The 57671-nt window shown below is 44.4% G+C and carries 51 protein-coding genes and 1 tRNA gene (1 of these 52 running past the window's edge); 22 read left to right on the forward strand and 30 right to left on the reverse strand.

Annotated features, from left to right (window positions below):
- Nucleotides 1-3461, reverse strand: a 3461-nt coding sequence (locus DFP76_RS05855; RefSeq protein ID WP_113873733.1) for a retention module-containing protein, incomplete at its 3' end; no start/stop codon positions are given.
- A gap of 355 nt (nt 3462-3816) precedes the next feature.
- Here DFP76_RS05855 and DFP76_RS05860 point away from each other — a divergent pair.
- Together DFP76_RS05860 and DFP76_RS05865 are read left to right on the forward strand one after the other, a co-directional pair.
- Nucleotides 3817-5307 (forward strand): SulP family inorganic anion transporter, encoded by a 1491-nt coding sequence (locus DFP76_RS05860; protein ID WP_113873734.1) that lies wholly within the window; start codon nt 3817-3819, stop codon nt 5305-5307.
- A gap of 29 nt (nt 5308-5336) precedes the next feature.
- Nucleotides 5337-6188, forward strand: coding sequence for a universal stress protein (locus tag DFP76_RS05865; RefSeq protein WP_113873735.1), 852 nt, complete (start codon nt 5337-5339; stop codon nt 6186-6188).
- A 74-nt stretch (nt 6189-6262) separates the two neighbouring features.
- Here the strand turns inward: DFP76_RS05865 and DFP76_RS05870 are convergent, their stop codons facing one another.
- From DFP76_RS05870 to DFP76_RS05880, 3 genes are all read right to left on the reverse strand, one after another.
- Entirely contained in the window at nt 6263-6718 is a 456-nt protein-coding gene (locus tag DFP76_RS05870; protein ID WP_113873736.1) for an NfeD family protein, read from the reverse strand.
- Nucleotides 6719-6721: 3 nt separating this feature from the next.
- Nucleotides 6722-7660 (reverse strand): SPFH domain-containing protein, encoded by a 939-nt coding sequence (locus DFP76_RS05875; protein WP_113873737.1) that lies wholly within the window; start codon nt 7658-7660, stop codon nt 6722-6724.
- 156 nt (nt 7661-7816) lie between these two features.
- Nucleotides 7817-8434, reverse strand: coding sequence for a methylamine utilization protein (locus DFP76_RS05880; protein WP_113873738.1), 618 nt, complete (start codon nt 8432-8434; stop codon nt 7817-7819).
- A 148-nt stretch (nt 8435-8582) separates the two neighbouring features.
- Here DFP76_RS05880 and DFP76_RS05885 point away from each other — a divergent pair, with 148 nt between their 5' ends.
- Complete coding sequence (locus tag DFP76_RS05885) at nt 8583-9332, forward strand: helix-turn-helix domain-containing protein (RefSeq protein WP_113873739.1); 750 nt, start codon at nt 8583-8585, stop codon at nt 9330-9332.
- Here the strand turns inward: DFP76_RS05885 and DFP76_RS05890 are convergent.
- The 6 genes from DFP76_RS05890 to DFP76_RS05915 all read right to left on the reverse strand — a co-directional run bounded on the left by DFP76_RS05890 (nt 9286) and on the right by DFP76_RS05915 (nt 15585).
- The gene (locus DFP76_RS05890; RefSeq protein ID WP_113873740.1) at nt 9286-10344 is read right to left on the reverse strand and encodes an ABC transporter substrate-binding protein; all 1059 of its coding nucleotides are present in this window, start codon (nt 10342-10344) and stop codon (nt 9286-9288) included. The genes DFP76_RS05885 and DFP76_RS05890 overlap by 47 nt on opposite strands.
- Nucleotides 10344-11804 (reverse strand): sensor histidine kinase, encoded by a 1461-nt coding sequence (locus tag DFP76_RS05895; protein WP_113873741.1) that lies wholly within the window; start codon nt 11802-11804, stop codon nt 10344-10346. Before DFP76_RS05895 ends, DFP76_RS05890 begins: the two co-directional genes overlap by 1 nt.
- Nucleotides 11767-12450 (reverse strand): response regulator transcription factor, encoded by a 684-nt coding sequence (locus DFP76_RS05900; protein WP_113873742.1) that lies wholly within the window; start codon nt 12448-12450, stop codon nt 11767-11769. The genes DFP76_RS05895 and DFP76_RS05900 overlap by 38 nt, the downstream gene beginning before the upstream one ends.
- Nucleotides 12451-12552: 102 nt before the next feature.
- Nucleotides 12553-14067 (reverse strand): tripartite tricarboxylate transporter permease, encoded by a 1515-nt coding sequence (locus DFP76_RS05905; RefSeq protein ID WP_113873743.1) that lies wholly within the window; start codon nt 14065-14067, stop codon nt 12553-12555.
- Between the two features lies 1 nt (nt 14068).
- Nucleotides 14069-14509 (reverse strand): tripartite tricarboxylate transporter TctB family protein, encoded by a 441-nt coding sequence (locus DFP76_RS05910; RefSeq protein ID WP_113873744.1) that lies wholly within the window; start codon nt 14507-14509, stop codon nt 14069-14071.
- 83 nt (nt 14510-14592) lie between these two features.
- Entirely contained in the window at nt 14593-15585 is a 993-nt protein-coding gene (locus tag DFP76_RS05915) for a Bug family tripartite tricarboxylate transporter substrate binding protein (protein ID WP_113873745.1), read from the reverse strand.
- Nucleotides 15586-15824: 239 nt separating this feature from the next.
- Here DFP76_RS05915 and yddG point away from each other — a divergent pair, with 239 nt between their 5' ends.
- Nucleotides 15825-16748 carry an aromatic amino acid exporter YddG gene (yddG, locus tag DFP76_RS05920; RefSeq protein ID WP_113873746.1) on the forward strand — a complete coding sequence of 308 codons (924 nt, stop codon included), beginning with the start codon at nt 15825-15827 and terminating at the stop codon, nt 16746-16748.
- Nucleotides 16749-16782: 34 nt separating this feature from the next.
- Here the strand turns inward: yddG and DFP76_RS05925 are convergent, their stop codons facing one another.
- Nucleotides 16783-18027 carry a pyridoxal-phosphate-dependent aminotransferase family protein gene (locus DFP76_RS05925; protein WP_113873747.1) on the reverse strand — a complete coding sequence of 415 codons (1245 nt, stop codon included), beginning with the start codon at nt 18025-18027 and terminating at the stop codon, nt 16783-16785.
- Between the two features lie 299 nt (nt 18028-18326).
- Here DFP76_RS05925 and DFP76_RS05930 point away from each other — a divergent pair, with 299 nt between their 5' ends.
- Complete coding sequence (locus DFP76_RS05930; protein ID WP_113873748.1) at nt 18327-18752, forward strand: DUF3010 family protein; 426 nt, start codon at nt 18327-18329, stop codon at nt 18750-18752.
- A 134-nt stretch (nt 18753-18886) separates the two neighbouring features.
- Here the strand turns inward: DFP76_RS05930 and DFP76_RS05935 are convergent, their stop codons facing one another.
- On the reverse strand, nt 18887-19519 hold the full coding sequence (locus tag DFP76_RS05935) for a LysE family translocator (protein WP_113873749.1): 633 nt from the start codon (nt 19517-19519) through the stop codon (nt 18887-18889).
- 135 nt (nt 19520-19654) lie between these two features.
- Entirely contained in the window at nt 19655-20527 is an 873-nt protein-coding gene (locus DFP76_RS05940) for a DMT family transporter (protein WP_113873750.1), read from the reverse strand.
- 127 nt (nt 20528-20654) lie between these two features.
- Between DFP76_RS05940 and DFP76_RS05945 the strand changes: the two genes are divergently transcribed.
- The 3 genes from DFP76_RS05945 (at nt 20655) to DFP76_RS05955 (ending at nt 24592) form a co-directional block, all read left to right on the forward strand.
- Complete coding sequence (locus DFP76_RS05945; RefSeq protein ID WP_113873751.1) at nt 20655-21482, forward strand: HAD-IIB family hydrolase; 828 nt, start codon at nt 20655-20657, stop codon at nt 21480-21482.
- 53 nt (nt 21483-21535) lie between these two features.
- Nucleotides 21536-22762, forward strand: a complete 1227-nt coding sequence (locus DFP76_RS05950) for a glycosyltransferase family protein (RefSeq protein ID WP_113873752.1) — start codon at nt 21536-21538, stop codon at nt 22760-22762.
- A gap of 72 nt (nt 22763-22834) precedes the next feature.
- Nucleotides 22835-24592 carry an alpha-amylase family glycosyl hydrolase gene (locus tag DFP76_RS05955; protein ID WP_113873753.1) on the forward strand — a complete coding sequence of 586 codons (1758 nt, stop codon included), beginning with the start codon at nt 22835-22837 and terminating at the stop codon, nt 24590-24592.
- A gap of 154 nt (nt 24593-24746) precedes the next feature.
- Here DFP76_RS05955 and DFP76_RS05960 read toward each other — a convergent pair whose 3' ends face one another.
- The gene (locus DFP76_RS05960; protein WP_113873754.1) at nt 24747-26606 is read right to left on the reverse strand and encodes an ABC transporter ATP-binding protein; all 1860 of its coding nucleotides are present in this window, start codon (nt 26604-26606) and stop codon (nt 24747-24749) included.
- A 250-nt stretch (nt 26607-26856) separates the two neighbouring features.
- Between DFP76_RS05960 and DFP76_RS05965 the strand changes: the two genes are divergently transcribed.
- The 4 genes from DFP76_RS05965 (at nt 26857) to DFP76_RS18085 (ending at nt 29679) form a co-directional block, all read left to right on the forward strand.
- The gene (locus DFP76_RS05965) at nt 26857-28050 is read left to right on the forward strand and encodes a Bcr/CflA family multidrug efflux MFS transporter (protein ID WP_113873755.1); all 1194 of its coding nucleotides are present in this window, start codon (nt 26857-26859) and stop codon (nt 28048-28050) included.
- Nucleotides 28051-28078: 28 nt separating this feature from the next.
- On the forward strand, nt 28079-28426 hold the full coding sequence (locus DFP76_RS05970; RefSeq protein WP_113873756.1) for a HopJ type III effector protein: 348 nt from the start codon (nt 28079-28081) through the stop codon (nt 28424-28426).
- A gap of 153 nt (nt 28427-28579) precedes the next feature.
- Entirely contained in the window at nt 28580-29401 is an 822-nt protein-coding gene (locus DFP76_RS05975) for an HAD-IIB family hydrolase (protein ID WP_113873757.1), read from the forward strand.
- A 119-nt stretch (nt 29402-29520) separates the two neighbouring features.
- On the forward strand, nt 29521-29679 hold the full coding sequence (locus DFP76_RS18085; protein WP_181799798.1) for a hypothetical protein: 159 nt from the start codon (nt 29521-29523) through the stop codon (nt 29677-29679).
- Between the two features lie 62 nt (nt 29680-29741).
- On the opposite strand, the gene DFP76_RS05980 is transcribed toward DFP76_RS18085, so the two are convergent.
- Nucleotides 29742-31235 carry a TyrR/PhhR family helix-turn-helix DNA-binding protein gene (locus DFP76_RS05980; protein WP_113873758.1) on the reverse strand — a complete coding sequence of 498 codons (1494 nt, stop codon included), beginning with the start codon at nt 31233-31235 and terminating at the stop codon, nt 29742-29744.
- Nucleotides 31236-31239: 4 nt separating this feature from the next.
- The gene (locus DFP76_RS05985; RefSeq protein ID WP_113873759.1) at nt 31240-32442 is read right to left on the reverse strand and encodes an ROK family transcriptional regulator; all 1203 of its coding nucleotides are present in this window, start codon (nt 32440-32442) and stop codon (nt 31240-31242) included.
- 175 nt (nt 32443-32617) lie between these two features.
- Here DFP76_RS05985 and DFP76_RS05990 point away from each other — a divergent pair, with 175 nt between their 5' ends.
- Entirely contained in the window at nt 32618-33808 is a 1191-nt protein-coding gene (locus tag DFP76_RS05990; protein ID WP_113873760.1) for an AGE family epimerase/isomerase, read from the forward strand.
- A gap of 90 nt (nt 33809-33898) precedes the next feature.
- Entirely contained in the window at nt 33899-34852 is a 954-nt protein-coding gene (locus DFP76_RS05995; protein WP_113873761.1) for a LysR family transcriptional regulator, read from the forward strand.
- A 100-nt stretch (nt 34853-34952) separates the two neighbouring features.
- Here the strand turns inward: DFP76_RS05995 and can are convergent, their stop codons facing one another.
- The 5 genes from can to DFP76_RS06020 all read right to left on the reverse strand — a co-directional run bounded on the left by can (nt 34953) and on the right by DFP76_RS06020 (nt 39830).
- Nucleotides 34953-35588 carry a carbonate dehydratase gene (can, locus tag DFP76_RS06000; RefSeq protein ID WP_113873762.1) on the reverse strand — a complete coding sequence of 212 codons (636 nt, stop codon included), beginning with the start codon at nt 35586-35588 and terminating at the stop codon, nt 34953-34955.
- A gap of 3 nt (nt 35589-35591) precedes the next feature.
- On the reverse strand, nt 35592-36440 hold the full coding sequence (locus DFP76_RS06005) for a putative RNA methyltransferase (RefSeq protein WP_113873763.1): 849 nt from the start codon (nt 36438-36440) through the stop codon (nt 35592-35594).
- 92 nt (nt 36441-36532) lie between these two features.
- Entirely contained in the window at nt 36533-38563 is a 2031-nt protein-coding gene (locus DFP76_RS06010) for a putative bifunctional diguanylate cyclase/phosphodiesterase (protein WP_113873764.1), read from the reverse strand.
- 67 nt (nt 38564-38630) lie between these two features.
- A complete protein-coding gene (locus tag DFP76_RS06015) occupies nt 38631-39488 on the reverse strand; it encodes a DUF1853 family protein (RefSeq protein ID WP_245931883.1) in 858 nt (285 codons plus the stop codon).
- 3 nt (nt 39489-39491) lie between these two features.
- The gene (locus DFP76_RS06020) at nt 39492-39830 is read right to left on the reverse strand and encodes a YqcC family protein (protein ID WP_113873765.1); all 339 of its coding nucleotides are present in this window, start codon (nt 39828-39830) and stop codon (nt 39492-39494) included.
- A gap of 99 nt (nt 39831-39929) precedes the next feature.
- Between DFP76_RS06020 and DFP76_RS06025 the strand changes: the two genes are divergently transcribed.
- Complete coding sequence (locus DFP76_RS06025; protein WP_113873766.1) at nt 39930-41000, forward strand: DUF3549 family protein; 1071 nt, start codon at nt 39930-39932, stop codon at nt 40998-41000.
- A 77-nt stretch (nt 41001-41077) separates the two neighbouring features.
- On the opposite strand, the gene DFP76_RS06030 is transcribed toward DFP76_RS06025, so the two are convergent.
- The 5 genes from DFP76_RS06030 to DFP76_RS06050 form a co-directional block, all read right to left on the reverse strand.
- Nucleotides 41078-41341, reverse strand: coding sequence for a formyltetrahydrofolate deformylase (locus DFP76_RS06030; RefSeq protein WP_245931884.1), 264 nt, complete (start codon nt 41339-41341; stop codon nt 41078-41080).
- 162 nt (nt 41342-41503) lie between these two features.
- Complete coding sequence (purU, locus tag DFP76_RS06035) at nt 41504-42361, reverse strand: formyltetrahydrofolate deformylase (protein WP_113873767.1); 858 nt, start codon at nt 42359-42361, stop codon at nt 41504-41506.
- A 92-nt stretch (nt 42362-42453) separates the two neighbouring features.
- Nucleotides 42454-44622, reverse strand: coding sequence for a bifunctional 23S rRNA (guanine(2069)-N(7))-methyltransferase RlmK/23S rRNA (guanine(2445)-N(2))-methyltransferase RlmL (rlmKL, locus tag DFP76_RS06040; protein WP_113873768.1), 2169 nt, complete (start codon nt 44620-44622; stop codon nt 42454-42456).
- A 126-nt stretch (nt 44623-44748) separates the two neighbouring features.
- On the reverse strand, nt 44749-45789 hold the full coding sequence (locus DFP76_RS06045; RefSeq protein ID WP_113873769.1) for a quinone-dependent dihydroorotate dehydrogenase: 1041 nt from the start codon (nt 45787-45789) through the stop codon (nt 44749-44751).
- A gap of 39 nt (nt 45790-45828) precedes the next feature.
- Complete coding sequence (locus DFP76_RS06050) at nt 45829-46050, reverse strand: DUF2835 domain-containing protein (RefSeq protein WP_113873770.1); 222 nt, start codon at nt 46048-46050, stop codon at nt 45829-45831.
- A gap of 111 nt (nt 46051-46161) precedes the next feature.
- Here DFP76_RS06050 and DFP76_RS06055 point away from each other — a divergent pair, with 111 nt between their 5' ends.
- From DFP76_RS06055 to DFP76_RS06085, 7 genes are read left to right on the forward strand one after another with little or no spacing between them, the layout of a single operon-like run.
- On the forward strand, nt 46162-47148 hold the full coding sequence (locus DFP76_RS06055) for an AAA family ATPase (RefSeq protein ID WP_281269732.1): 987 nt from the start codon (nt 46162-46164) through the stop codon (nt 47146-47148).
- A 20-nt stretch (nt 47149-47168) separates the two neighbouring features.
- On the forward strand, nt 47169-48080 hold the full coding sequence (locus tag DFP76_RS06060; protein ID WP_113874138.1) for a DUF58 domain-containing protein: 912 nt from the start codon (nt 47169-47171) through the stop codon (nt 48078-48080).
- The gene (locus tag DFP76_RS06065) at nt 48080-48553 is read left to right on the forward strand and encodes a DUF4381 domain-containing protein (protein ID WP_113873772.1); all 474 of its coding nucleotides are present in this window, start codon (nt 48080-48082) and stop codon (nt 48551-48553) included. Before DFP76_RS06060 ends, DFP76_RS06065 begins: the two co-directional genes overlap by 1 nt.
- On the forward strand, nt 48546-49544 hold the full coding sequence (locus tag DFP76_RS06070) for a VWA domain-containing protein (RefSeq protein WP_113873773.1): 999 nt from the start codon (nt 48546-48548) through the stop codon (nt 49542-49544). The genes DFP76_RS06065 and DFP76_RS06070 overlap by 8 nt, the downstream gene beginning before the upstream one ends.
- Complete coding sequence (locus DFP76_RS06075) at nt 49541-51253, forward strand: VWA domain-containing protein (RefSeq protein ID WP_113873774.1); 1713 nt, start codon at nt 49541-49543, stop codon at nt 51251-51253. The genes DFP76_RS06070 and DFP76_RS06075 overlap by 4 nt, the downstream gene beginning before the upstream one ends.
- Nucleotides 51247-53064 (forward strand): BatD family protein, encoded by a 1818-nt coding sequence (locus tag DFP76_RS06080; RefSeq protein WP_113873775.1) that lies wholly within the window; start codon nt 51247-51249, stop codon nt 53062-53064. The genes DFP76_RS06075 and DFP76_RS06080 overlap by 7 nt, the downstream gene beginning before the upstream one ends.
- Nucleotides 53065-53091: 27 nt before the next feature.
- The gene (locus tag DFP76_RS06085; protein ID WP_113873776.1) at nt 53092-54009 is read left to right on the forward strand and encodes a Dyp-type peroxidase; all 918 of its coding nucleotides are present in this window, start codon (nt 53092-53094) and stop codon (nt 54007-54009) included.
- Nucleotides 54010-54124: 115 nt separating this feature from the next.
- On the opposite strand, the gene DFP76_RS06090 is transcribed toward DFP76_RS06085, so the two are convergent.
- From DFP76_RS06090 to lon, 4 genes are all read right to left on the reverse strand, one after another.
- Nucleotides 54125-55948, reverse strand: coding sequence for a SurA N-terminal domain-containing protein (locus DFP76_RS06090; protein WP_113873777.1), 1824 nt, complete (start codon nt 55946-55948; stop codon nt 54125-54127).
- Nucleotides 55949-56026: 78 nt separating this feature from the next.
- Nucleotides 56027-56103, reverse strand: a tRNA-Asp gene (locus DFP76_RS06095).
- Nucleotides 56104-56110: 7 nt separating this feature from the next.
- On the reverse strand, nt 56111-56383 hold the full coding sequence (locus DFP76_RS06100) for an HU family DNA-binding protein (protein ID WP_013796597.1): 273 nt from the start codon (nt 56381-56383) through the stop codon (nt 56111-56113).
- 127 nt (nt 56384-56510) lie between these two features.
- Nucleotides 56511-57671, reverse strand: partial view of an endopeptidase La gene (gene lon, locus DFP76_RS06105; RefSeq protein ID WP_113873778.1) — the 3' end only. Its footprint extends 1233 nt past the window's final position; 1161 of the gene's 2394 nt are visible here — the last part of the coding sequence; the start codon falls outside the window, past its right edge; it ends in the stop codon at nt 56511-56513.

A 57671-nucleotide genomic window follows, 5' to 3' on the forward strand; every position in this document is an offset into this window, starting at 1 on the left:
GTACCCGTTACCGCGATGGTTTGAGCAGATTCAGCGGCGTTGATTACGTCATCTTCGGTGATGTTGTTGACCGTCACCGTACCTGCTTCTGCAACTAGATCAACGGTATGTTCAGAAGAACCCGTTGTATTGACAGTGTTGCCAGCAGCATCTTCCGAACTTACCACCGCATCAAACTCAGTGTCGGCTGCCAAGTCAGAACCTTCCACATCCACTGTCCAAGTGCCATCTGCACCGACCGTTGTCGTGTAAGTTGTGTTGTTGATTACTAGAGTAACGGTATCGCCTTCTGCGATATCACCACCAGTTGCGGTTCCCGTTACGGCGATGGTTTGAGCAGATTCAGTCGCGTTGATTACGTCATCTTCGGTGATGTTGTTGACCGTCACCGTACCAGCAGTTGCTTCAGTATCCACTGTGTGAGTAGACGAACCAGTCGTATTGACTGTGTTACCAGCAGCATCTTCAGAGCTTACCACTGCATCAAACTCAGTGTCGGCTGCCAAGTCAGAACCTTCCACATCCACTGTCCAAGTGCCGTCTGCACCGACCGTTGTCGTGTAAGTTGTGTTGTTGATTACTAGAGTAACGGTATCGCCTTCCGCGATATCACCACCAGTTGCTGTACCCGTTACCGCGATGGTTTGAGCTGATTCAGTCGCGTTGATTACATCGTCTTCGGTGATATTGTTGACCGTCACCGTGCCTGCTTCCGCAACTAGATCAACGGTATGTTCAGAAGAACCAGTCGTTTGAACGTTATTGCCAGCTTCATCAGAAGAGGTCACCACCGCATCAAACTCAGTGTCGGCTGCCAAGTCAGAGCCTTCCACATCCACTGTCCAAGTTCCATCTGCACCGACCGTTGTCGTGTAAGTTGTGTTGTTGATTACTAGAGTAACGGTATCGCCTTCTGCGATATCACCACCAGTTGCGGTTCCCGTTACCGCGATGGTTTGAGCTGATTCAGTCGCGTTGATTACATCGTCTTCGGTGATGTTGTTGACCGTCACCGTGCCTGCTTCCGCAACTAGATCAACGGTATGTTCAGAAGAACCAGTCGTTTGAACGTTATTGCCAGCTTCATCAGAAGAGGTCACCACCGCATCAAACTCAGTGTCGGCTGCCAAGTCAGAACCAGCTACGTCCACTGTCCAAGTGCCATCTGCACCGACCGTTGTCGTGTAAGTTGTGTTGTTGATTACTAGAGTAACGGTATCGCCTTCCGCGATATCACCACCAGTTGCTGTACCAGTCACTGCGATAGTTTGAGCAGATTCAGACGCATTGATCACATCGTCTTCGGTGATGTTGTTAACAGTCACCGTACCTGCTTCCGCAACTAGATCAACGGTATGTTCAGAAGACCCTGTTGTATCGACTGTGTTGCCAGCAGCATCTTCAGAGCTTACCACCGCATCGAAGTCCGTATCAGCAGCCAAGTCAGAACCAGCCACATCCACTGTCCAAGTGCCATCTTCGGCTACTTGAGTTGTGTACGTTTGACCATTAATTTCTAGGGTAACCGTATCGCCTTCCGCGATATCACCACCAGTTGCTGTACCCGTCACCGCGATGGTTTGAGCTGATTCAGTGGCATTGATTACATCGTCTTCGGTGATGTTGTTGACCGTCACCGTACCTGCTTCCGCAACTAGATCAACGGTATGTTCAGAAGAACCCGTTGTATTGACAGTGTTGCCAGCAGCATCTTCAGAGCTTACCACTGCATCAAACTCAGTGTCGGCTGCCAAGTCAGAACCTTCCACATCCACTGTCCAAGTGCCGTCTGCACCAACGGTTGTGGTGTATTCGGTGTCGTTGATGACCAAGGTCACTGTGTCGCCAGAAGCAATGTCGCCACCAGTTGCGGTACCCGTTACCGCGATGGTTTGAGCAGATTCAGCGGCATTGATTACATCGTCTTCGGTGATGTTGTTGACCGTCACCGTACCTGCTTCTGCTGCAAGATCAACCGTATGAGTTGAAGTCGTTGTTGCTGAATATGGGTTACCAGATGCATCTTCTCCTATAACAGTTACATCAAAAGATGTATCTGCTGCAAGGTCACTACCAGCAACTTCTACACTCCAAGTTTTATTGGCCTGAACTTCAGCTGTATATAAAGTACCGCCAATTGTCATTGTGACAATATCACCTGCTGATGCATCGAAACCAACTCGACCGGAGACTGTGACAGTGGAAGCACTTTCATCGGCGCTAATAACATCATCACTTGTGATTGAATTAACACGAATTGAGGCTCTAGCAGATGTGTCTATGAAATATGCTTCAGTTGTTGCAGCAGTTCCTTCCTGACCAATACTATTACTCACAGTCACACTTGCAGAAACTTCGGTATCAGAATCCGCAGCCAAATCGGTGCCAGCCACATCAACAGACCAAGTGCCGTCGTCATTTACATCAGCGGTATAATTAACATCATTAATTACTAAGGTTACAGTACCAGTTTCAAAGCTATCGCCAGTTACTGTCCCTGTAACTGTTACCGTTGTTGACGCTTCAGCTGCATTGATAACACTGTCTTCAGTAATTGGATCAATATCCAGGTTCACAAGCAGCTCAGAATCGTCCACCGTATGTGTTGATGAACCGACGCTTTCAACCGTATTACCCGCTTCATCTGCAGATAATACAACCGCATCAAACTCTGTATCTGCAACTAAATCCATACCGTCAACATCAACAGACCAAGTAGAATCTGATTGCACGGTCGTTGTATAAGTATTTCCTGCGATGACTAACGTAACAGTATCGCCAGTAGAGATATCGCCCCCAGCAGCAGTACCGGTAACAGATACCAAACCTAATGCTTCTGACGCGTTAATCTGGTCATCTAATGTAATGGTATCAATTGTTACTGTACCGGCTTCGGCTACAGTATCTTCAACTGAATCATTTGAAGTTGATTCACTTATCGTTGTGTTAGCTGTATTTCGAAGATTAGAGCCAAATCCATTATCCGTATCATATCCATACGTAGGAAGGGCCAAAGAGTCACTACCAAAGCCTGGTAAGGCACTGTTGTCATTTCGTTCAATTTCAACATCTACACGGTCTTGCTCGCTAGGCGTTTCACCTGCGGCCGGCGCTTCTTGAATTAAGGTTGGGTCATCACCAGACAAAATGGCTTGTTGAAGGGCATCCACATCACTGGATGAATCCGCCACAAGGTCTTCATTACTACCAGAGTTATAAATTTCGTCATTTATTTCGACATTAGCATCATTGCCAATTTGCACTTCTGTGCCATCAGCAAAGGCAATCGTCACGCTACCGTTATTTCCAGTACGAACGACTTCCCCAAAGAATACAGGGTCGCCAACTTTCACCACTCGTTCTTGGCCATCAATTGATTCAACAACAACTGAACCACTTAATTTTGTAATAACGCCAACTTGATCACCTAGGGTTGCAAATGATACTTGGTTATCGCTCATGCGGTGTCTCCGGTAAATGACGGATTAAATTTATGATTGACTACAAGATAGAAGAGTTGTGAAAGTGTCGCTATTGTACCTTGGTACAGTTAGACCAAGTTCTTTGTGTATTAATGTTAATCTCTGTAACCGAAGCATCATAAATAAGCCTTATGATTGCCTTAAATAGGCTAACTCTTTATAATTTGGGAAATTTCTGGCGTTTGTACTATCAACCATTCTTCCATGGTGTATCTGAGCCTTTTCTAGACTCTAATAGTGCCCCCACAAGACAACCTTCCAGTTGTTTGTTGAGCCCCAACGCCACTCTTGATAGCAATTTTCATTGCGACTAAATACATGCAGAAGGTAATACATGATCGATACGATAAAACGAGACTGGTTCTCAAATATAAAAGGCGACTCTCTCGCCGGTACTGTTGTTGCATTGGCGCTCATTCCTGAAGCCATCGCATTCTCTATCATTGCAGGTGTAGATCCAAAAGTCGGCCTGTATGCCTCATTCTGTATTGCTGTGGTGATTTCGTTTTTCGGCGGTCGCCCTGGCATGATTTCTGCGGCTACAGGTGCTATGGCACTGCTTATGGTTACCTTGGTTAAAGATCATGGTTTGCAATATCTGTTGGCCGCCACCTTATTAACGGGTGTGTTTCAAATTATCGCTGGCTACCTCAAGTTAGGCAGCCTAATGCGGTTTGTTTCTAGATCCGTTGTGACTGGCTTTGTTAACGCCTTAGCCATCTTAATTTTCATGGCGCAATTACCCGAACTGACCAACGTTACTTGGCACGTATACGCGATGACAGCAGTTGGTTTAGGCATCATTTATCTATTTCCATTGCTGCCTGTTATTGGTAAAGCTATTCCTTCGCCTTTAGTCTGTATTGTTCTTCTCACCGGTTTTGCTATGACTTATGGACTGGACATTCGTACCGTTGGTGATATGGGTGAGCTACCAGATACGCTACCAATATTCTTATGGCCTGATGTGCCTTTAAACCTTGAAACCCTTTGGATCATTTTGCCTTACTCCTTAGGCTTAGCTGTCGTTGGTTTACTTGAATCTATGATGACAGCCACGATCGTTGATGAATTCACAGATACTAATAGTGATAAAAACCGTGAGTGTAAAGGCCAAGGGGTTGCCAACATCACTTCTGGTTTACTTGGCGGTATGGCAGGCTGTGCCATGATTGGTCAATCTGTGATTAACGTCAAATCTGGTGGTCGCGGCCGATTATCCACTTTTATTGCCGGCTTCTTGCTGCTCATCATGGTGGTATTCTTAGACGACCTAATCGGTCAAATTCCGATGGCCGCACTGGTTGCGGTGATGATCATGGTTTCCATCGGCACTTTTTCTTGGGAATCCGTGATTAACCTGAAAAAACACCCACTTTCTACTAACATTGTTATGTTAGCCACTGTTTCTATCGTGGTTTACACGCATAACTTAGCGCTAGGCGTGTTTGTTGGCGTATTGTTAGCGGCCATGTTTTTTGCCAATAAAATTGGTCGTTTCATGGCCGTTACGAGCGAACTTGGTGATACTGCAGGACACCGAAAATACAAAGTCATTGGACAAGTCTTTTTTGCGTCTTCAGATCAATTCACGGCCTCTTTTGATTTTAAAGAAGCGGTCGAAAAGGTTACGATTGATTTATCGGATGCCCATTTTTGGGACATTACATCGGTATCAGCCTTAGATAAGGTGGTCATTAAATTCCGCCGCGAAGGGGCTGAGGTTGAGTTACTTGGCATGAACCAAGCCAGCGCGACCGTCGTCGATAAATTTGGTGTTCATAACGACCCAGAAGAAGTTGAGAAGTTAATGGGCGGACACTAAAACCATTAAAACAATAAAGGAGTGCAACCATGACAAACGTAATTGCCTGTATTGATGGTTCTTCATTATCAGAATACGTCACCTCCGCTTCGGTGTGGGCGGCAAAACAATTATCCTGTCCTCTGATTTTGTTGCACTCTTTAGAAAAAGATGAGAGCCGAACGGAAGAAGACCTATCCGGCTCCATTGGTTTTGGCAGCCGGGAACATTTGCTAGATGAGTTAGTCGAGCTCGATGCAAAACGGGCTAAGTTAGCCCTTGAGCACGGCAAAATGATTCTGGACAATGCCAAGTCTTATGCCTTGCAAGCCGGCGCCAAACAAGTCTCCCAATTACAGCGACATGGCGATCTTGTCGAAAGCCTAGCAGAGCTGGAAGAAGATACACGCCTAATCGTACTAGGACGCTTAGGCGACCACCATACGATGAACGCTCACACCATTGGCTCTCATATTGAACGAGTAGCACGCAGCCAACATCGACCTATTCTTATTAGCATTGGTGAATTCACGCCACCAAAAAATTTCATGATTGCCTACGATGGTCGCGAGGCGGCCGATAATGCCATTGCAAGAATTGCAAAAAGTCCTTTGTTACTAGGTCTCAAATGCCACTTAGTGATGGCAGGAGATGACACGCCAGGACGTAAAGAAAAGCTCGAAGCAGCCCAAGCCATGCTGGAAGAAGAAGGCTTTCAAGTAACCGCCAGCATTCAGCCCGGGAAGATTTACCCAGTGCTAACACAATATCGTGATGACCATAATATTGATTTAATGGCCATGGGTGCCTATGCCCATTCGAAGGTTCGCCAATTTTTCGTCGGCAGTAACACCAGTAAAATGATCATCGAGAGCAATATTCCACTATTGATTCTACGGTAATCGTATTTCTATAATAAAAAGGCCGAGCAGTCAGATCGACTAACTCGGCCTTTTTTTATGCTTTTGAAAACACGTTAATCCATTGCTTTAATATGGAATATTCCTACTTGAGCCTCAATGACTTCCACACGAGTACCCGCTTCAATAGTCTCTTCACTAACTAAATGCCATTGCACACCAGAGTACTGATGAGTAGGCGATTCTGTTGGCGACACCGTGTCTTTAAGTATAAATTGATGCCCAACCAAATCTCCCTGCGCTTTTTTTACACTCACATTCGCTTGCATAGATTTTAACGGACGCCAAATCACCAATGCGGCGATCAGAGTCAAGATACCTGTACTCATCAAGGCGCTTAACATCGTGTAAGGAATCATATTCACATACAAAAGCACACTGGTTAATACGGCACCGATGCCTGCAAAGAATAAGAAAAAGGTCGAGAAACCCAATACAGCCACTTCGATCACCAATAAAATCAACCCCACAACTAAAAGACTTTGAGCAAGGTTTTCGGCGAAAAAGTTCATACTCTAATTACCTTTATTCATTTGCTGGATTATAGTGGTCGCTTGCGCCACTAAAGAAGACGCTTCTGTCGCTCCGTCTGGCAATAAGACAACCGACGACTCTTTCGCAATAGCGCGTTTGGCTTCGATGGCTTTTGTCGCTAAATCGAGTTGAATGGCTTTTTGGCCTTCCTCAGTCGCAGCCGCTTCACCCACTTTTCGCAATGCTTCTGCCTGTGCTTGAGCAACAGCGACAATGGCTTTCGCTTCACCTTCGGCACGCAACACCTGTTCTTCCTTATCCGCTTCTGCCGCAAGAACCACAGACGCCTTTTCACCTTCAGCACGGTTAATCGCCGCTTGACGATCCCCCTCTGACTCAAGAATCTGCGCACGCTTAACACGCTCAGCTTTCATCTGAGCTTCCATTGCTTCCATTACAGAATGAGGTGGTATGATGTCTTTAATCTCGTAACGTAACACCTGAATCCCCCAAGGACCCGCCGCTTCGTTAATGGCAGAGACAATGTTGGTATTCAATTGATCTCGTTCTTCAAAGGTTTTATCCAACTCCATTTTACCTAACTCAGAACGCATGGTGGTTTGCGCTAACTGAGTGACAGCGAACACATAATTATCAACACCATAAGTCGCTTTATAAGGATCGAGCACTCGAAAATACAATACGCCATCAACATGAAGAGAGATATTGTCTTTGGTAATCGCGCTCTGTTCTGGCACATCAACGGCTTGCTCTTTTAAAGAGCGATCGGCCGCGACACGATCAATAAAGGGTAAGATAAAGTTCAAACCCGCTTCTTTTGTAGATTGATATTTACCAAAACGCTCAATCAGGAAAGCACGGTTTTGCGGCACAAACTTTATGGAACTCTTTAAGAGAAAAACCGCTAAAACCAGTACCAGTACTTGTACACTTAATAAGTAGTGAAGTATTACTTCCATTTGTTTAAATCCTTATCATAAAGAGGCCACAATCGGCTATTTGAGCATTATTTTTTCGGTATTTCTTTACCGCACGAGTTTGTCATATCAACTTATATGCCATGAAGGTTACTGCACCTAAACACAATAAGACAAATGGATACCTTAAGCTTTATGTCACCAATCATAGTCATAGTCGTGATCAGAGTGATCGCTCTCTTCAATCGGAGGATAAAGATCTAACGTGACCGTTTGACGAGCTTCACGGCCGACGTCAAAACGCTTGATCGTATTCACCCCTTCGACAAATCGTTCATTCCAAATAGAAACACTGTCACCTGCTTCCACTGGCAAGGTCACCCATCCTTGATCATTGGTTTTAACCGCGTATTCATTATCTGCAACAAAGATATAACCAATCATATCATCGTGAATATTACAGCCTAAAATGACTAACCCTGGTTTATCAAATTGAATAGGCTCTATATCGGACCCTTTATACAACTTAATCTCAAAGCTTTTCGGCTCTGAAAAGCTGTAAACATGGTGTCGAATATCGTCACTATTAGGGAATCGAACAAATTGCCCTTTTTGAACGACCAATACTCTAGGTACAAAAGACTCATCGATCTGATCCATCACAGCACTGTCCATTGGACCAGTAGCCGCTTTACCTGTCACAAAAACCACCGCGTCTGTAACCGGTTGTTGATCTTGATCTAGGAGTTGCATTGTTATTTCAGCCGACGCAGCTTGTAACCACAAACCACACAAACCAACCAATAGATATCGCATGACTTCCCCTTTTGCTTAAGTCTAGATAGGTATAGAGTATCAGTCTCTGGAAAGAAAGATTGATTTATCATTTATGACGCGGTTAATACTGACAGTCTACGACAGTATTAAAAAGTAATCACCTGAACAGCAAGACTAGGACAAGACAGTGCGTGATTCCATTGAAATCCTCTCTTATCAAGGTACAGATAAGGCACACCTTCACTCACACACCCAAATCGTTATGCCACTTTCAGGACAATTAGAATTGGAAGTGGAAGGCCAACAACAAGCTGTCGAATTCGGTCAAGCCTGTCTTATTTCATCGCAACAGGCACATACGCATCAAGCAGTGCAAGACAACCGCTGCCTAGTATTAAACGCACTGCCTATTTGGAATCAAGACCTAATAAGCCAAGAAAAATTCATCCAATTAACCCCACAAGCCCAAGCCTATTTGCCCTTCTTATCCACCCTGTCAGCAGATCCAAGCACACTCAAACAACAGCAAGCCTTAGCCTTGTTAGAGCATTTATTACCTGTACCCAAAGAGACACTTCGACACGCTCATATCCGGTTGCAAAAAGCCAAACAGCTGATCGACCATGAGTTCGCTAGTGGCTTAACCATCAAGGAAGTTGCTCAACAAGTGCATTTAAGTAGCGGTCAGTTAACGCTTTTGTTTAAGCAACAACTTGGTATAACACCAAAGCAATATCTTCTTAAAAAGCAACTGACAGCGGCAAAATATTGGCTCTCTTCCTCTAGAGACAGCCTTGATGAGATTGCAGAAAAAGTAGGACTAAGCAACGCCAGCGCCCTTGTCAGACTCTTCCATCAGCATGAAAATATGACACCTGGTACTTTTCGCTCTACTCTTCTCGTTGAATCTCAAAAGCAATTTCCCAGTTGCGAATAAAGCGCTGCTGTTTGGCATGATCCCGTCCCACTAATAACTGCTGGTCCAGCTCTATGATGCCAGTTGGCCCTGGTGCACTGACCACAAAAGGGTCTTCTGCATTCTTAATATCGGGATGTATTGGGAATAGCAGTCCCTGCTCTTGCATCATTTTTTGAGCGCGATCAGACAATAAAAAATCAATAAATAAACCTGCATCCTGAGGGTTTGGCGCATTTTTGGGTATCAAGGCTGCGCGCATTAACATCAAGGTAAAATCCTTCGGCAAAATCATTTTAAGACGATCATCGTCTTTTGCTCTTTGTGAGGCATACGAACCAAGTAAGTTATAACCCAACACCAACTTACCGTCCGCTACATCGTCTATGATGTTATGAGTACAACAATAGGTCTGCACATCGTGACTACCAAACGCTTCTAACAAACGCCCCCACGTTAAATCCGCCTGGCGAGCATCTTGGCTCGCCAAAAGGTAACCCACACCACTTTGGCGTATATCATACGTACCAATTCGCTTTGTCATCGCTGGACCATGCTGTCGTATGGTCTGCAACAATGACTGCCGGTCTTCCGGTAGCGGCCCAGGAAAGGCATCTTTGTTGACCAACATCACAATCGGCTCTAATGAAAATGCAAAAAGCTGATCACGCCACTTAAAGTCTTGCGGTAAATTGTCCGTTAAACTTGACTGATAAGTTCGAGCATAGCCATCATTGACCAGCTTAAAATGCAGATCCATAGCACTGCTAATCGCCAAACTCGCCACTGGATTCGATTGCTCTTTAATGGTCAAATAATAAAGTTCAAGAGTATTCACATCACGATAAGCAACTCGAACGTCTGGGTATTGCGCTACAAAATCCTGCAAAATGGGTTCAAATGACGTCAAGTCTAAAGCCGAATTAATCACTAATACTCGTGATGCATTCTTTTTTCCAAACCAGACGGTTGGAGACTCCGCCCAAGCCAACGACAAACTAAAACACATCACAATCGTAAACCATGCTTTCATCAGATTTGCCCTCGGAAGAAACTTAATTTGTCTATGTCCACTTGAAAGGTGGTGCCCTTGGGCTGCGTATCAAGAATTTCGATATGAGCATGATGATGATCTAAAATGTCTTTCACCATGGACAAGCCAACGCCACTCCCTGCGATGTCATAACGAGCCCGATAAAAACGCTCAAACACGCGCTCCTTTTCTTCTTCAGCAATGCCATCACCATAGTCAATCACCTGAATACGGTAGATTTTCGACAGCTCCTCTACTCGAACAATGACATCTGTTTGCTGCTGTTTTTGATGGCCACTATAACGCACAGCATTCTCGATTAGGTTTTGCATCATCTGCTGAATCGAAAAACTATCACCAAGCACCCAAGCCTCCTGAAGCGAACATTCATAAGACAAACGCACTCCTTGATGTAACGCTGGCACAGCGTGTTCACGACAAGACGCCGTAATTGGCTCCAACAAGTCTATTGGTTCCAATCGGTGAGTTTGCAAGCGATGTGACACCACAGCTTGATTCAATAATAAGGTGACGGTCTGGCTCAGATAATCACACTGACGAACGATATTCTCGAGGGCCTGATGCTGTTTTTCTGGTGAGGTATTATCCCGTGCATTCTCTGCCAACGCTTTCAAACTCGCCAAAGGCGTACGCAATTGATGCGCGGCATCTGCCGTATAATTTTCGAGTTGCTCAAGGTTCTTTTGTAAACGCGCCATAAAGTGATTAATGGCGACTTTAAGGTGATGCGTTTCTTTTGGTGTGTTGATGGTAATCGGCGTTAAATCGCCTTTTACACGCTCTTCTAGCGCCCACTCAATGCGATGCAAAGGACGCAATACCAGATGACTACCGATCATAATTAAGGCAATGGCAACCAATGCAATTAACACCACCACCTCAACCGCACGTTGCGTAATAGAGGAAGCCATTCTTTCCCTAGATAGACGCGTTTGGCCTAAAATAATACGGACAGTTTGTGCGCTTTCAGGGTTTGTTAGGTGACGTTCGAGCCAAGCAAATCGGACCAATTCATCAGAATAACTTTGATTATAGAATTGCATTTGATCCAAAACAGGCTGCTTGGGCGGCTCAGAATCCAAATCGTTATACCCTGTAATGAAACCCTGCTCTAAGCTTTCCACCTTGTAAAACACTCGATCTTCATCCGCTTGAGCTAGAGTGGCAAAAGCGGACCAAGGGATATCAACACTGACCTGGTTGTCTATCAGTGCGATATTTTCATCCATTTGCAACAAGGCACTACGCAATAGTCGATCATAGGATAAATCTGCCAACTGACGACTGTAGTCAAAAATCAGATTAATTGCGATGCCAGCAATAACGCATATAACGATGACACCAGAGACAATAAAACGAAAGCGTAATGAGGGGGCTTTTTTTAACGCCAGCTTTTCATCATCACTCAGATTTTGTGGGCTGAGTGATTTCTGCCACATAGCCAATTCCTCTTAATGTGCTGATCAGTAAATCCCCTTTCAACATCTTTTTTCGCAAGCGCCCAACGTACAACTCAATGGCATTTGGCCCTGGCGTTTCATTGAAATTAAAAAGGTGATCGGTTATCTCATCTTTACTTAAAACTCGACCTAGATGCCCAAGAAAGATCTCCAGCAAGCGAAATTCACGATTGGTAATTGGCGTTAACTCGCCTTCGATAAACACCTGTCGACTATCTCGATTCACTTGGATATTACCGTGCTCTGTGACATTGGCCGCATAACCTTGTTTGCGTCTTAATAAAGCTCGGCATCTGGCTTCTAACTCACCAAAATCAAAGGGCTTGGTCAGGTAATCATCTGCACCAGCATCCAGCAGACGAATACGGTCTTCAATGTGATCACGGGCCGTCAAAATCAGCACCGGCGTATCATCGTCGCGCTGGCGTAACTTTTGTAACAATTGTAGACCAGACAACCCTGGTAAATTCAAATCCAGCAAGATCAAATCCACAGATTGATAGCGCAGCATTTCATCCGCCTGTTTACCATCTGTTATCAAATCAACGCCATGACCAAGAGAAGTCAAACGCTCACATATGGCTTGGCCTAAAACCTGCGTATCTTCAACGACTAAAATTCTCATAAGACGCCTACTAATTCATTATTATTTTTTGGTATAAAGCAAAAAAATTCGAACGGTAAAAACCGTCCGAATTTTTCAGTTTTCGAGTCATCGCATTAATAATTAGCGAGTACTATTTTTTGATCTGGCCATCTTAGCACGGACAATCGGACCAACAATAATAGGTAGAACCAATCCAAGAATTGCTACGATCCATAAACCAATACTCAAGCCACTATTGAAAAGTACACTCCAATCGCCATCGGATAAAACTAAGGCATGACGTAAGCTTTTTTCCATTTCAGGCCCAAGCAACATGCCTAAAATAATCGGTACCAATGGAATATCCACTTTACGAAAAATGTAGCCGGCAACACCAAAACCTACCATGAAATACAAATCCAACGCACTGTGACTCACAGAGTAGATACCGACCGAAGCGATCAAGGTCACAATCGGCATAAGGTATTTAGGTGGAATGCTCAACAACTTCACAAAGATGCCAACCATAGGAATGTTCAGCAAAAGCAACACCAAGTTACCAACAAACATGGCTGCAATCACACCCCAAACTAGGTCTGCGTTTTGTTGGAACAACATCGGACCCGGTGAGATATTCAGCGAAATCAACATCGCCAATAAGACAGCCGTTGTTCCACTACCTGGCACACCAAGAGTTAACATAGGCACAAGCGCACCCGATGCCGCACCGTTGTTACCCGCTTCTGGCGCTGCCACACCACGCGGATCACCATGACCAAATTCGCCTTTATCCGAGGTACGTTTCTCTAGAGTGTAACTAATGAAACTACCAAGAGAAGCACCAGCACCAGGTAATACACCAGACACAAAGCCCAGCAAAGCACCACGAATAGACGCTGGCAAGACTTTGATAATGTCTTTCGCCGACAGTTTTAACTTATTAATCGCCACTTGTTTCAGACCATCACCAGCATGACGCTCAAGGAAGAACAGCAATTCACTGATGGCAAACAAACCAACAATGGCAATAATGAAGTCTACCCCTTCAAACAACTCTAAGGTGTTGAAGGTATAACGCTGAACACCAGTCGAAATATCAATACCGACCGTCGCAATCATCAAACCAATAGCCGCCGCCATTAGGGTTTTAAATTGGTTTTTACCTGTAATACCGCCAAGAGTCGCAAAAGCTAACGCAAATAAAGCGAAGTATTCAGAAGGACCAAATTTCAAAGCAAATTTAGCTAAGATCGGCGCTAAAATCACCAAGCCAATGGTAGCAATAAAACTGCCGATAAACGAAGCAATCGCTGAAATCGCCAAAGCTTCAGCGGCTTTGCCCTTCAATGCCATAGGATAACCATCCAAACAGGTCATCATGGCAGGCTCATCCCCTGGAATATTCAGTAGGATAGAAGAAATACGACCACCATACATGGCACCAGCATACACTGAGGTCAACAAGATAAGAGACGATGTTGGTGATAAACCCAAGCTGAACGCCAAGGGAATCAAAATCGCCACACCATTTGCTGGACCTAAACCAGGCAATGCGCCAATAAGTGTTCCTAGAATCGCCCCAGCCACGGCAAACATAATGCTTTCTGGGGTGAGTGCAACAGCAAAGCCTTGCATCAATAAACTGAGTGTATCCATATTAAAACTCCAATAAACCGAGTGGCAGAGCTAACTCAAGCACATGATTAAATAGGAAGAAGATGGCAACAGAACTAATTACACCAGTCATCACACTCTTCGAAATACTCGCGCCCATACGCCAGCATAAAAAAGACACAACCAACGCAGCAGCTGGCATAAAGCCAATTGGCTCAATTGCCCAAGCAAAAGCCAACATTGCCAACACCACAATAGCCAACTCCACTAACATAGCCACTGGAGCCCACTTCTCATCTGGGTCTGGTCGTACCATCATATAAATTGAGCTGATCCCGAGAATAATGGACAGCATGATAGGAAAAGTTTCAGGTCCGACACTTTCATGCCCACCAAAAGGCACAGGAAATTGTGTCGCTTCCCAGCCATATGCAACGGCGAGAATCAGCATCAGCATGCCAAACACACGATCATTTACGCGCATGTTTCTGCTCCATGTTAGTTAATCAGTAAAATAAATAAAAATGAAAACAGGAGGGGGTTCCCCCTCCAAATAACGGTGTGCTATTAGCGGATCAAACCGATGTCTTTGGATAGGATTTGGATATCCAAGGTTTGATTTTTAACGAATTGGGTAAATTCAGCGCCTGACTTATGGAATGGCATCAGGCCGTTTTTCGTCATGATGTCTTTCCACTCTTGAGTCGTATACAACTCATTCATGGTATCTACCCACCAATCATAAGATTCTTGGCTCGCTTTACCTGGCACATAGAAACCACGCCAGTTTGGTGCAACAGAGTCAATACCTTGTTCCATAGCCGTTGGGATTGCATTAAACGGTGCTGGCAAACGTTGTTCTGATAGCACAGCTAACACACGCAAATCACCAGAATCCATAAAACCTTTCACTTCAGAAACGTCACCGGTGAACGCGTCAACGTGACCGCCAACTACCTGAACAAGCGCTTCAGAACCACCACTGAATGCCAAGTAACGAATCTTAGGCAGATTCTCTACCTGTGCTTTTTGCGCTGTCATCAAGACTTTTAAATGATCCCAACCGCCTGACGCACTACCACCAGCGAATTTCACCGAAGTAGGATCTTGCTTAAGGGCATCAATCAATTGACTAAGAGAGGTGTATTTGGAGTCTTTACCAACCGCAATGATGCCGTAATCCGCACCCAATGTACCAACCCATTTTACTTGGTCTGAATTCATACCTGGGAATTGGCCTTGTGCAAGGCGAGTTGTGGTTGCCGTACTGGCGGCAACAATCAAGTTATCATCTTTAGCTCGTTTACTGACCGTGTGCGCAAATGCGACACCACCACCAGCACCGGACATATTAACCGTTTGCACATTACCTTTGATGTAATCTTGATCGACTAAAACCTTACCAACACTACGACAAGTGAAGTCCCAACCACCACCAGGGTTAGCTGGCGCGATACATTCAGCACTGCGAGCGGGTTCATAGGCGTGAGCCTGTCCGACCATAGAGAGTGCGACCGCACCAGAGACAAGAACAGACTTCAAAGATAGGTTTTTAAGCATGATTTTCTCCTGCTTGTTATTGTTTTTGTTAGCGAATCAAGTTTCTAAAGTAAATACTCAGTAAACTTGATGAGCTTCACCTTAACGCTCAAACCTGTCACCACCCTGTCAACAGCCTTTTTTATTTTGTCGGATTAGTAAAAAAACGTGTTTTTAACAACGCCTTTCCGTGTTTTTGACAATGTAAAAACTCCTTAAAACTCGTAAGCTATAGAAATATCTATTGTTAAGGGCATTTCATGAATACGGCTACATCAAACCATTCCTCCCCACAAGCCACCCTTATTGGCAGCATTGCGATTTTGCTATGGAGTATCTTAGCCCTATTTACAACACAAGCCGGTCTTGTCCCACCTTTGCTTCTGTTAACACTGACATTTGGTGTGGCAACCATACTGTTTTTCTGTGTGTATCTTGCTAAAGGAGAGATTAAAGCCTCTTGGCAAGGCACACCCAAAAGCGCCATCGCCATGGGTGGCTTAGGTTTTTTTTGCTATCACTTTTGTTATTTCTATGCTTTTCAGCACGCACCACCAGTGGAAGCTGGCCTCATCGCCTATTTATGGCCACTGCTGATTGTGTTAATGGCCGGTATGACCAAGGGAAATCATCTATCTTGGACTCACCTCGTTGGTGCCGTCGTCGCTTTTATTGGTACAGCCATCATGCTGCAATCAAAAGCACCCTTAGCAGATAGCAACCATATTGAAGTACATTGGACTGGGTATGCCGCGGCTTTTGCTTGCGCCCTACTGTGGTCTAGTTATTCTGTAGCTAACCGACGCTATCAACATGTACCGTCAAGCTCTGTGCTTTGGTACTGCCTAATCACCACAATACTGGCAGGCGTCAGTCACTTCGCAATGGAAACCACACCAGATACTCTATCAAGCAGTGCCTGGGTCGCCATTCTTGGTCTAGGATTAGGGCCAGTTGGTGTGGCGTTTTTTTGCTGGGACTTTGGTGTTAAACGTGGCAATTTGTCTTTATTGGGCGTGTTGTCTTATACCGCTCCAGCTCTTTCTACCGCTTGGCTTGGTCTGTTTACAGAAGCAGAGCTAACCCAAGGTCAAATCATCGCGTGCTTATTCATTACGTTTGGTGCCCTGTTCGCCAGTTTCATGCCAAATAAAAAGCCAGAAACAAAAATGCCCCAAACATAAGGGGCATTGTTACTCACTAAATGATCTGTCGTGGCTAGGCGACGGATTGAGTCACTTGCCCTAAGGTTCTTGGCATACGCTGTAAATACGCTTCCATCTCTGCCATACCATTGGGCTGATCCACTTTTACACCTAAATCTCGCATAGTACTGCCTAGAGCATGCAAGGTGCGGAACAGATTGTGTTCACGACATTGCTCTCCCATTTGACCAATACGCACAATGGGCTGTCCAAATGAACCGGCTATTTCAACTCGATACACATCCGAAATATGATGACAAATTTGGTTGGCGGTTAATCCTTGCGGAATGTTAATCCCAACCACAGAATTCAGTCGCGCTTCCGAAGCAATAAACAATTCTAGCCCCATTCCTTCGATCCCCGTCTGCAAGGCTTTTGAGCAACGCAAATGACGAGCAAATCGTTGCTCAAGAGTCTCTTCACACACCAACTTTAAAGCTTCATGAAGCGCCATAATGCCAGACACTGGTGCAGTGTAATGATAACCATCTTTGTGCCAGAAGTTTTCTGCCAGTTGCACATCAAAGCACCACTGAGCGGTAGGCTGAGTACGACGCTTAATAGCGGACCAAGCCTCATCCGAAAAAGCCAACAAAGACGCACCTGGAATAGAAGACAAGCCTTTTTGACCACCGGTAATCACTACATCCACTTGCCACTCATCCATTTTCAACGGCATGGTACTCAAGGTACAAACCGCATCCACTACCACTAAACAACCATAAGATTTCGCAATTTTAGCGATGTCTTCCAAGGTATGATTAAACACAGTGTTAGAGGTTTCACCCTGGACCAAAGTAACAACTTTGGGACGGGTTTCTTCAATCGCTTTACGCACTCGTTCAGGGTCCGCAGCCTCATACGTACCGACATGCAATTCATGAACATCGGCACCGACACGAGCGGCCATCTCTGCCATACGATGACTAAAGAAACCATTGTTGATACACAAGATTCGCTCATCTTTTTGCAACAAATTGGCCACCGCCATTTCCATCGCCGCCGAGGCTGGCCCCGCTACACCCAAAACCCATTCGGATTCAGTTTGAAAAACGTAGCGCGCCATGGACTTAACCTGGTCTATAACCTGAGCCATGACACTCCCCAAATGATTAATCACCACAGAGTTGGCTTTGGCGACGCGTTCTGGAATAGGCACAGGACCCGCCCCCATCATCAATAAAGGCTCGTGTGGCAGAATTTCATCTAAAGATTTTACCTGTGGTGGTGTCACGCCAAGAGGCGATGAAGCAGTCATTGAATACAACCTAATTTGTCAGAGTAAAGAAAAACAACCACCGACTAAAAATACGTTTTCGCACATTAATCAGTAGAAAATCTCGTATTTTGCAATTTAACAAAATATTATTTTGAAATAGTAACGTATTCTGCGTAACTTTAAGAGACAAGAAAATGAAAAGAGTGTAATCCACCAGAGGCCAACCTTTTCGCGTTAGATCTGACTTCTTTTCATGAAAACAAGCAGTTTTTTTTACTCTGCGAGAATCACAACAAGTATGAGATAATGGCAAAAATCTTCAATGATAAGGCTATTTTATGATTACTTGTGGTGTCGAAATCAAAGGCAGTGAAGCCATCCTTTGTCTCATGTCGAAAGAAGACGGCTTATTTCAAATTCCTGACTGTCGTCAAATCCGACTTCCCTTAAACAATCCAAATGACAGTGAAAACATACGCAAACTGCAGTTCACACTCAAAAAGCTTTTCGAAGACTATAAAGTCACTCAGGTCGCCATCAAAGAGCGCCCAACCAAAGGAAAATTTGCTGGCGGAGCCGTTGGATTTAAAATTGAAGCGGCACTGCAGCTCATCGACAGTGTTCAGGTGGATCTGTTCAACAGCAGTAAAATCAAAGAAACCTTGCAAAACAACCCATTGCCGATTCCTTTCAAAGCAACTGGGCTAAAAGCATTTCAGGAAGGCGCTTTTACCGTCGCCTATGTGGCGTTGTCTCAAGACTGATTATTTTGTATGTTTTGTCAGACACCAATTGGTGTCTGACAAAACATAGAATGAGAAGGACTTTTTTAGGTTAGCCATAAGCGATAAAGTCAATATTCAAGCACTCTCCCTTAGAGAATTCTAAGTTCAACACTCTACCTATTACTGAAAATTAGACCGCCACCCAATGCAATAAAAACCGTATGGTAGATTTTCGAAAATGCCTTACCAAGCGTGGTTGTTTGGAATGCATTTGAAATATTTTTAGCAAGATAAGAGTACGAAAGATGAACCAAGGTGACGATCAGACATATAGAAGCAAACATGATCATAAATTGCTGTGCCACCGCATAATCCGACGATATAAACTGTGGCAAAAAGGCCGATAAAAAAATGACGGTTTTGGGGTTACTTGCAGAAACGAAGAACCCTGTTTTGAAGCACGAAGGTACTCTAGTCTCTCTTTCTTTATGCCCCAGTTTCTTGCCTCCCCCTTCTTTCCTTCGTTGATTCAGTAATCCAGTCACGCCCAGATATATAAGATAGACTCCCCCAATCACCTTCAGGATAAAAAACGCCATCGGTGATTTCTCTAACATTGCTCCAGCCCCACAAGCCACTAAAAGGACAATAATGGCTTGGCAGGTAAGGTTCCCAAGAATCGACAACAAAGCTTTACGATACCCATACTTAACGACATTCTGAACCACAAAAATGACGTTTGGCCCAGGCGCCAAAGTAATAAATAAATAGGCACAAAAAAACAAAAACCACAGTTCAATCTTCAACGTTCACTCCCAGTTATTTTCCATAAATTATTTACGAATATTCCCAAACAAGTCTCAGACTCTTCATGCCACAACTTGTGCCACGATATATCACCAAATAAATGCACGGCACCATTAATGCACCAAAAAAAAGCGTTATTTCTTTCTTCCCATGATCACCAGCAGAACACCACCCAGCACAATCGCACTCGCTGAAACAAGGTGTAAGCTGATGTTTTCAGCTGCAAACACCACGCCCCCAAAGGTGGCAATAATGGGCACCAGAAGCTGTAGCACCGCAGCCATTGAAGCACTGATTAGAGGCAGAACGGCATACCAAAGCGCATAACCCAACCCCGACATCACAGCCCCAGATAACACGGCGAGCAAAATACCATCGACACTGCTCTGAAACACACCGAAGTGATCAACCAGAACCAGCAATATCAACAGCATAGGTAAAGTACGTACAAAATTAGAAGCCGTTGCAAACAGAGGAAAACGAGAGGCTTTACCGCGCCAGGTATACAAACCCCACGCTACACCAGCTAAGGTCATCAGCACAAAGCCAGTCAAAGAAGGAGAGGTTAAAGTAGGTAACACTAGATACACAAAACCGGAAAAAGCCAACACCAGCCCAAACCACTCGAACCTTCCGAGTTTTTGCCCAAAAAAGATGGCAAAGCCTATTAAGGTTAACTGCACCGCAGCAAACAGAATCAACGCACCCACACCAGTCGACAGGGTAATGTAGGCATAGGAAAAGCCAACAGCATAAACAAACAAGGCCGTTGCTGACGTCCAACTCCCCTCCTTCATCATACTAGGTAAAGTCACTCCACCCTTTACCAGTTGGTGAACCAAGCACAATACCATCAGGGTAATGGCCCCGCTTAGTAGACGCCAAAGGGTAAAGCTCCCTGGGTCAATCAAACCATCCGCTAATGCCAAACGGTTCAAGACTGAATTGGCAGCAAACGCCATCAGAGCCAAAAATATCCCGACATACAAACGTAGCAAACTTGTCATCTAATTGTTTAAAACCCTAGTTAAGCTGATAAAAGGAAAGCCTACTGTCACGCACTGGCACCACATTTGCAAGACTAACCTTAACGTCCAACAGCAATACCTTGATGGACTCACAATTGGAAACGAGATGACAAGCCTATTAATATTTACAGACCTAGATGGCACATTATTGGATCACCACACCTACAGCTTCGAACCAGCGAAGTCCGCTATGCTGTCTCTTAAAACCTTTGCTATTCCTTGTGTCATTAATACCAGTAAAACCTTTCATGAGTTACTTCCACTCAGAAAAGCCTTAAACCACCTTGACCCTTTTATCGTTGAAAATGGTTCAGCCGTTTACATTCCAAAAGCCCTTGAATTAGATATTAAAGAACCTTTAGAAGAGGTTGGTGATTATTGGCTAAAGGCGTTCGGCCCCAAGCGGGAAGCGCTAATCAAAATGACTGACGACCAACAAGAGACATTCACCTTCCAACGTTTTAGTGACATGAGCGTTGACCAGCTAATCAAGTTAACCGGATTAAGCGAAGAAAATGCCAAGCTTGCCATGCAAAGAGAGTTCACCGAACCCATGGTATGGACTGACTCCAACCAAGCTCTACAAAGCTTTCGCGATTATCTAAAACCCTATGGTGTTCAAATTCAAAAAGGGGGTCGTTTTTCCCACTTAATGGGGAAAGACTGTGATAAAGCCAATGCCATGCTCTGGCTAAAAGATCTGTATCAAAGCCAACATTTGGACGACGAACTGATTACCACCATGGCGCTAGGAGACGGCGAGAATGACATTGGCATGCTTAGCAAAGCCGACATTCCAGTGGTGATTCGCTCACCCGTTCATGCGCCACCAGAAGTACCAAATCGTAGTGACGCTTGGTTGACTGACGATTACGGCCCTAAAGGTTGGGCGCAAGCCATTAACCAAGTATTAATCAAGCAAGGCATTTTATAACCCAAGGCTCGACAAAAATAACGAACAGATATTTCAATTTTAGGAGATTAATAATGGGTGACTTTCATCAAAACGGTATCATCACCACACTTCACAACCTAGCACACCGCCCCCTTGAAGAAATGGAAAAAGAGCTTTGCGAATTTGCAAAGACTCGTCCTATGTCTCTGATTCTGCCCTGTTTGTATTCCGAGTTGGAAACAGCGGCCATGCCAAACATCATTAAGCATCTTCAACAAGTCCCCTATTTATCTGAGATCATTATAGGTTTGGACCGAGCCACCGAAGAGCAATACCGCCATGCTTTAGAGTTTTTCAGTGTGTTACCGCAAAACTATAAAGTTCTGTGGAATGACGGTCCTCGATTAAGAGAAATTGACAGTGTCTTAAAAGGAGAAAACCTTTCCCCTTCAGATCCAGGGAAAGGACGAAATGTCTGGTTTTGTATGGGTTACAACCTTGCCGCTGGTAAAGCGGAATCCATTGCCATGCATGACTGCGACATTGTGACGTATGACCGCGAGTTATTAGCACGGTTAATCTACCCAGTGGCCAACCCCAATTTTAACTATGAATTCTGTAAGGGCTTTTACGCTCGCGCCGCCAACGGCAAGATGAACGGCCGAGTCAGTCGCTTATTGGTCACCCCTTTGCTTTACTCATTGAAGAAAGTATTAGGACACCTTAATTACTTGGATTATCTGGACAGCTACCGCTACCCATTAGCTGGGGAATTTTCTTTCCGTCGTGATGTCATGACGGACCTGCGCATCCCAAGTGACTGGGGACTTGAGATTGGCGTGTTAAGTGAAATGTACCGTAACTATTCACCTAACCGTTTATGTCAGGTCGACATTGCTGACATTTACGATCATAAGCATCAAGATTTATCCGCTGATAACGATGATGGCGGCTTATCAAAAATGTCCATCGATATTACCAAAGCCATTTTCCGTAAGTTGGCAACCAATGGCACTATATTCAATCAGGAAACCTTCCGCACAATAAAAGCCACATACTTTCGAGTCGCGCTGGACTTCATTGAAACATATCGTAATGATGCTGAAATCAACGGTCTAAAACTAGACGTGCACACGGAAGAACAGGCAGTTGAACTATTTGCCAGCAATATCATGAAAGCCGGTAACCAATATTTAGAAAACCCTATGGAAACCCCTTTCATTCCAAGTTGGAATCGTGTCATCAGTGCCTTCCCTGGTGTCATGTCGCAACTGGCAGAAGCCGTAGAAAAAGATATGACCGAGTTTGGCCCGAAGTAATCGAGCCAGCCGTGTTAACTGAGTGAGCGCTTCGGCGTTGTTTTCAATCACTTGAAATAGCAGGAATTCACTATGGAACATGCTCCCTTGTCACAATTAGAGCAAAGGTTAATGGCGCATTTGCAGCTTCTCTACCCAACACTTGACCACAAAGAGTTGGCGAGACAATGTTTAGCGACCTTCTTTCTTGATCCAGCGACCGAGTCGCCTCGACCTCATAGAAACTTATGGGATCAGTCCGACGTGATGCTGATCACCTACGCAGACACCCTGCGTAAAAAAGGCGAAGCACCATTAGAAACCTTGCATAATTTTGTCAAAAGCAAACTGGCCTGCTGTATTTCTGCTGTTCACCTTTTGCCGTTCTTTCCCTACAGTTCAGACGACGGTTTTAGTGTGATGGATTACACCACCGTCAATCCTTCATCCGGTAACTGGGACCATGTATCCAGTTTATCTGAGGATTTCAAAGTAATGGGGGACTTAGTCATCAACCATTGTTCAAGCCGTAGCATGTGGTTTGAAAACTATAAAGCCGGCGTTGAGCCCGGTGCTTCTTTTTTCTATGAAGCAGACCCAAATGCCGATTTAAGTGCCGTGGTCAGGCCCAGAACCTCTCCTTTATTACGTGAAGTGAAAACCCAAAACGGTGAAAAACACGTATGGTGCACCTTTAGTCACGATCAGGTGGATTTGAATTTTGAAAACCCAGATGTTTTGATCGAATTCCTTCGCATCATTCGTCTGTATTTAGAGAAAGGCATTCGCTGGTTCCGACTGGACGCCGTCGCATTCCTTTGGAAAATCCCGGGAACAACTTGCATAAACTTGCCACAAACCCATGAGATGATTCGTCTATTACGTTTGATGATAGAGCATTATGCCCCTGAAGCCGTGATCATCACCGAAACCAATATTCCAAACCAGGAAAACCTAACCTACTTTGGTAACGCCAACGAAGCCCACTTGATTTACAACTTCTCCCTACCTCCGTTGTTGATCAACAGCTTGGTCACCGGTAACTGTAATCACTTAAAACAATGGCTAATGAGTATGCCTCCTGCTCAGCAGGGTACCACTTACCTGAACTTCATCGCTTCGCACGATGGCATAGGTTTGCGCCCAACAGAAGGTTTGTTATCAGAATGGGAACTGGAAACCCTTATTAACACCATGAAACGTTTTGGTGGCAAGCTCAGCTCACGCACCACACCAAAAGGCGAAGCCAAACCATACGAAATCAACATCAGTCTGTGGGACGCCTTGTCAGGTTCCGCGCACCAAGGGCCAGACCAATGGCAATTTGCTCGCTTCCTGTGTGCCGCAGGTGTGATGATGGCGCTAGAAGGTGTTCCCGCGTTTTACATTCACAGTCTATTCGGGACAGAAAATGACTTTGAACGGGTTGATAATACGGGACACTTCCGTTCGATTAATCGCCATATTTGGGACATGGATGAATTAGATCACGCGCTGAATACACCGACGCACCATCAAAAGGTCTTTAACAGTGTCACCAACTTGTTAAAAGTTCGCCGCGCTCAACCGGCTTTCCACCCCAATGCAACGCAATATATCTTGCACATGGGGGAAAACCTCTTTGCTTTTTGGCGTCAAAGCCTAGACAGGAGACAAAGCCTCTTTGCGGTATACAACATGACAGATCAGCCACAGCATTTTAATTTGTCAGAGCTAAATCTAATCGCAACGGACATTTGGACCGATCTTGTCTCGGAACAGGTATATGAAGATCATCTGGGCAAAGTTACCCTAATGCCTTACCAATTTGTTTGGTTGGCTAACAAGAAAGGTAAGATCAAAGACGATTAAGAAACGACTGAGCCTTTAATGAATGCAGACCGAACGTAAAAACTCACGCGAATCGGCTCTCAAAAAGACAAATAAAAATGCGACCTCGTGAGGTCGCATTTTTTGTTACTTGAGAATCAATAATCCATTCATCTAAAAAGTAATCATCTTAGTGTTATACCGTCTCATCTGACTCTAAGGCCACATCTTCGGCCAAAAAACCACCCGTCTGATGTGCCCAAAGCGCGGCATAAATGCCTTTTGCATTAACTAATTCTTCATGGCTACCCTGCTCAATCACATGACCTTTATCTAAGACGATCAATCGATCCATCGCGGCAATGGTCGATAAACGGTGCGCAATGGCGATGACAGTTTTGCCTTGCATGAGTTTATACAAACTGTCTTGGATCGCTGCTTCGACTTCAGAATCGAGTGCGGATGTCGCTTCATCTAAAATCAACAAGGGCGCGTCTTTTAGCAACACGCGCGCGATGGCCACACGCTGGCGCTGACCACCAGATAACTTAATACCGCGCTCTCCGACCATGGCATCGTAACCTACATTGCCATATGGGTCGGTTAACGTCTGAATGAATTCATGAGCTTCGGCTTTTTTCGCTGCCGCAATCATCTCTTCTTCCGTTGCGTCTGGACGCCCATAGAGCAAGTTCTCACGCACCGTACGATGCAATAGAGACGTGTCTTGCGTCACCATACCAATCTGCGCCCGTAACGATTCCTGAGTCACTTGACTGATGTCTTGACCATCGATGCACACTTGACCCGACTCCACATCATGAAAGCGCATCAGCAAGTTAACGATGGTCGATTTACCCGCACCAGATCGCCCAACCAAGCCGACTTTTTCACCAGGTTTAATGGATAAAACCAAGTCCTCAATGACTTTACGATCTGTCTTGCCGTAATGAAAATTCACCGCTTTGTAATCAATTTGACCTTGCGTGACCTGCAATGCTGGCGCGTTTGGTTGGTCTTCAATTTCAACTTCACGGGACAGAGTTTTCATGCCATCGTTGACCATGCCAATGTTTTCAAACAAAGCACTGACTTCCCACATAATCCACTGGGACATGCCATTTAATCGCAGGGCTAAGCTCACCGAGATAGCAATGGCACCAACGCTAATCACACTGTCAGACCACAGCCAAATAGACATACCCGCAATCACGAACGCCAATAGATAATTACAACCTTGTACACCAACATTTAGAAAAGTGACTAAGCGCATTTGCTTGTACACAGTTTTCAAAAAGCCATCCATGCCTTCTTTGGCATAGTCTGCTTCACGATCGTGATGCGAAAACAATTTCACCGTTGAAATATTGCTGTAGCTGTCGACCACTCGTCCAGTCATAATAGAACGAGCATCAGCTTGCTCGGCCGAGATTTTTTTCAACTTAGGGACAAAATAAAGCTGCAGCAAAACATAGCAAACCAACCAACCCAACATAGGTAACATGAGTCGGTAATCCGCTTTGGCTATTAACACCACCATGGAAATAAAATAGACGCCAATGTAAACCAATACATCCAACAGCTTCATCACGGTTTCCCGAACAGCCAATGAGGTTTGCATCACCTTAGTGGAGATTCTCCCGGCAAACTCATCTTGGAAAAACGACATACTTTGCTTGAGAATAAATTGATGAGACAGCCAACGAATTCGCATTGGATAATTGCCCAACAACACCTGATGAATAATGGCTGAATGGAAAAAAGTTAGCAGCGGCATGGCCACCAAAATCATCAACCCCATTAACATCAAATGCGTACCTTCTTCGGCAAAAAAAGTACTTGGATCCTTGTCGATCAGCCAATCCACCAGCTGCCCCAAAAAGCTGAACAGTGTGACTTCCAAAATCGCAATCAAAGCAGTTAAGCACGACATGAGTATCAATGGCAGTTCAACGCCCTTAGAATAATGGCGGCAAAAAGCATAAAGAGTATTTGGCGCTTGCTCAGCTTCCTGTTTAGGATAAGCAGCAATCCATTTTTCAAAAAGTCCTAACATAATAGTCCTTGTCACAGCCCGATGCAGATCAGTTAGAGCATCGACTAGAGTGCGGTGGGAAAAGATTGAGTTGACGAAATTGAAACATGTAAGCCATTTGAAAACCACACAATATGGAGCATCTGACGCTACCCGATGACGCCTTTACTTAGTGTTTACACAATTAATTTCGCCTAACACATTAGCAAAAACGCTATAATAGCGCCTTATATTAGCGACTCGCTCAATTGGGAATCACTCAAGCCATATTATGTCCTTAACCTTACCCATTATTCTTATTCTAGGCTTATTATCTGGCCTCACTCCACTGGCTGTCGATGCCTATTTACCCAGTATTCCCACCATTGCCAAAGACCTGAACATCAATATCAGCTTGGTACAAATGACCTTAAGTTTGTATTTAATCGTCTTTGCTTTTTTGCAAATCCTATTTGGCCCAATCTCCGATGCCATTGGACGTCGCAAAGTCGTCATGGGCGGACTTAGTGTCTTTGCCATTGGCAGTTTCATCTGCGCTTTATCGCCAAACTACGATGTGCTCATGGTAGGTCGAGCAGTTCAAGCATTAGGCGGTGCCGCTGTGGCTGTATGCGTTCCTGCCTTAGTAAAAGACGGACTATCCATTAATGAGTTTGCCAAAGCCATGTCGATGATCATGTTGGTGATGGCATTGGCGCCTCTTGCTGCGCCGATTTTGGGTGGTGCCATTCTCACCGTATTTAGCTGGCATTCTATTTTTACCTTTTTAGGGGTGTTAGCCATGCTTGCCATGGCGCTCTTTTGGGTCAAAATTCCAGAAACCCTCCCCACTGAAAAACGTACTCCTTTCTCGTTATGGGGTGCCATCCGTAATTACGGCATCCTAATTAAAAATCCATCTATTCTGGGCTACATTGCCGCTGGTGCCTTTTTCTTTTCCGGAATGATGAGTTTCATTACAGGCTCCTCTTTTGTCTACATTGAACTGTATGGTGTCGACCCCGCGCATTTTGGCTTTCTTGTTGGGGTAAACGTCGTCACCATGATGATTGCTTCTACCATCAATAGTCGCTTTGTAGAAAAGCTGGGGACCGAGGTGCTTTCTAAGTACGCCAGTTTTATTCCCTTAGCGGCGTCCATCTTTATGTTGGTATTGTGCTTATTTGAAAAGCCACCTCTAGCACTTATCATGCTTGCTAGCATGCTTTTTGTCGGACCAATGGGGATTTTAAGCAGTGGTTTTATGGCAGGTGCTTTGAAAAATGCCGGCAATAACAATGGTAGTGTAACCGCTTTGGCAGGCACTTCACGCTTTGCCTTGGGCGCTTTAAGCGGTGCAATGGTTAGTATTTTTCACAATGGTACTTTCGTCCCCATGCTTGCCACTATGGCGAGCTGCGGATTAATATCCTTCATCCTTTTTAAATTGACCGTCAAATACACCAAACAAAACCAATGTATTTGAGGTGACCACGAACCTAGCTGGAGTTATCATGCTAAACACCCAAACCTTAATCGACATCGTTAAATCTTCACCCGAAAAAGTAGCGTTTAAAGACGTTATTGCCGTCATTGATCAGGAATATGAATTCACGCCTACGGCCTTTACCAATGGCGAACAAAGTAACGCGGCGAATGAAAACAACGGCTCTTGCAAAATTTTCGCCTTTGCTTCGCTAAACCAACTTAACGAAGCTGAAACACTGGCTTTATTTGGTGACTTTTACCGAGTGGATGTATTGCAAAATCCACAGGGCAATGATCACCAAAATATCCGCCAGTTTATTTTAAATGGCTGGAAAGGCATTGTTTTTTCAGCGCCAGCATTAACCGAAAAATAATGCTTAAGTAGGATGGTTTACCTAAATACAAACCGTCCTACTCTTTCTTCTAACTTGACCTTTCTTCCGCCAGATACAAAAAATCAACCTTACAAAGGTTGAAGTTCAAAGTCACAAAATGCGATAGTGCTCTCTCAATAAGATGAGGTGACTATGGAACTAGTGGCATTTGATTTAGACGGCACACTGCTTAATCGACATCAACGTTTGTCTAATTACACCCTAGAAACACTTGAGAAACTGAAAGCAGCGGGCATCTTTTACACCATTGCCACTGGGCGAACTCATCTGGCTGCCATGCCGTGTATTGCTGGCCATGACTTCCCTAACTGGCAAATTTTTAAAAATGGCGTGGAATGGTGGGAACCTCAAGCCAATCAATACCGCCACCGTCATTTGTTAAATCATGACCACATTGATGATCTATTACTTACCTTTGCCGAACACAAGATAACCCCTTTTATCTTTTGTTTAGCCGATGATGGCTCACATCAAGTTTACCATGCACCGCTTATTGGCCACTTGAGCGATCACATCGCCAACGAACTCGGCAACCACAAAAACATGAGTCTACATCCATTATCCGAGCTTACTAAGCACTCAAAAATCACCAATATCAGCGCGTTAGGTCATCCGGATTTTATTCAAAAAATCGTTCAAGAAAGTCACAAACACGATCATCTCACCGCGTATTCTGGGGGCGGTATCTATAACCCTGATGCACATTGGATTGATGTTCATCATAGTAATGTTTGTAAAGGCTCTGCTTTAATGGAACTAAAGCAAGAATGTGGTGCCGAAAGACTGATCGTATTCGGAGACGGTGACAACGATTTATCCATGTTTGATCAAGCCGATGAAGCCTTCGCTACTGACAACGCACTATTGCATGTCAAAGAAGCCGCCACTGAGGTCATTGGTCATCATGATGAAGATGGGGTTGCTCGTTATTTACGTGCCAGATACAACCTATAAGCGGTGAGACTTGAAACAATAAAATTCGCCCTTATTAACGAAAAGACAACATATTTCACTTTACCCTATGGTCATAATGAACCATATTGTTATAAGAATAATTAGTTTGGAGAAATGCCATGTTTGAATTTGTTTTGTTCGTAGCTGCTTGTGCGGTTATTGCTTTCTTGGTAGCTAATATCCAGAAATCAGTGTCTCAACCAAAAACAAAGTTACAGCCAATTAAGATTGAGCGCGAAGAAAAGCGTCAACCTATTCGTCGCCAACGTCCTTACTAAGCTATTCACAACTCTTTTTGAAATCCCGCTGATTTGGAATCAACATTCAATACGCGGGATTTTTATTTCCCTTGGATACCATATTCTTTGAGTTTATTGGCGATAGCGCTGTGACTCATTCCAACCGCTTTCGCTAAACGTCTAGTGCTTGGGTAATGAGGATAAAGCTGCTTCAACAATGTTGACTCCCAAGCTTTTACTGTTTTTTCCAATGAGCCATTTTGCAAGGTCAAAGAAAGATGCTTGTCTTCTGGTAGTTCAATATCTTGCGCCTGCCATGTTTTATTCTTTGTTTGTAACAACGTCTGCAAACACACATTTTGTAACTCTGACAGGTTTCCACTCCATGAATGCAAACTCAGCTTGGTCAAGGCTTCTTTCGAAAGATTTGGCATAGGTTTACGATAACGCTCCGTTAAATCTCGCAACAGATGAATCACTAACCCTTCAAGGTCTTCACGGCGTTCCCTAAGGGACGGCATAGTCAAACTGACCTTGGCTAACGCAAAGTACAAAGACGCTTCGAGCCCAGAAGCCAATAAATTCGCTTGAGATAAACTCGACAAAGTGACCAAACGCATTTGTCGATCGAAACTGGTGACCGTATCCGCCTGCTGATGCAACCAACTTGATAGATTTAACTGCTGTTCTGCTGCCAAATGCTCGATCTGGTCAATCACAAACCAACCTGAATGCTTGTCTAAACCTTTAATATCATCCAATTGAATGTCTTTCGCATGACGCACCACCAGCTCGGCGTCTTGGTCAGATTGCCGCTTCTGCCAGTATTGGAATAAGGCTTCGATTAAATGACGCTTTCCCGTTCCAACCTCTCCCTGTACAAACAATGGCACATTCACCTCTGCAAAGGCTTTGGCTTGCCTTAAGGTATGAGCCATCGCTGCACTCTTGATTACTTCGGGTTGAAAAAAGGTTTCGAGATGATTTTCGGCTTCTGGCACCAATTTAAGGTTAGCGGCTTGTCGATCCAAACGTTGCTCTGACTTTAAATAAATCACTGTACCAGCAGGAATGTCGCCGCCTTCATCGTCTACAACAAAAAAGGGACGCATCTCTAACAACAAGGTTTTATTGCGAATACGAATTCGCTTACTCAGGCCCGCCTTGGGGTTCGCCCAAGCACTTTTTGAGAAGTGAATGCCCTTAATAAACTGTTGTAAAGGTTGATGCATCAAGTCTGTTACTGATGCACCTAAATCATCCGCCGCTAACTCAGTCACCATGGTAATGCGGCCAGAAAGGTCAACAGCAATCACCCCATCAGGCAGACTTTCTAACAAGGTATAAAGGGCATTATGCTCCCTTTCAAAGGGCGTAAAGCGAATGGTTTTAACGTCTTCAACACTGTCTAATTTTCGAATTTCAGCCAGTAAACTCTGCAGCTGAGAAAAAGGAATATCAGAAAAACCACAGTAAATACAACGCTGCTTAGAGTCTGCCTCCACCAAACGCATATCGATTTGATGTGGGATAAAGATGTCTAGGATTTCTCGTATCATCCCGACTCTGTCTTCACATTGAATTTCCAACCTCATGGTGTCATGACCCTTTTGAGCTAAGCAGTAATACGTTTTGTTGCGGCGCAAATGTCTCATATAGTGGCAATACGGCTGCCCCTAATACACCTGCAGTATAGCCAGTTTGTGCGATTTGTATGTCAGGCATCGGCAAGACAATATTTGCTGAGACAACCCGACGCAATGCCATAATCAACTGAGTTAAGACCGCTTCGGGCAATCGCCCACCAATTAATATCACCTGGGGATCATACAAAGCGATGACAGACACCAAGGCTGCTTTCACTTCCTCTGCCACTTCCATCGCCCAGCATTCAATCTCAACACCATAAGAAGGCTGTAACCAGTCCTGATCTTGCTCAGGCCATGTGAACCCCTTTGCCGTTAAATAACGATGCAGGGAAGCTAATGACAGCGCCTCTAACACCCACTGACCATGCTTCCCTGTGGTCGTTGGAATTAGGCCAAAACTTCCAGCCTTGCCATTGGCACCGAAGTAGCATTCACCATTGGCCACCAAGCTGCCACCACAAGCAGTACTAACAAACAAATAAAAGAAATCTTTTGAAGGTGGCTTTGGTGCCAACAATAATTCACTGGTCGCTGCTGCGGCAGCATCGTTCTGACAAAAACATGGCAAGTCTGTTACCTCAGCCAACCAAGTCTCAAACGCATCGGACTGCCAATATGCTAACGCGGCTTGCAAAGCATTAAGGTCACTGCGTTGATCTGAATTGGTTACCAAACTGTCTAACCAAGAATCCATGTAATCTGGTTTGGCCAAACCGATGCCTTTTACCTTTAACCAATCTTGACCAAGCTTTTGCTTCACTTCTTCAATGACGTCACGGGCAATACTCTTCGCCGATGACTCGGTTGGAAAAGAGACGTCTCGCTCCAACAGTAAAACTTGCGCACCGCTGAAATCTAATAACGCAGCGCTAATATGATTACGGTCGACATTGATTCCTAAACCGTAAGCACCTTGCTGATTAATGCTTAATTTAATAGAAGGCTGCCCGCGACGACCGGTCACCTTCCCCACCACACACAATAACTCTCTCTCCAGCAATGAAGAGGTAATCACGGAAATGGTTTGAGCACTTAATCCTGTGCGTTTTGCAATTTCGACTCTAGAAATCTCTGGGTGCTGTCGAACCAGTTGTAAAATGATTCTTTCATTGTAGATGCGACTTTGTTCAGAAGTACTGCCTGACGACTTCATTTCAACCTTACCTTTTTTAGAGGCCTGTAAACTAACCACTTCTATTTATTAAATCTAGTTGATTTAATCTGTTTGTTTTAATAACGTAACCATTAAACATGGACTTGAGACCGATTTACTCATTTCCACGCAACAAAAATAACAAGGTCATCACGACCATTTTAAGGATAATACCATGCCAGCACCTGCAGACTTTCAGTCTATCGACTTTCTCAAGTCTCATATTCAATCTACTTTCGCGTTTTACCATCCGCGCTGTATCGACCCTAAAGGTGGCTTTTATCACTTCTATAAAGACAACGGTGACATTTATGACGCCGACACTCGCCACCTAGTCAGCAGTACACGCTTTGTTTTTAACTATGCCAAAGCCTATCTTGCGGATCCACAACAAGCTTATCTTGATGCCACTAGACACGGTGTTCACTACTTACGTCAACGCCATTTACGAGAAAATGGTGGCTATGTCTGGTTACTCAGTGGCGAAAAGAACTTAGATGAAACCAATCATTGTTATGGCTTTGCCTTCGTTATGTTGGCGTATTCAATGGCTTACAAAGCAGGCATCAGTGAAGCAAAAGCTTGGCTAGAAGAAACCTTTTCGACGATGGAAGAACACTTCTGGGATGCCAGTCACGGACTTTATAAAGATGAAATTACAGCCGATTGGCAAACGGTGTCTCCTTATCGGGGCCAAAATGCCAATATGCATTCATGTGAAGCCTTGCTCGCCGCTTATGATGCGACTCAAGAAACTCATCACCTTGATCGTGCACAAACCTTGGCACAAAATATTTGCATACGCCAAGCTAAACTTGCCAACGGCGAAATATGGGAGCATTACCAACAGGACTGGCAAGTTGATTGGCAATACAACCAAGATGACCCAAAACATTTATTCCGCCCATGGGGATTTCAGCCAGGACACCAAACAGAATGGGCGAAACTGTTATTGCTTATTCATCAACGCCGTCCACTCGATTGGCTTATCCCAACGGCTGAGCGTCTATTTAATCAAGCTTGGGACAAAGCTTGGGATCAACAACACGGTGGTCTTTGCTATGGATATGACCTACAAGGTAAGGTCTGCGACGGCGATAAATATTTTTGGGTTCAAGCTGAATCCTTTGCCGCGGCCGCCATGCTTGCCATTATGACGCAACAATCTCACTACTGGGACAAGTATCAGCAGCTCTGGCAATACAGTTGGGAGCACATGATTGATCATCAATATGGCGCATGGTTCCGCATTCTGACACAAGATAACCAAGCCATTGATGATTGTAAAAGCCCGGCAGGTAAAACCGATTACCACACCATGGGCGCTTGTTATGAAGTCATTGAGCAGCTCAGCAAAGAGATTTAATCTCTCACCCAAATGGGGCGGTCATTCTATTCATTCAAGAAATAGAGTATGATGCAGCCCCATTGTTAGTGGACACGGGCCCCTCTCCATATGCAGTTAGACAAAATAGATCTCAATTTACTTCGTTACTTAGACTCTTTGTTAAGAGAACAAAACGTGACTCATGCTGCCAATCAGCTTGGCATCACACAACCCGCCATGAGTAATGGGCTAAGACGACTCAGAGATTTATTTCATGACCCTCTATTGGTTCGAACCAGTGATGGCATGATGCCAACAGCGCTAGCTATCCAACTGCAACCAAGGGTACAAAATATCCTACAATCCGTGGATGAAGTGTTGCATCTTGGTCAGAACTTTGAAGCCGAATCCAGCTCACGAGTATTTCGCATCATGGCCAGTGACTATGCTGAAGCCACGCTTATTCCACCGTTAATGAAAAAATTACAGGAAGAGGCCCCTAATGTCATTTTGGATGTAATGAACCCGAGTGATGTTAGCTTCCACGATGTGGAGAAAGGTAAAGTCGACTTAGTCATCAATCGATTTGACACCCTACCACAGTCGTTTCATCAGAAATCCGTTTGGGTTGATCAATTCTCTTGTCTCGTTCCAACCAATTCAGACATTTCCAAAAATTTCAGCCTGGAAACTTACTTATCTTCGCCTCATGTTTGGGTAAGCAAAACCGGCTTCGGTGTCGGAGTGGGAATTCAACCCGAAGAAGTGCAAAAACTGGGCTGGGTCGATGGTACCTTGGCGGATCTCGGCTTCAAACGTAATATTCGACTATTCACCCGTAATTACAATGTTGCCATGCGTGCCACCGAACAACTGGGGTTAATTGCCACTTTACCTTCCTTAGCCACACGCTTAATGAAAGACAACCCTCATGTGTCCGTGTTACCACCTCCTTTTGAGATTCAGCCAGTCGAACTAAAAATGCTCTGGAGCCCGTTATTACAACACGATCCAGGCCATATCTGGCTACGCTCTAGCATTGCAGTTTGTGCTAAGGCCATTGCTGAAAGTAATAATCTTTAACGAGACGCTGTCATTCGGCTATAACGCCAGCGACTCAAAAAACAAAAAAGCCTCTGGCGCTCTATAAGAAAAGCGCCAGAGGCTTTTTTATTGATGACTACTATAGGTTTTCTAGGGTTTCTTTAGCTTGTTGACCATCAGATACAGAGACTTTTAAATCTGTAATATGACCATTTTCAATGCTGTAACACCAACCATGAACGTGTAACTCTTGGCCTTGTTTCCACGCATTTTGAACAATACTGCTTTGGCACACATTGGACACTTGTTCCATAACGTTTAATTCACACATACGATCAAAACGTTGATGTTCGTCTTCAATGGCATCGACTTCCTCACGGTGAAGTCGATAAACGTCTTTAATGTGGCGCAACCAATTATCAATCATGCCATGTTCTTCTGTCCCCATCGCCGCTTTAATGCCACCACAACCATAATGCCCAACCACCATGATGTGTTTTACTTTCAGGACATCAACAGCAAACTGAATCACAGACAAACAGTTTAAATCCGTGTGTACAACAACATTAGCAATATTACGGTGAACGAACACTTCCCCCGGTAATAAATCGACAATCTGATTGGCTGGAACTCGACTGTCTGCACAGCCAATCCATAAATACTCTGGTTGTTGTTGTTTTGATAGAGTAGAAAAAAATTCAGGATCTTCTGCGGATACCTTGGCTGCCCAATCACGATTCTTCTTAAATAGGTCTTCTATTTTTTGCTTTGGCATTGTCTACTTCTCTCCTGTCTTTTTTCGATACCAGCGCAACCTAATGTCGGCGGTAATACTCATCGTTTCTATCTTTTGAATAGCCAACTTCCCTTCATATGACGCTTTATGAATGTGTGGCGTCATACTCAATAAATCTTGAATTTGTGCTTGGCTCTGTAACTCAAAGGAAAAGCATTTCGACTCTTCTGATTGCAACTCAAAGTTGGCAATACCGTCTGGGTAAGTCGGTTTATAGTCATGGATACGTTCATAAAGCACTTCGCGTAACTCAATCAAATGGCGCGGCCCAGATTCCACTAAAAGCAACTGTCCCGAATCTTCTAAAGCACGTGAAAACTCATCAAATACAGGAAAACCAAACAAGCATAAAATCACATCGAAACGCTTATCAGGCACAGGTAAACTGGCATTACTACCAACAATCCACCCAATCTCTTTATCGCGTTTACTGGCGGACATCACGGCCCATTTGGAAATATCCAGACCAATCCGGTCGGTCAAAATATTGTGTTTATCAAACGCTTTACCAAGGTGTGATAAGTAGTATCCTTCACCGCAGCCAGCATCCAAAATACGAACACCACTAAAAAGTTGCTGCTTTGGCCAAGAAGCAAAAATCGCGTCGACAATCGGAAAATAATGTTGTTGATTAAGAAAGGTTTGACGTGACAACACCATTTCTTTGCTATCACCAGGGTCTTTTGAACGTTTGTTTTGGACTGGTAGTAAATTCACATAGCCTGTTTTAGCCAAATCAAAACTATGGTTATTAGCACAGGTTAAGCTTCGACCTTCGAGTAGAAGATCAGCTCCATCAATAGGACAAGATAAATTTTCGAGGGAAGGCACAGTTAATCCGTCAATTACAGTCTGGCGCTTAGGTTAAAAGGTTCCTGATGGGCTAGCAAGTAGTCATTCAGAAATTGACGAATAATTGCAATTTATAAAGAGCCTGTTTCGACAAGAGCGAAAGACTCATGCCCTACTTGCTTTTGCATAAATTGCACAAAATCATCACTAGGCAAAGGCTTGGAGTACAAAAAACCCTGAACCTCTTGGCAATCATAACCACCTAAAGCATTCACTTGCGATCTGTGCTCGACGCCTTCAGCAATCACTTTCAAATTCAAGCTTTTAGCCATGGCTATAGTGGCTTTGACGATCGCATCATTATCACCATCAATGCCAATATCATGAATAAATGATCGGTCAATCTTTAACGTTTGAATAGGAAACTTCTTCAGATAGGAAAGAGAGGAATAACCCGTCCCAAAGTCATCAATCGACAGCGTGAGCCCCAGTTCTCTAAAACTGTGAAGCTTCTCAATGGATTGCTTCGCATCGGTCATCAACATACTTTCCGTTAATTCCAATTCCAGATACGCAGGATCTACTCCAGTTTCTTCCAAAATTCCTTGGACCATATCCACCAAATCGGCTTGCATAAATTGACGACTCGACAAATTAACAGACAGACAAATAGCGGGATAACCCAGCTCTCGCCATTCTTGTAACTGACGACAAGCACGACGAATGACCCATTCACCTAAAGGCAAAATCAATCCACTTTCTTCAGCAAGAGGAATGAATTTATCTGGACTTACCATGCCTAAATCCGGGTGATTCCAACGAATGAGCGCCTCTGCACCAACCACATTCTCATCGGGTAAGGCCACTTTCGGCTGGTAATGCAATTCAAACTCTTCATTTTCAATCGCTTTACGCAAGCCACCACCCAAGGTTAAATGGGCATTGATGTTATCGGCCATTTGATTTTCATAAACGAAATACAAATTGTGCCCAGTGGATTTGGCACGATACATGGCGGCATCCGCATTTTTCAATAAATTGTCAACGTCATCTGCATGTTGCGGATAACTGGCAATACCAATACTGGCACTGATCATCATTTCCATTTTGGCAACAGGGTATGTGTTACTGGCATTTTGCATAATACTCTGCGCAATGTCCTCAAGCTCCGACAGCGCATTAGTATTTTCTAGAACCACCACAAACTCATCACCGCCTAAGCGGTATAAACAAGCCCCAGCAGGAATGCTCGCCTTAATACGTTCAGCAACACGCTGAATCAATTCATCCCCAACTCGATGACCAAAGTTGTCATTTACCACCTTGAAACCATCAAGGTCTAAATACATCAAGCCAAATTGACGCCCGCGCTTTTTAGCATTCTGCAAAGCACTTTCAAGCTGTTGGTACAATAGGTTTCGATTTGGCAAATTGGTCAAACTGTCATAATTGTTTAACCGGTATAAAGCCACTTCGTGGTCTCGTTCTTCCTGAATATCATGAGCCAATAAATATATTTGACCTAATTCGGCATCAAAACTGGCTTCAATTCTATGCCAACGAACGCCATTCGCTGTGGACAGCATAATTTCTTGCGACAAACTGGACTGACCATTCACACGAGCCATAAAACTCTTGGCCGCCGAAGACACCGCAAACAAATAATTAATGTGCTTCACTTCTCCAAAATGGTTAAGGAAAAACTCACTGGCGTTAATAAATTCACCATCAAGGGCAAAGATAGCAAAAGATAAGGTTTTAAACTGCTGTAACAAGCCCAAATCTTTTTCAGGAACAGCGGAAGGGGTTTTAGTGATGCCGGTAGAAGTGATATCGGTGGAGATGACCTCGAGCAGTATGCCATAACGGCCATCAGGTAACTTAACAGCACTTCCGACGCATTGATGACTCTGCGATGGATCGGATGAAAAAGGCCATCGACATGAAAACTGCCGGCCTTTTTGACAGCGGGACAATCGACTTTGCCATTTCTGTTTCAGGGCAAGAGGAATTTGACGTTGGCCTGCCTGTATTTGACCTAATGAGCCGACTAATAAACGTTCTGCAGCCTGATTCAACATAGGCACAGTCGAGTTTTCGACGTCAATTACCCATGCCGCAGACGGCATTTTATTTTGGAGAACTTCTTCTAAGTCAGTCATTCAATTAAATACTACTCAAATACATCAGATGCTACAGCGACTATATAACTGGCCAGACAAGCCGTTTTCACCACGTATCAGGAACCACAAACACATGCCTTTTTATACCCTCAGCCTCAAATCCAGTAGAACTCAGACAAAGGTGCAAAGGGCGATCATCATGTAGGAGATTGCCTACAAGATTGTATGCAGTTTCAGGAGAAAAGAAAGTAAAATCCTCCTGAAAACACGGAAAAGCCATCCAATGTGGTTTTTCCAAAACAATAAAGTGCGAAAAGTATTTCCTTAACCATAAAATATCACCAGCTCGAAGCCACGCGCCACCTTCTTCGCACCACCACTCATCTAAATCAGATTCCGTATGCAGTGCTCTATACAACCGACCAAACATCAATAAACTGGCTTTAATATCCCCATCAAAAGGCAGCTCGCGAATGCTATCAGCTCCTTCTTCTGTCTTAAGGATTTGTAATTGATGCTGCTGAGCCCGAGTGACCTTCTTAATCAAACTATCATTCTTATTGGGCCCAATCCAGTCATGGGGTGCTAAATCAGGTCGATGAAGATAAAATTTAATGGCCAACTCAAACTGCTGCAGCGAACCATCAGGCAAAGCAACAAGCATGTCTACTTCCCCTAATGTTTTGCCTTGGCGCGTTATTTGAAAATGCTCACGTTGAATGCTTAATACCGATAATTCAGCAATAGCAAAGCTGAATAGGGTTTCAAAATAGCTGCCTAAGAAATGGGATTTCGTTTGCTCAAGCTTTGCTATCAAAGGGCTTGGATTTTGTCTGAGCAAAGCAAGTTTTTCCTGCCAATCCGTTCGCCAGTATGGCTTCAACTGAAAATCAGCAAGAATATAATGCCCATCCACCAGCCACTCCAAGTCGCTCAATACTTGCTTAGCATCCAAAGGCAACATCTTTTATTGACCACTCAAATGTTGGTCTATTTGATCAAGGCAGCCAATTATACGATCCAAGTCAACATCAGCATTTCCTTTAAACGCCTCCTCTGCCATGGGCGAAATATGGCAGCGATTAGGTAAAGCCGAACCGCTTTGCAAAAGGTGCTTAAATTTTTCTATCATCACGTATCGAAGCCACTGCTCAAAGGACATGGTATCGATGCAAAAAGGTTGCTGACTTTGTAATGCTTCTTGACTGGGTTGCTCGCATTCCCAGAGTCCACTATCTTGCAAGCTGATCTGCAATGCGATCAAAAGGTCCGCTAGAGTATGATGATTAGAAAAGGTTTGATTCAACCTGATTTCTCCTTATAAAAACGGTAAAATAGGTTTTCTGTTTATCACCGATAAATAATACATTAGGTAATTTATCGGCCACTTGAGCAAATATTTAGCATGAATAAAATTGAATCCCTTGCCGACTTATTTGATATGGTCGGTTGTGATGTAACCTACTACGATCTTGGACGCTGCCTTAACAAAGTAACGCCGCAGCAAGCCATCCAATTTGACCGTAAACAACAGGCTTATCCCTACCCTTTTCGACAGCACGCATGGTTAGCTTGCCTATTAAAAGACAAAAACGCCACAAAAGATGACGTTTTAAACGAAGGGGTGATTTGGTTTTTGAAGTTACCACTAGACGAAGCTGGCGCATTGAATTTAGGCACCCGAGACCATTTTATCAAAACCATTGTCGATAAAATCCTTCATAAGGGGGAACAACAAGGCTTATCAGAAGCACTAGAAGATAGTCCTTATGCTTTTAAACCTGATCAAGAGCGCATGGCCAGCTTTCACGCACGACTAGCCAAAGATTTAAACAAAGCGGCGTCTCATTACTATCACGATGTGATTCAATATCTGCAAAGTGACATTTCCGCCCAAGGAGACCAATGGCAAAATCTTGGCCTACAAGGCATTGCCGAACTGGCCGTTCGTATGGATGACGCAACTCATTGCGATCTTGCCTTAAAGGCCCTTACGGATGCACCATCCACCTTTGTGTCTGCTCTTTGTCACGCCTTAGAGCATCAACACTTACCAGAGAGCCTGCAAGAAGTATTGATAGCGAAACTATCGTCTGAGCAAGATGCGTTATTAAAGGCCAGCTATGTACGTGGCCTATCTAAAGCGCCATTCAATGATCGCTTGCTGCTGCCTTTGTTTGGTACTCTAGGTGACTTAGCCAGCTGCACAGATGACGATATTCACTTGATCGCAGCGTTGGCCGCCAAGTGCCCTCATTGGCTGAGCACCAACCCGCAACTGCTTAGAATTGTGATGGAAAAACTCGCCCATCGTGACGATGGTTACATTGCCTTCAAACAGATTACCGCTGAACTCAGCCAACACCCAGAAACTAAGCAACCATTATGGCAGCTATTACGAAGTGAGCGCATTAGTCCTAACTTAGCTCAGGCTGTGGGCCATTTATTTACCCAAACCCCAAGCTCTATCCAGTAAATAAGATTAAAAAAGCTCAAAAAAAACCCAAACTTTTCAGCAATGAAAGGTTTGGGTTAAACAAGCAGAACTACCACTTAATGACGCACAGGAACCGCCTCGCTGGCTTCTCTCATACGTTTACGATGAGCAACAAACTCAGCACTTAAAATATAATCCCCTTGATCTGTATAAGACAACGCACCTCGGTTAACTAAAGCATCTAACGTTTTAGGGAGCACTTTTTGCCTTCTCTCTCCCTTCACAAAGTAATATTGCTCTCCCATCTGGACCAGCTTGAATCCAGACTCTAAAAATCCAACGCATAAATTTTGAGTTGGCGTTAACTTGAGTTTCATCATTTCCCTCTCATTGCCGTCTCGTTAAATAACTCATAAAAATAACTATAGACGCTTTTTCGGAAAACGAAATTTCAACTAACTTAATATTACAAAAAGATAAAAAACATAAAAAAAGGGAAGACCTTTGCAAGGTCTTCCCTTTTTTATCAACTTTTTAGTGATCTAGTCAGCAAAGACCACTGTCTTATTACCGTGCACCAGAACTCGGTCTTCCAAGTGGTAACGCAAACCTCGAGACAGCACCAATTTTTCAATGTCTTTCCCTAGTCGCACCATATCTTCTGCAGAATGACTGTGACGTACTCGAATAACATCCTGCTCGATGATTGGACCCGCATCCAGATCTGCTGTCACATAATGACAAGTCGCCCCAATCAGCTTAACCCCTCTTACCGCTGCCTGATGATAAGGCTTAGCACCAATGAAGGATGGCAAGAAACTATGGTGAATGTTGATCACTTGATGCTTGTACTTCTCACACAAATATTCTGGAAAAATTTGCATATAACGAGCCAGCACAATGGTATCCGCACCGGTTTCATCAATACGAGCTTCAATTTCTTGAAACGCCGGCATCTTGTTTTCTTTTGGCACCGGGATACAAAAATACGGCACGTTATACCATTCCACCATAGAGCGAAGATCTTCATGGTTTGCGATGACACCAACAATCTCACAGTTCAATTCGCCAGTGTGCCAGCGATGCATGATGTCATTTAAACAATGAGACTCTTTCGTAGCCATTAAGATGACTTTTGGACGGTCTTCACTGTCTTTCACATACCACTTCATATTGTATTCTTCTGCAATTGGCGCGAATTCTTCACGGAAAGTATCCACGTCAATTGAAAGGCTTTCGGCGTCAACATCATGACGCATAAAAAACCACTTTTGCTCTAAGTCTGTGTGGTGACTTGCTTCAATAATCGAACCAGAACGCTCGTTTAAGAACTGACTAACGGCCGCTACAATCCCTACTCGATCGGGACAACTAATCACAAGACGAAATGTTTTTCTCATACTAGAAACTTATAAACCTTTTAAAATCAGCAAGTTAAATAACTCACAAACAATCGAAATTAATTTTCAGGAAATTATACTGGATCCAACGCTTAAGGCACAGATTTATGTTTAATTAGATAACATTGGTGGATCTTAGTATTACGCTCAAAATCCGGATCCAATGTCGAACGAGTAATATCCTGTACATCAAATTCACTCATTAAATCGTCATCCAAACGGAAACGACGGTAATTATTGGAGAAAATAAGCTCACCTTCAGCGGCCAGCCTAGCCATCGCCAGTCTCACCAAGTCACCATGGTCTCGCTGAATGTCCAACACATCCGCCATTTTCTTTGAGTTAGAAAAAGTCGGAGGGTCCATAAAAATCAGGTCGAATTCATCACGACTCTGTTTTAACCACTCAAAACAATCTGCACGCACGACTGTATGATCACGCTCAGAAAACTCATTTAATTCAATATTACGACGCGCCCAGTCTGTGTAGGTATTTGACATATCAACACTCAATGTTGTCAAAGCCCCACCTTGACCAGCATGCACAGACGCCGATGCGGTATAACAAAATAGATTTAAGAAACGCACACCATCAGCTTTCTGTTGGATCAACTTACGAACCGGTCGATGATCTAAAAACAGCCCAGTGTCTAAATAATCTTTAAGATTAACGATAAAGTCACAACCGTATTCTTCAACGATCATTTCATGTTGTGATTGATCCAGTTTCTCATACTGGCCTTTCCCTGCTTGACGCTGACGATGTTTCACCACCACGTTCGATTCCGCTATGTTCAATGCACTTGGGATCGCAGACACCACTTCAAATAAACGTTGCTTAGCCTTTTCAGGGTCAACACTTTTTGGTGCTTGATACTCTTGCACATGAGCCCAGTCGTTATACAAGTCAATCGCAACGGCATACTCAGGCATATCTGCATCGTACACGCGGAAGCATTGAATTTTGTTTTTAACGGCCCATTTTTTCATTTTTTTCAGGTTTTTTTGCAAACGATTCGCCACCATTTGCGCGCCCGGTGTCATCACAGATTGGGCGACCGCGTCCGCTTTAATATTGGCGTCCAATACCGGAAATTGATAAGCACGACACTCAATACCACCATTAATCACGCGGGTACTTTTTTCCGGTCGAACAGGGATTTGACGGGCTAAATGATCATTACTGGTCAGCATCATAAATTGCCAACCATGAGCATGCTTCACAACCCATTCACCCAACTGACGATACAAGGCAATCAATGCCATTTCATCACCCAAACGCTCACCATAAGGAGGGTTCGTAATGACCAAGCCTGGTTGCGCTTCATCAACGATAAATTCGTGCTCTTGGAAAGGTGACATGCTCACTTCAATGAGCCCAGTTAACCCTGCTCGCTTAATGTTTTCACGAGCAGCGGCAATGGCTTTTTGCTCTCGATCTGTCCCCTGAAAGCGAATACCTAAACTTTCAGGGTCTTTTTTACGATTTTTCGCCAAGTCATTTAACTGTTGCCACAAACGGTGATCATGCTGCTTCCAACCTTTAAATCCCCAGTACTGACGACGCAAGCCTGGTGCAATGTCCAACGACATCAATGCCGCCTCAACCAAAAACGTCCCCGAACCACACATGGGATCAATCAATTGTTTCAGATCTGAATCCACACCCCAGCCCGCTCTTAACAGCAAGCCAGCGGCTAAGTTTTCTTTTAACGGCGCCATTGCACCTTGCTGACGATAACTGCGTCTGTGCATACTCTCGCCAGACAAATCAACGCTTACCGTAACAACATCGCGCTTGATGCGAACAGCAATCCGAACATCAGGCTGATTTTTTTCAACACTTGGTCGCTCGCCAGTTTGAGCAACAAAATAGTCAGCGATGGCATCTTTGGTTCGCACAGCACCAAACTGAGTATTACGAATGTGATGGTTCGTACCATGGCAATCAATCGCAATGGTATTACTGACCAACAAGTGTTGTGACCAATCAATGGCCTTTACCCCATTGTACAAATCGTCCGCCGATTCCATTTTAAATTGGGCGATTGGCAACATGACGCGAGTGCCAACGCGAGACCAAAGACATGCTTTGTAAATGCCTTCTAAATCCGTTGTCAGTTTAACTTGCGCTTCACCTAAGCGAGTTTGTGTTAAGCCTTCAGCGTGCAGCTCTTTTTCAAGAACATTCTCCATGCCGATTGGACAGGTTATTTCTAATGCGTACATCACTTGCTCTGGTGTTTCTGTATTTGGGTTCATTAATCAATACTTTTGGTTCAGTGTCATGACAATATGGTCAAGCCATAAATAAGAAAGGCGGGATCAAATCCCGCCCTGGCACGAAGACGATCACATCGTCTCTCGCGCTAAATTTCAATTCGTTATTCAGTTATTCAAATCTCGTTCTCTATAGTAAGCGTCGGTACTGGCAATGGCTTCTTTGACCAATTCAGGTCCATGGTAAATAAAGCCAGAATACATTTGCACCAATCGCGCACCCGCTTGCAATTTTTCAACCGCATCAGCGCCAGTAGAAATACCACCAACCCCAATAATAGGTAACGTATCTTTCAAATGCTCGGCCAACACTCTCACCACATGCGTTGAAGCATCACGCACTGGCGCACCGCTCAAACCACCAGCCTCTTCTGCAAAACGGTGGCCGCTCACAGCATCACGAGACAAGGTCGTGTTGGTCGCAATGATGCCATCGACTTTTTGTTCCACCAAGGTATCAGCAACCAATTTAATTTCATCGTCCGACATATCCGGCGCGATTTTTACCGCCAACGGAACGCGTTTGCCATTCTCTTCTTGGTAGCGATCTCGCGCTTCGACCAATGGGGAAATCAATTCCGCGAGACTCTCGCCAAATTGTAAGCTACGCAAACCGGGTGTATTTGGAGAGCTGATGTTCGCTGTAATATAGTCAGCATAAGGTATCACGGCTTCCAGACAGGCAAGATAATCGGCCGCCGCATCTTCAACGGAAGTGCTGAGGTTTTTGCCAATATTTACCCCTAAAATACCTGGGTAACGATGCTTTTTAATACGCGAAACCAGATGATCAACCCCCTTATTGTTAAACCCCATGCGGTTGATAATGGCTTCGTGCTCAGGCAGTCGAAACAAGCGCGGCTTTGGGTTACCAGCTTGACCTTTCGGTGTCACTGTCCCAACTTCCACAAAGCCGAATCCACAAGCACCAAGCGCTTCAAAGGCATCTGCATTTTTGTCTAGCCCTGCTGCTAAACCTACTGCATTGGGAAAACGCAAGCCCATTACATCCACTGGTTTTGTCGATGGCAAGCTAGAAAAGAATTTGTTTAAGCCTAATCGACTGCTCGCTGCGAGCATATCCAAGGACAGCTCATGTGACACTTCTGGGTCTAATTTAAACAATAGCGAGCGGGCAAACTGATACATAAAAAAGCTCCTCAATGGGATCATTTGTCATCTTGGGTGTCATCTCAGTTTAGTCACACCCACTAATTTATTCCTATTATCAAATTCGACTTCAAACAGACCATGAATGCCTTGGTGGGTGACAAAAGATTGAAACGCGGACAAAGGTAATTGTACCTTACGTCCGTCTAAGCTACTTGCCACTAAATTCTTTGCAGCACCAGCATACATAGCTTCATATTTAAACGCAGGCAAAGCCACATTTAATACAAGTTTCGCCATTATTCTTTCCTGCGCTTACATTACCCTTACAAAGTTCGCTCTGTGCGTAAAGATTTGAATCCGATAAGATGGACACTATTATATGGCCTTCACACCTTTTTTGACAGAAGTATAAGGAATCTCAATTCGATGGTAACTCTTGTTGAGCAACTAAAAGATCACCTCAATCAAGCCATTATTGGTCAAGAAGAATTAACACACGAATTATTGGTTGCGCTGATCGCCAATGGTCACGTTCTTTTAGAAGGCCCACCGGGCATCGCCAAAACCACGGCAGCCAAGGCATTAGCGAATACCATAGACAGTCGTTTCCAACGCATTCAGTTTACACCTGACCTGCTTCCAGGCGATATAACTGGCTCCGACATTTACCAGCAAGAAACCGGACAGTTTAGTTTTGTCGCCGGGCCCATTATGAATGACATTGTACTCGCCGATGAAATCAACCGCGCGCCTGCAAAAGTACAATCCGCGTTGCTTGAAGCCATGGGGGAAAAACAAGTCACAGTGGGCAATCAAAGCTACCCTCTACCAGCTTTGTTTTTTGTCATCGCCACCCAAAACCCCATTGAGCAAGAAGGCACTTACCCTCTTCCAGAAGCACAACTTGATCGCTTTATGATGAAAATCAACCTTGGCTATCCAAGTGCCAACAGTGAACTAGAAGTACTTCGCCTCGTTCGACAACAAGATTTGCACAAAACCACGACAGACAAACCGCAAGCACTTTGTCGTCCTGAGCAAATTCTGGCCTTACAGCAGCAGGCATTAGGCTTATATATGTCTGAAAGTGTTGAGCAATATATTGTGCAATTGGTGGTAGCGACACGCCAACCCGAGCTGTATCTAGGACAACAAGCGCAAGATTTGAAACTGATTGAATTTGGTGCCAGCCCTCGTGGCACTCTGGCTTTAGATCGTTGTGCGCGTGCCAACGCACTGTTAAACGGTCGCGATTTCGTCACCCCTGACGATGTTAGACAAGTCGCTTTACCTGTACTTAGGCACAGAATCATTACATCATTTGAAGCTCAAGCCTCTGGACTATCAACAGACGACTTACTGAATCGACTTATTAGCCATGTACCAGCGTTATGATTAACCCGATATAAATGACTATGAGCGCTCTTTTAGCCCCCTCTTCACCAGAATTACAAGAAGTGGATTTTGCCCAATTAGGGCATTACGCCAAACACCTTGGACGCGCCCCAAGAGCTCACCACTTCGCTCTGACCAGTGGTGAGCGCCACGCCCATCTTAAAGGGCAAGGTTTAGAAATGTTGGAACTTCGTGCTTATCAAGCCAGCGATGATTTACGCCACATTGATTGGCGCGTGACCGCTCGAACAGGTCAAGCTCAGACTCGTCTCTATGCACAAGAAAACGAACACCAAAGACTGCTCCTAATGGACCTTTCAAGTGAGGCCTATTTCGGTACAAAACACAGCTTCATTTCAACTCGTTTTGTGCAGTTAGCAGGCATCATTGCTTGGCGCACAAAACAACAAGGTGACAAACTTTCTTATCGCCTGTGCTTTGGCGGACAAGATATTTGGCAACAAACAACGCCTCTGTTACCAAAATTATTTCACCCCTTATCGCAAGCCAGCTTAATACAATCACGTCATCACGCAACGCCTGCACTGCAAATACTGACGCCAAACCCTGTCAGTCTAAAAGCTCGCAATAAAGATGTGATTATTTTGACCGACAAACAACAGCTCGGTCGACCTGAAACCCTTTATTTAAAGCAGCTTGCACAGCACAACAAGGTATTCTGGGTGCAAATAATAGACGTCAACACTTTTAAGCTCGTTCCAGGACAATATCAGATAAAAAGTGTTTCTGGTGAGTCTATAGTGCACGTCAGCAAACACAGTTCAAATTTGGCTCAGCAAGCTTTTCAAAAACAAAATCAACAACTAAAAAAACAGCTAAATCAGCTCGACATTGAGCATCTGGTATTTGATTTATCTGAGCCTCCCGAAGGCATCGCTCGCTACTTACTGTCATTAGGAGCCATTGGATAATGACTCAAGCATCGCCTGTCGACTTACCAAATAAAGGCTATTTATTGCCCGATGCCGTTGCCATGTGGCCACCCGCTTGGTGGACTTGGCTTGTGCTTGCCTTGTTATGCGCGTTGCTGATTAGCTCTCTATGGTGGTTATTAAAGCGACATAAGAAACGAGCGTATCGACGAGAAGCCCTAATCATTTTGAAACAGCAAACAAACCAAGACTTAACCGCCAGTCATATCATTTTATGCCACGAACTGATTCGCCGTTGCCTCATCAGCTCAGGCAAGGAACAACAAGCGGCCCTAAGCAGCCGAGATTTAATGGCTGTTTTAGACCAACATATGACAAAAAGACATAACTTTGCACAGCTCGGTGACGCCTTTATCCTCGCGCCATATCAAGCCAACATCGAGGTCAATGCCAAAGAGATTGAGAAAATGATATCAACCACTCGTTATTGGATTAGGAAACACCATGCTTGAATTTGTCTGGCCTTGGTTCCTGATTGTCTTGCCCATACCGTTATTGGCTCGCTGGTTACCCAGTGCCAAACCAAGCAGTGATGCATTATGGTGGGCACAGTCTCAGCACCTTATCCAACATCAAGATAAGTCAACGAGCTATGGTCAATCCCTATTAGGCAAAAGCTTCTTGTGGTTGGCTTGGATACTGTTAGTGATTGCGATTAGTCGCCCAACCTGGGTCGGAGAACCAACACAAGTCACCCCATCCGGGCGCGATTTACTCATTGCTTTAGACTTATCAGGCAGCATGAAAATAACCGATATGACACTCAATCAGCAAACCGCTGATCGCTTACAGGCCGCCAAAGCGGTACTGACTGATTTCATAGACAAACGTCGCGGCGATCGCATTGGTATCATTGTGTTTGGCACAAAAGCGTTTCTTCAAGCACCTTTGAGCTTTGACACCAAAACCATCAACCAGCTCGTCCAAGAAACGCAAATTGGCTTTGCTGGACAAAGAACGGCCATCGGAGACGCTATTGGCTTGGGCATTAAACGCCTAGAAGGTAAAGCGGCTGATCAAAAAGTATTGATTCTTATGACCGATGGCGCCAACACAGCAGGACGCGTCCAGCCTAGCCAAGCTGCCGCCTTTGCCGCATCCCAAGATGTTCGCATCCATACTATAGGGATCGGAGCGGACAGCATGATGGTACGAGGATTTTTTGGCCCCAAAGAAGTCAATCCATCCAGCGATCTTGATGAAGCACTATTAAAAGACATTGCCTCTCAAACCGGCGGTCAATATTTTCGCGCCAAAAGCACCGAAGATTTACAACGCATCTACCAACAACTGGATGAAATGGAACCCACCCCTTCAGAAGACGTTTGGCAGCGCCCTGTGACCTCATTTTTTCATTGGTTTGCTCTGCTCGCTATCTTAAACTTTGGCCTCTCTTTGGTTGCTAATAATGGCTATTATTTAAGCAAAAGGGGGCGCACATGACGCTCGCCGACACCCTACATTTTGAACGCCCATGGTGGCTACTTTGTATTCCGGTGACCTGGTTATTGGCATGGTTATTTGATGGCAAAAAAACACAACAGAAGCAGCTCAACCAACTTGTGGACGCTCACCTACTCCCCTATTTACAAGCCTCTTCTTCACAACCTGCGCTTAATAAATGGCTTGGTGTGCTTTGCCTATCACTTTGCTGGATCGGCTTAACGGGGATAAGCTGGCAACAATCTCCCCATAAAATGTACACCAACACTCAGCAAACCATCTTTGTTGTCGATCAATCTCTCTCTATGTACGCAACTGATATCAAACCCAATCGCCAAACACAATTAAAACAAACCGTTCGCGATATTTTAAATCACAGCCAGGGTGGCGATGTCGCTTTAGTGGCTTACGCTGGTGACAGTTATGTCATTAGCCCATTTAGCCAAGATAAAGAAACCATCATTCATTTTCTGCTGGCATTAGAACCCATTATCATGCCGGTTTATGGCAACCACCTCAGTCAAGCCATTGAAACGGCATTAAGCTTAAATAAAGCCGCGTCATCGCTACACTTGATTGTATTGACCGACGATCTCGCCGACAGAGATAAAGACGCCATTCCAGACTTACTGGACGACAAAAATATCACATTCGACCTAATCGCTTTTGGTACAGAAAAAGGCAGCCCAATCAAATTGCCTAATGAGCGCATACTAAAAAAATCAGGCCAGACCATTATTCCAAGCACGCCTTTAACGGAACTTGAAAACTTCACCCATGATCTAGGAGGACATTTTTACCATGGCCGCCTAGATCAACAAGCATTACAGCAAATCAATCGACATCAGCCTCAACAAAATCAAAATAAACAGGCCGATAATAAAAGCATTGTTTGGCAAGACCAAGGCCACTGGTTTGCTTTACCTTTTTTAATGTGGCTTGCTTACCAATTCCGCCGCGGCGTGCTTTTCTTTCTATTGATCGGCATGTTTTCAACGCCCAGTAAAACACTGTATGCCTCCCCGCTGGATTGGTTTAAGACACCTGACCAACAGGCACAACAAGCCGTTAATGAAGGTGACTGGCAAACCGCAGAAAAACTCTTCAAGCGACCAGATTGGCAAGCGGCCTCCTCATACGCCATAGAAAAATACGACCGCACCATCCAATTATTAGAGCAATCCAATCGCCAAGCTGCCGATAACTACAACCTCGGCAACGCCTATGCGCTTGCAGGCCAAACAGACAAAGCCATAGAGTCCTACGAAAAAGCACTTGAGCAAGACCCACAGCTGAGCGCAGCAAAAGAAAATCTTGAGTACCTAAAGCAGCAACAGCAAAGCAATCAATCACCACAAGATACTAACAAGCCGTCGCCAACAACCAACCAACATCAAGACCAATCGTCCGATGGACAGCAATCCAAACAAAAAAACGACTCTGACGATGCAAAAAATTCTGACAAAACGAACGAAACACAAGACAAAGACCAACCACCAAAGGATAATGGTCAAACAGAGACAGGCAATAAACCGTCTGCACAAACAAATACTCAGCAAAACCTAGAAAGCAAACAAGCCCTAGAACAGTGGTTACGTCAGATTCAAGACGATCCCGGCAGCTTGTTACAACGCAAACTAGAGTATCTGCATCAAGAAAAACGTAATCAAAATTTATTAATGCAAGAGGATGGGATGAACCCATGGTAAGTCGTCAGTCACAATTCACTTTTTTCCAGTCGCGTTTAAGATCTGTATTACAGTCTTGTCTGGTTATAAGTTTATTGGTTGCGGCTCAATCCTCGCTGTATGCCGCCAGTGTGACTGCCAGCCTTAATAAAAATGTTGTGACTGAAAATTCGCTCGTACAACTGACCTTAAGAGCCGACTTTAGCGACACAGGAAATGGCCCTGAATTGTCGCCACTGCAGAAAGACTTCGAAATCCTAGGCAAAAGCCAAAACAGTCAATTTAGTTTCAATCTCGGCACCAGCAAAGCACTCAATTTTTGGGTAATCTCTCTCATGCCAAAATCGGTTGGCACCCTTGAGATCCCGCCAATTAAGATTGGTGACCATCAATCACAAGCCATTAAATTGCAGGTCAATAGCGCGCCTCAATTGTTAGACGACAATGGCAACCCACCTGTCATCATGAAGCTGCAGGCCTCCAACGTTGAGCCTTATTTACAACAACAAGTCATCTTGAGCGTTAAACTCTATACGTCTGTCGCTCTACAAAACGCCAATCGCTCTGTACCAGCACAGCCAAATCTTGTCATTGAGCGCCTCATCGATGATCAAATGAATTACGAAACCATCAATGGCACGCAATATCAGGTCATCACTCGCGAATACCTGAGTTTCCCTCAGCGCAGTGGCCCTATGACCATTCCACCACAAAGCGTACAAGCCATGATCAATACGTCCTCGGGACGAAAGCTAATCAAGGTACAAAGTGAGCCTCTAAACTTGCAAGTTCTACCAATACCAGCAAGCTATACAGCCGACTCTTGGTTACCCAGCGAAGAAGTAACCATAAGTACCAAACTGACCGCCGCCACCGATACGCCAAGGGTTGGTGACACCCTAATGTGGGAAATTAATGTTCGCGCAAAAGGCTCGCTACCAGAGCAAATCCCAACATTGGATTTCAATAGCACCCGCCAATATAAGCTATACCCTCAGCCACCTAAATTTAGCAACCAAAAAACCGTTCTAGGTGTCACAGGAGAGCAAAACATACAGGTTGAAGTCGTACCAACTGCTGATGGCGAACTCACGCTGCCAGACATTGACATTACTTACTGGAATACGAAAACGCGACAGCTAGCTCACGCCACAGCCAAGACACAAGGCATCCTCATTGCCGCGTTACCGACAGCCCAAAATACAAACCCCAAACCCGACATAGACACTTCGCCGTTGCCAGCACAACCTAGCTCCACTGCCCCTATATCCTTGGTAAAAAAACCTGAACCGGCAAAAGCAGCAACATTGAATGATCAAGCAAGCATGGCTTCGTCACCTGAACAACAAGAAAGCACTTCACTGTCACTTCGTGACTGGGTTATCTATGCCCTTTTAACGGTGGCTAGCTTACTTTTGATCGCTGGTTTGTATAAGCGCTTCAAGAAATCAGAAACAGACCTCCCCACGGAAGCCAGCGTCCCCACTTTGCAGGAATTCGCTCCTTTATCCACGCCTGATGAGGCAAGCGCCTTTAACATTTTGATTCAGTGCTGCCGACAAAATCAACTTTCTGAGTTACGCGCAAACCTGCTAGAATGGGCTCGCCATCGCTGGGGAGACCATGAAATTCGTACGCTAGATGACATCAAACGCTTAACTTCTGTACAGGTAACGCAGTTATTAATGGAAGCCGAGTTAATGATGTATTCCAACAATCCGATGCACGAATGGCAAGGCAATCCACTTGCTGATGCGCTTGAGGAATATTCAAGCGGCCAAGCAAAGCCATCGCAAGCGAGTCAGCTAAAAGCCTTATATCCGAATTTTTAAAGTTAGATCTTCAAAGGAAATAAAGACATGACACCATATCAATCTGGCATCATCGCAGAACCCTCTAGTGATGCGTGTTTTGTCACTCTTAACGTCAAGCGCTCACGAATGACGGAATTCAAGCAATCATTAGCCATGATTCCAGACTTGGTGAGCCAAATCCAAGCGCAATTTCCAAAGGCCGAATTACATGCCGCCATAGGATTTAGCAAACTCATTTGGTCAGAATTGGACAACAAGCAACCGCAGGAACTCGACCTATTTCCAGCTCTTAAAGGCCCAGAAATCGAGATCACACCAACGGATGTCGACTTGGTTTTACACATACGTGCAATGCGTCATGATGCTAGCTTCCAACTCACTCAAAGCTTATTCGCTCTTTTCGGTGATAGCGTCGAACTTGTCGAAGAAGTGCAGTGTTTTCTTTATAAAGACAGCCGTGACCTAACAGGCTTTGTCGATGGCACAGAAAACCCTCAGGGAGAACAGCGTAAAGCGGTTGCCTTAGTTGGCGACGAGGATGCAGACTACCGCCACGGCTCATATTTCAACTTGATGCGCTTTTCACACAATCTTACCAAGTGGCAAAAAGAAGATTTAAAAACACAAGAAGACACATACGGTCGCACCAAAGAAGACAACGAAGAATATCCATCTGCTGATAAATCCCCTAACGCCCACACCAAGCGTACTTCACTAAAAGACGAAGATGGCAAATCCATTGAAATTCTTCGCCAAAGTATGCCATACGGCAATCTAAACGATCAGGGGTTAATGTTTGCAAGTTACGGAAAAAGCGCAAGTCACTTTAACCTAATGCTAAAGAGCATGATTTTAGGCGACGAACAAGGTCACACTGATCACCTAATGAGGTACACCACAGCCAAGACGGCTCAGGCTTTCTTTATGCCACCTACTACCTGGTTTCATAAGTTCCAGTCATAACAGACGGGATCTAAAACCGAATACAGTAAACAAAGTACTTCCGTTCAGAACAGACAAAACCAAAAAAGCCACTTCATTGAAGTGGCTTTTTTTATAGCAAATCGCTTAATAACGATTAACGCTCGATATCAGCCTGATTCGTTAGGTAAGCCTGCTGAGACTCTGTGCTCATGCTTGCTTGATTCTGACTCAAATAACGCTCGTAGGCTTGCTGTTGCTCATCAGAGACAGGCTCCGTACCAACAGCAACTTGATTCAAACGAATCAAAGCGACATCGCCATTCGACATGTCTTTAATGTCCGTAACGGGACCTTGATCTGGGTGCGGTAAAGAGAAAGCCAACGACGTGATTTCATCTTGCCCACGCTTAGCACTTTCAACGCTTGTCCACTGTGTTGAAGAAGAAGCCTTCGCAGCAAGCGCTTTTTCTTTCAACGATGCCAATGCTTTATCCTGAATAACGATGGACGCTACTTGATCTTTCACTTCGTCGAAACTCTGTACTGACTCCGGCTGATGATCGTTGAGATGAATAACAACCACTTCGTCGTCATTTAATTCAATCAAATCACTGTTTTGACCATCTTCTAATACTGAGGTTCCAAACGCTGCCGCAATCACAGCGGCATTGGCCGTTACATCATCCGTACCACCTTGGCGACCAAAGTAAGCACTCTGCAACACATCAACACCGTACTCTTTAGCAATACCTTCTAGGTTATCACTCGCATAAGCTAGGTCAGTAATATCTTCATGAGCAGTGAGTAACGCATCACGCGTTTTGTCTGCCATTAAAGACTCTGTGAGTTGCGCTTTTTCAGACTCAAAGCTAGGCACATCTACTTTAGACACCTCATCGAGTTGAATTAGATGGATGCCATAATCCGTTTTAGCTTCTTTTACATCGCCCTGCTGCATAGAGAACAAGACATTTTCAAAGGCTTCATCCATTGACCCTTTCTCAATGAAGCCCAAGTAGCCGCCATCATTTTTAGAACCAATATCATCAGAATATTGCTCAGCCAAGCTTGCAAAGCTTTCGCCTGCCGCTAGCTTGTCTTCCACTTCTTTCACAATAGCTTGTGCTTCTGCTGAAGAACGATCAGCCGTTTCAATCAGTATATGAGAAGCCGATCGCTCTTCTGGCGCGGTCTCAGCCACTAAAGCTTGATACGCATTTTGTAATTCAGCATCTGTGACTTGCACCTTACTGGCGAAATCAGCGCTGGATACGACAACATAATCTACTTTCACCTGCTCAGGTGTCTTAAAGCCGTCCTTATGCTCATCATAGTAAGCCTGTAGCTCTGCATCTGTAACGCTGGTTTGTTCAGACTCATCCGCTAAAGAAAACGAAACATAATCATAACTACGCACTTGCGACTGTAAATTGGTTACCACATCCGTTTGATAAGGCAACACAAACTCAGAACCGGCAATGGCATTACGTGGCTGCTGAATTAAAACATCTTGCTTGATACGTTCTTTAAATGCCAAAGGCGTAAAACCTAAAGAACGCAAAAAGTTCAGATACTTGGTTTGATCGAATTGTCCGTTGGTCTGAAATTGTTCAGCCTGCAACAAATACGTATTTACCTGTTCATCTGACACGCCCAAACCAAGCTCATCGGCCTGATTGGCTAATACGGCACGCTGGATAAGTTCATCCAAAGCGCGACGCTGTAATAAATTGTCTTCTAGTAACGCCGGATTAATCTGACTTCCCATCATGGAAATCAACTGGCGACGTTGAGTTTCCGCGCCTTGCAACATTTGTGTACGGGTGATTTCAACTCCGTCCACTTCGGCCACTTTATCGGAAGAATTAAAACTCGTAACCAAGGCGTCAACGCCAAATAGAGCAAAAGTCACGACGATAAAACCAACAATGATCTTGACAACAATGCCTTGTGACTTATCTCTGATATCTTGGAGCATTACTGCCTCCACATGAAATTAATAAATTACCTAATAAAAAAGGTGTATTCCGCTTGGAATACACCTTTTTGTATCTAATGGCGGAACAGACGGGACTCGAACCCGCGACCCCCTGCGTGACAGGCAGGTATTCTAACCAACTGAACTACTGCTCCAAATGCATTAGTTTACAGCGTCTTTTAGACCTTTGCCGGCTTTAAAGCCAGGAACCTTAGCGGCTTTAATTTGGATTTCCGCACCAGTTTGAGGGTTGCGGCCAGTGCGTGCAGCACGTTCTTTAACAGCAAAAGTACCAAAACCTACAAGTGTTACCTGGTCACCTTTTGCCAAAGCCGTTTCAATTGCTTTTAAAGTAGCGTCAAGAGCATTGCTCGCAGAAGCTTTAGATAAATCAGCAGACGCTGCAATAGCATCAATCAATTCAGATTTGTTCACGTTGTACCCCTTCAGTATTTTCGTGGTTCCTTAGTTTTAATTTCGGCGCAGTATATATATGCCAACCGACAAGGCCGAGCGAGCAGTTATACAAGCCTAACCTACTCCCTGTCAACACAGGATGGATCTAATGATGACTTACAGACTCTTGTTCATCAACAGTTTTTTCACTCGAAGGTAATGTTTCTACCTTTTTTGGTGAAGGAATATACTCTAAAGCAATATCCAGCACTTCATCAATCCATTTTACTGGGACAACCTCAATATCGGCTTTGATATTGTCTGGAATCTCTTTCAAATCACGACTGTTTTCTTGCGGAATAATGACAGTTTTAATACCACCCCTATGAGCCGCTAGAAGCTTCTCTTTCAAACCACCTATAGGTAGCACCTCTCCACGCAGCGTAATCTCGCCTGTCATCGCCACAGAGGCTTTAACAGGGACTTTTGCAAGCACGGATACAATAGCGGTACACATTGCTACACCTGCACTCGGCCCATCCTTTGGCGTAGCGCCTTCTGGCACGTGTAAATGCAGGTCTACTTTTTCATGAAAATCTTCATCAATTCCCAGTCCAGATGCTCGACTTCGCACCACTGTCAAAGCCGCCTGAATGGACTCTTGCATGACGTCACCAAGGGAGCCTGTTTTCACATGACGACCTTTACCAGCCACACCAGCCGCCTCAATGGTCAATAATTCACCACCAACAGACGTCCAAGCCAAACCAGTCACCTGACCAATTTGATTTTTTTCTTCGGCTTTGCCGTAGCTAAACTTGTGAACACCAGAGAAATCTTCCAAATTGTCACTGGTCACGGAAACAGCTTCTGGCTTTTTCGCTTTCGCTAAGGCCTGTTTTTTCACAACACGACGGCAGATTTTACTGATTTCACGCTCTAAACCACGAACACCCGCTTCTTTGGTGTAGTAACGGATCACATCCATCAAAGCGTCATCCGTAATGTCAATTTCATTGGCCTTTAAACCAGCCAACTTGACTTGCTTTGGCAACAAATAGCGCTTGGCAATATTCAGTTTTTCATCTTCGGTATAACCAGGTATGCGGATCACTTCCATACGATCCAGCAAAGGCCCTGGAATATTCATACTGTTAGAAGTACAGATAAACATCACATCAGACAAATCGTAGTCTACTTCTAAATAGTGGTCATTAAAGGTATGGTTTTGCTCTGGATCCAACACCTCCAACAAAGCAGAGGCTGGATCACCACGTTGATCCATGCCCATCTTATCGATCTCATCCAATAGGAAAAGTGGGTTTTT

It is taken from the genome of Marinomonas aquiplantarum (assembly GCF_003314975.1).
Lineage (GTDB): Bacteria > Pseudomonadota > Gammaproteobacteria > Pseudomonadales > Marinomonadaceae > Marinomonas > Marinomonas aquiplantarum.

Bases quoted from the DNA above. Each gene is read 5' to 3' on its own strand.
- DFP76_RS05915 (WP_113873745.1), bottom strand. From the start codon at position 15,585: ATGCTTAAAAACCTATCTTTGAAGTCTGTTCTTGTCTCTGGTGCGGTC.
- DFP76_RS06045 (WP_113873769.1), bottom strand. From the start codon at position 45,789: ATGTATCAGTTTGCCCGCTCGCTATTGTTTAAATTAGACCCAGAAGTG.
- DFP76_RS06010 (WP_113873764.1), bottom strand. From the start codon at position 38,563: ATGACTGACTTAGAAGAAGTTCTCCAAAATAAAATGCCGTCTGCGGCA.
- rlmKL (WP_113873768.1), bottom strand. From the start codon at position 44,622: ATGAACCCAAATACAGAAACACCAGAGCAAGTGATGTACGCATTAGAA.
- DFP76_RS05980 (WP_113873758.1), bottom strand. From the start codon at position 31,235: ATGAGGTTGGAAATTCAATGTGAAGACAGAGTCGGGATGATACGAGAA.
- DFP76_RS05910 (WP_113873744.1), bottom strand. From the start codon at position 14,509: ATGCGCGTAAATGATCGTGTGTTTGGCATGCTGATGCTGATTCTCGCC.
- DFP76_RS05895 (WP_113873741.1), bottom strand. From the start codon at position 11,804: ATGTGGCAGAAATCACTCAGCCCACAAAATCTGAGTGATGATGAAAAG.
- DFP76_RS05865 (WP_113873735.1), top strand. From the start codon at position 5,337: ATGACAAACGTAATTGCCTGTATTGATGGTTCTTCATTATCAGAATAC.
- DFP76_RS05940 (WP_113873750.1), bottom strand. From the start codon at position 20,527: ATGACAAGTTTGCTACGTTTGTATGTCGGGATATTTTTGGCTCTGATG.
- can (WP_113873762.1), bottom strand. From the start codon at position 35,588: ATGCCAAAGCAAAAAATAGAAGACCTATTTAAGAAGAATCGTGATTGG.
- DFP76_RS05970 (WP_113873756.1), top strand. From the start codon at position 28,079: ATGCTAAACACCCAAACCTTAATCGACATCGTTAAATCTTCACCCGAA.
- DFP76_RS06075 (WP_113873774.1), top strand. From the start codon at position 49,541: ATGACGCTCGCCGACACCCTACATTTTGAACGCCCATGGTGGCTACTT.
- DFP76_RS06025 (WP_113873766.1), top strand. From the start codon at position 39,930: ATGAATAAAATTGAATCCCTTGCCGACTTATTTGATATGGTCGGTTGT.
- DFP76_RS05890 (WP_113873740.1), bottom strand. From the start codon at position 10,344: ATGAAAGCATGGTTTACGATTGTGATGTGTTTTAGTTTGTCGTTGGCT.
- DFP76_RS05905 (WP_113873743.1), bottom strand. From the start codon at position 14,067: ATGGATACACTCAGTTTATTGATGCAAGGCTTTGCTGTTGCACTCACC.
- DFP76_RS05990 (WP_113873760.1), top strand. From the start codon at position 32,618: ATGCCAGCACCTGCAGACTTTCAGTCTATCGACTTTCTCAAGTCTCAT.
- DFP76_RS05860 (WP_113873734.1), top strand. From the start codon at position 3,817: ATGATCGATACGATAAAACGAGACTGGTTCTCAAATATAAAAGGCGAC.
- purU (WP_113873767.1), bottom strand. From the start codon at position 42,361: ATGAGAAAAACATTTCGTCTTGTGATTAGTTGTCCCGATCGAGTAGGG.
- DFP76_RS05875 (WP_113873737.1), bottom strand. From the start codon at position 7,660: ATGGAAGTAATACTTCACTACTTATTAAGTGTACAAGTACTGGTACTG.
- DFP76_RS06090 (WP_113873777.1), bottom strand. From the start codon at position 55,948: ATGCTCCAAGATATCAGAGATAAGTCACAAGGCATTGTTGTCAAGATC.
- DFP76_RS05880 (WP_113873738.1), bottom strand. From the start codon at position 8,434: ATGCGATATCTATTGGTTGGTTTGTGTGGTTTGTGGTTACAAGCTGCG.
- DFP76_RS05900 (WP_113873742.1), bottom strand. From the start codon at position 12,450: ATGAGAATTTTAGTCGTTGAAGATACGCAGGTTTTAGGCCAAGCCATA.
- DFP76_RS06030 (WP_245931884.1), bottom strand. From the start codon at position 41,341: ATGATGAAACTCAAGTTAACGCCAACTCAAAATTTATGCGTTGGATTT.
- DFP76_RS05960 (WP_113873754.1), bottom strand. From the start codon at position 26,606: ATGTTAGGACTTTTTGAAAAATGGATTGCTGCTTATCCTAAACAGGAA.
- DFP76_RS05965 (WP_113873755.1), top strand. From the start codon at position 26,857: ATGTCCTTAACCTTACCCATTATTCTTATTCTAGGCTTATTATCTGGC.
- DFP76_RS05955 (WP_113873753.1), top strand. From the start codon at position 22,835: ATGGAACATGCTCCCTTGTCACAATTAGAGCAAAGGTTAATGGCGCAT.
- DFP76_RS05995 (WP_113873761.1), top strand. From the start codon at position 33,899: ATGCAGTTAGACAAAATAGATCTCAATTTACTTCGTTACTTAGACTCT.
- DFP76_RS05945 (WP_113873751.1), top strand. From the start codon at position 20,655: ATGACAAGCCTATTAATATTTACAGACCTAGATGGCACATTATTGGAT.
- DFP76_RS05975 (WP_113873757.1), top strand. From the start codon at position 28,580: ATGGAACTAGTGGCATTTGATTTAGACGGCACACTGCTTAATCGACAT.
- DFP76_RS05950 (WP_113873752.1), top strand. From the start codon at position 21,536: ATGGGTGACTTTCATCAAAACGGTATCATCACCACACTTCACAACCTA.
- DFP76_RS06080 (WP_113873775.1), top strand. From the start codon at position 51,247: ATGGTAAGTCGTCAGTCACAATTCACTTTTTTCCAGTCGCGTTTAAGA.
- DFP76_RS06050 (WP_113873770.1), bottom strand. From the start codon at position 46,050: ATGGCGAAACTTGTATTAAATGTGGCTTTGCCTGCGTTTAAATATGAA.
- yddG (WP_113873746.1), top strand. From the start codon at position 15,825: ATGAATACGGCTACATCAAACCATTCCTCCCCACAAGCCACCCTTATT.
- DFP76_RS05870 (WP_113873736.1), bottom strand. From the start codon at position 6,718: ATGAACTTTTTCGCCGAAAACCTTGCTCAAAGTCTTTTAGTTGTGGGG.
- DFP76_RS06065 (WP_113873772.1), top strand. From the start codon at position 48,080: ATGACTCAAGCATCGCCTGTCGACTTACCAAATAAAGGCTATTTATTG.
- DFP76_RS18085 (WP_181799798.1), top strand. From the start codon at position 29,521: ATGTTTGAATTTGTTTTGTTCGTAGCTGCTTGTGCGGTTATTGCTTTC.
- DFP76_RS06070 (WP_113873773.1), top strand. From the start codon at position 48,546: ATGCTTGAATTTGTCTGGCCTTGGTTCCTGATTGTCTTGCCCATACCG.
- DFP76_RS05985 (WP_113873759.1), bottom strand. From the start codon at position 32,442: ATGAAGTCGTCAGGCAGTACTTCTGAACAAAGTCGCATCTACAATGAA.
- DFP76_RS06060 (WP_113874138.1), top strand. From the start codon at position 47,169: ATGAGCGCTCTTTTAGCCCCCTCTTCACCAGAATTACAAGAAGTGGAT.
- DFP76_RS06015 (WP_245931883.1), bottom strand. From the start codon at position 39,488: ATGTTGCCTTTGGATGCTAAGCAAGTATTGAGCGACTTGGAGTGGCTG.
- DFP76_RS05930 (WP_113873748.1), top strand. From the start codon at position 18,327: ATGATTACTTGTGGTGTCGAAATCAAAGGCAGTGAAGCCATCCTTTGT.
- DFP76_RS06085 (WP_113873776.1), top strand. From the start codon at position 53,092: ATGACACCATATCAATCTGGCATCATCGCAGAACCCTCTAGTGATGCG.
- DFP76_RS05925 (WP_113873747.1), bottom strand. From the start codon at position 18,027: ATGACTGCTTCATCGCCTCTTGGCGTGACACCACCACAGGTAAAATCT.